Origin of the sequence: Roseomonas elaeocarpi, assembly GCF_042433915.1 — a bacterium.
Lineage (GTDB): Bacteria > Pseudomonadota > Alphaproteobacteria > Acetobacterales > Acetobacteraceae > Roseomonas > Roseomonas elaeocarpi.
Genome location: NZ_JBHLUN010000008.1, coordinates 291,933 through 348,844 on the forward strand (window position 1 = coordinate 291,933; position 56,912 = coordinate 348,844).

General features: G+C 73.2%; 43 protein-coding genes, 1 tRNA gene and 1 pseudogene (2 of these 45 cut by a window edge). 19 read left to right on the forward strand and 26 right to left on the reverse strand.

All coding sequences use genetic code 11. From position 1 onward, the window contains the following. Nucleotides 1–640, forward strand: partial view of a DUF4214 domain-containing protein gene (locus ACFFGY_RS12805; RefSeq protein WP_377044884.1) — the final stretch only. 842 nt of this gene lie to the left of the window's left edge; the window shows 640 of its 1,482 coding nt (coding positions 843–1,482); its start codon lies off the left edge, out of view; its stop codon occupies nucleotides 638–640. A gap of 218 nt (nucleotides 641–858) precedes the next feature. Here ACFFGY_RS12805 and ACFFGY_RS12810 read toward each other — a convergent pair whose 3' ends face one another. The 7 genes from ACFFGY_RS12810 to ACFFGY_RS12840 form a co-directional block, all read right to left on the reverse strand. Further along, nucleotides 859–2,604 carry an ATP-binding protein gene (locus tag ACFFGY_RS12810; RefSeq protein ID WP_377044885.1) on the reverse strand — a complete coding sequence of 582 codons (1,746 nt, stop codon included), beginning with the start codon at nucleotides 2,602–2,604 and terminating at the stop codon, nucleotides 859–861. A gap of 418 nt (nucleotides 2,605–3,022) precedes the next feature. Next, nucleotides 3,023–3,097 (reverse strand) — tRNA-Met (locus ACFFGY_RS12815). A 16-nt stretch (nucleotides 3,098–3,113) separates the two neighbouring features. Continuing rightward, the gene (gene mnmA, locus ACFFGY_RS12820; RefSeq protein ID WP_377044886.1) at nucleotides 3,114–4,256 is read right to left on the reverse strand and encodes a tRNA 2-thiouridine(34) synthase MnmA; all 1,143 of its coding nucleotides are present in this window, start codon (nucleotides 4,254–4,256) and stop codon (nucleotides 3,114–3,116) included. A 57-nt stretch (nucleotides 4,257–4,313) separates the two neighbouring features. Beyond that, nucleotides 4,314–4,634 (reverse strand): ferredoxin family 2Fe-2S iron-sulfur cluster binding protein, encoded by a 321-nt coding sequence (locus ACFFGY_RS12825; RefSeq protein ID WP_377044887.1) that lies wholly within the window; start codon nucleotides 4,632–4,634, stop codon nucleotides 4,314–4,316. Continuing rightward, nucleotides 4,634–5,833 (reverse strand): cysteine desulfurase family protein, encoded by a 1,200-nt coding sequence (locus tag ACFFGY_RS12830; RefSeq protein WP_377044888.1) that lies wholly within the window; start codon nucleotides 5,831–5,833, stop codon nucleotides 4,634–4,636. The genes ACFFGY_RS12825 and ACFFGY_RS12830 overlap by 1 nt, the downstream gene beginning before the upstream one ends. Beyond that, nucleotides 5,830–7,035, reverse strand: coding sequence for a cysteine desulfurase family protein (locus tag ACFFGY_RS12835; RefSeq protein ID WP_377044889.1), 1,206 nt, complete (start codon nucleotides 7,033–7,035; stop codon nucleotides 5,830–5,832). Before ACFFGY_RS12835 ends, ACFFGY_RS12830 begins: the two co-directional genes overlap by 4 nt. Beyond that, nucleotides 7,032–7,715 (reverse strand): Rrf2 family transcriptional regulator, encoded by a 684-nt coding sequence (locus tag ACFFGY_RS12840; protein ID WP_456316164.1) that lies wholly within the window; start codon nucleotides 7,713–7,715, stop codon nucleotides 7,032–7,034. Before ACFFGY_RS12840 ends, ACFFGY_RS12835 begins: the two co-directional genes overlap by 4 nt. A gap of 390 nt (nucleotides 7,716–8,105) precedes the next feature. Here ACFFGY_RS12840 and ACFFGY_RS12845 point away from each other — a divergent pair, with 390 nt between their 5' ends. Then, complete coding sequence (locus tag ACFFGY_RS12845) at nucleotides 8,106–8,774, forward strand: alpha/beta hydrolase (protein ID WP_377044890.1); 669 nt, start codon at nucleotides 8,106–8,108, stop codon at nucleotides 8,772–8,774. Between the two features lie 243 nt (nucleotides 8,775–9,017). Here the strand turns inward: ACFFGY_RS12845 and ACFFGY_RS12850 are convergent, their stop codons facing one another. Then, the gene (locus tag ACFFGY_RS12850; protein ID WP_377044891.1) at nucleotides 9,018–10,271 is read right to left on the reverse strand and encodes a DUF2254 domain-containing protein; all 1,254 of its coding nucleotides are present in this window, start codon (nucleotides 10,269–10,271) and stop codon (nucleotides 9,018–9,020) included. Nucleotides 10,272–10,630: 359 nt separating this feature from the next. Here ACFFGY_RS12850 and nhaA point away from each other — a divergent pair, with 359 nt between their 5' ends. The 4 genes and pseudogenes from nhaA (at nucleotide 10,631) to ACFFGY_RS12870 (ending at nucleotide 15,159) form a co-directional block, all read left to right on the forward strand. Beyond that, on the forward strand, nucleotides 10,631–11,923 hold the full coding sequence (gene nhaA / locus ACFFGY_RS12855; protein WP_456316165.1) for a Na+/H+ antiporter NhaA: 1,293 nt from the start codon (nucleotides 10,631–10,633) through the stop codon (nucleotides 11,921–11,923). A gap of 202 nt (nucleotides 11,924–12,125) precedes the next feature. Further along, nucleotides 12,126–13,643, forward strand: a pseudogene (locus ACFFGY_RS12860) (PAS domain S-box protein); the annotation flags it as partial. Between the two features lie 55 nt (nucleotides 13,644–13,698). Beyond that, the gene (locus ACFFGY_RS12865) at nucleotides 13,699–14,757 is read left to right on the forward strand and encodes a sensor histidine kinase (protein ID WP_377044892.1); all 1,059 of its coding nucleotides are present in this window, start codon (nucleotides 13,699–13,701) and stop codon (nucleotides 14,755–14,757) included. A gap of 30 nt (nucleotides 14,758–14,787) precedes the next feature. Then, a complete protein-coding gene (locus ACFFGY_RS12870) occupies nucleotides 14,788–15,159 on the forward strand; it encodes a response regulator (RefSeq protein ID WP_377044893.1) in 372 nt (123 codons plus the stop codon). A gap of 154 nt (nucleotides 15,160–15,313) precedes the next feature. Here the strand turns inward: ACFFGY_RS12870 and ACFFGY_RS12875 are convergent, their stop codons facing one another. The 3 genes from ACFFGY_RS12875 to ACFFGY_RS12885 all read right to left on the reverse strand — a co-directional run bounded on the left by ACFFGY_RS12875 (nucleotide 15,314) and on the right by ACFFGY_RS12885 (nucleotide 18,555). After that, a complete protein-coding gene (locus ACFFGY_RS12875) occupies nucleotides 15,314–16,396 on the reverse strand; it encodes an SDR family oxidoreductase (protein ID WP_377044894.1) in 1,083 nt (360 codons plus the stop codon). Between the two features lie 213 nt (nucleotides 16,397–16,609). Next, entirely contained in the window at nucleotides 16,610–17,245 is a 636-nt protein-coding gene (locus tag ACFFGY_RS12880) for a DNA-3-methyladenine glycosylase (RefSeq protein ID WP_377044895.1), read from the reverse strand. A 248-nt stretch (nucleotides 17,246–17,493) separates the two neighbouring features. After that, nucleotides 17,494–18,555 (reverse strand): anhydro-N-acetylmuramic acid kinase, encoded by a 1,062-nt coding sequence (locus ACFFGY_RS12885; protein WP_377044896.1) that lies wholly within the window; start codon nucleotides 18,553–18,555, stop codon nucleotides 17,494–17,496. Between the two features lie 267 nt (nucleotides 18,556–18,822). On the opposite strand from ACFFGY_RS12885, the gene tyrS reads away from it, so the two are divergent. After that, entirely contained in the window at nucleotides 18,823–20,046 is a 1,224-nt protein-coding gene (gene tyrS / locus ACFFGY_RS12890) for a tyrosine--tRNA ligase (protein WP_377044897.1), read from the forward strand. A gap of 311 nt (nucleotides 20,047–20,357) precedes the next feature. On the opposite strand, the gene ACFFGY_RS12895 is transcribed toward tyrS, so the two are convergent. The 5 genes from ACFFGY_RS12895 to ACFFGY_RS12915 form a co-directional block, all read right to left on the reverse strand. Further along, complete coding sequence (locus ACFFGY_RS12895; protein WP_377044898.1) at nucleotides 20,358–20,729, reverse strand: FKBP-type peptidyl-prolyl cis-trans isomerase; 372 nt, start codon at nucleotides 20,727–20,729, stop codon at nucleotides 20,358–20,360. A 309-nt stretch (nucleotides 20,730–21,038) separates the two neighbouring features. Then, a complete protein-coding gene (locus tag ACFFGY_RS12900) occupies nucleotides 21,039–22,010 on the reverse strand; it encodes a phosphoribosylaminoimidazolesuccinocarboxamide synthase (protein ID WP_377044899.1) in 972 nt (323 codons plus the stop codon). 183 nt (nucleotides 22,011–22,193) lie between these two features. After that, nucleotides 22,194–22,802 (reverse strand): DNA oxidative demethylase AlkB, encoded by a 609-nt coding sequence (alkB, locus tag ACFFGY_RS12905; RefSeq protein ID WP_377044900.1) that lies wholly within the window; start codon nucleotides 22,800–22,802, stop codon nucleotides 22,194–22,196. Nucleotides 22,803–22,984: 182 nt separating this feature from the next. Continuing rightward, nucleotides 22,985–24,346, reverse strand: coding sequence for a bifunctional DNA-binding transcriptional regulator/O6-methylguanine-DNA methyltransferase Ada (gene ada / locus ACFFGY_RS12910; RefSeq protein ID WP_377044901.1), 1,362 nt, complete (start codon nucleotides 24,344–24,346; stop codon nucleotides 22,985–22,987). A 131-nt stretch (nucleotides 24,347–24,477) separates the two neighbouring features. Continuing rightward, entirely contained in the window at nucleotides 24,478–28,611 is a 4,134-nt protein-coding gene (locus tag ACFFGY_RS12915; RefSeq protein ID WP_377044902.1) for an AsmA-like C-terminal region-containing protein, read from the reverse strand. Nucleotides 28,612–28,675: 64 nt separating this feature from the next. Here ACFFGY_RS12915 and ACFFGY_RS12920 point away from each other — a divergent pair, with 64 nt between their 5' ends. Beyond that, on the forward strand, nucleotides 28,676–31,675 hold the full coding sequence (locus ACFFGY_RS12920) for a bifunctional [glutamine synthetase] adenylyltransferase/[glutamine synthetase]-adenylyl-L-tyrosine phosphorylase (protein WP_377044903.1): 3,000 nt from the start codon (nucleotides 28,676–28,678) through the stop codon (nucleotides 31,673–31,675). A 229-nt stretch (nucleotides 31,676–31,904) separates the two neighbouring features. Here the strand turns inward: ACFFGY_RS12920 and bcp are convergent, their stop codons facing one another. The 4 genes from bcp to ACFFGY_RS12940 all read right to left on the reverse strand — a co-directional run bounded on the left by bcp (nucleotide 31,905) and on the right by ACFFGY_RS12940 (nucleotide 35,588). Continuing rightward, entirely contained in the window at nucleotides 31,905–32,381 is a 477-nt protein-coding gene (gene bcp / locus ACFFGY_RS12925; protein ID WP_377044904.1) for a thioredoxin-dependent thiol peroxidase, read from the reverse strand. A gap of 77 nt (nucleotides 32,382–32,458) precedes the next feature. After that, nucleotides 32,459–33,037 carry a YqaA family protein gene (locus ACFFGY_RS12930; RefSeq protein ID WP_377044905.1) on the reverse strand — a complete coding sequence of 193 codons (579 nt, stop codon included), beginning with the start codon at nucleotides 33,035–33,037 and terminating at the stop codon, nucleotides 32,459–32,461. Between the two features lie 155 nt (nucleotides 33,038–33,192). After that, the gene (locus ACFFGY_RS12935) at nucleotides 33,193–34,566 is read right to left on the reverse strand and encodes an MFS transporter (protein WP_377044906.1); all 1,374 of its coding nucleotides are present in this window, start codon (nucleotides 34,564–34,566) and stop codon (nucleotides 33,193–33,195) included. A 56-nt stretch (nucleotides 34,567–34,622) separates the two neighbouring features. Beyond that, entirely contained in the window at nucleotides 34,623–35,588 is a 966-nt protein-coding gene (locus tag ACFFGY_RS12940; RefSeq protein ID WP_377044907.1) for a 2-hydroxyacid dehydrogenase, read from the reverse strand. A gap of 79 nt (nucleotides 35,589–35,667) precedes the next feature. Here ACFFGY_RS12940 and ACFFGY_RS12945 point away from each other — a divergent pair, with 79 nt between their 5' ends. After that, nucleotides 35,668–36,843, forward strand: a complete 1,176-nt coding sequence (locus ACFFGY_RS12945; RefSeq protein WP_377044908.1) for a citrate/2-methylcitrate synthase — start codon at nucleotides 35,668–35,670, stop codon at nucleotides 36,841–36,843. A gap of 76 nt (nucleotides 36,844–36,919) precedes the next feature. Here ACFFGY_RS12945 and ACFFGY_RS12950 read toward each other — a convergent pair whose 3' ends face one another. The 4 genes from ACFFGY_RS12950 to ACFFGY_RS12965 all read right to left on the reverse strand — a co-directional run bounded on the left by ACFFGY_RS12950 (nucleotide 36,920) and on the right by ACFFGY_RS12965 (nucleotide 42,027). Next, nucleotides 36,920–37,981, reverse strand: coding sequence for a spore photoproduct lyase family protein (locus tag ACFFGY_RS12950; RefSeq protein WP_377044909.1), 1,062 nt, complete (start codon nucleotides 37,979–37,981; stop codon nucleotides 36,920–36,922). Between the two features lie 265 nt (nucleotides 37,982–38,246). Beyond that, nucleotides 38,247–39,476, reverse strand: coding sequence for an OmpA family protein (locus ACFFGY_RS12955; protein WP_377044910.1), 1,230 nt, complete (start codon nucleotides 39,474–39,476; stop codon nucleotides 38,247–38,249). Between the two features lie 305 nt (nucleotides 39,477–39,781). Beyond that, nucleotides 39,782–41,308, reverse strand: a complete 1,527-nt coding sequence (locus ACFFGY_RS12960; protein WP_377044911.1) for an ATP-binding protein — start codon at nucleotides 41,306–41,308, stop codon at nucleotides 39,782–39,784. Next, a complete protein-coding gene (locus ACFFGY_RS12965) occupies nucleotides 41,305–42,027 on the reverse strand; it encodes a response regulator (protein ID WP_377044912.1) in 723 nt (240 codons plus the stop codon). Before ACFFGY_RS12965 ends, ACFFGY_RS12960 begins: the two co-directional genes overlap by 4 nt. Before the next feature lie 343 nt (nucleotides 42,028–42,370). On the opposite strand from ACFFGY_RS12965, the gene ACFFGY_RS12970 reads away from it, so the two are divergent. The 4 genes from ACFFGY_RS12970 (at nucleotide 42,371) to ACFFGY_RS12985 (ending at nucleotide 46,452) form a co-directional block, all read left to right on the forward strand. Next, nucleotides 42,371–43,546, forward strand: a complete 1,176-nt coding sequence (locus ACFFGY_RS12970) for an aminotransferase (RefSeq protein ID WP_377044913.1) — start codon at nucleotides 42,371–42,373, stop codon at nucleotides 43,544–43,546. A 215-nt stretch (nucleotides 43,547–43,761) separates the two neighbouring features. Beyond that, a complete protein-coding gene (gene ung / locus ACFFGY_RS12975) occupies nucleotides 43,762–44,493 on the forward strand; it encodes a uracil-DNA glycosylase (RefSeq protein WP_377044914.1) in 732 nt (243 codons plus the stop codon). Between the two features lie 513 nt (nucleotides 44,494–45,006). Next, nucleotides 45,007–45,444 carry a DUF2382 domain-containing protein gene (locus ACFFGY_RS12980; RefSeq protein WP_377044915.1) on the forward strand — a complete coding sequence of 146 codons (438 nt, stop codon included), beginning with the start codon at nucleotides 45,007–45,009 and terminating at the stop codon, nucleotides 45,442–45,444. 6 nt (nucleotides 45,445–45,450) lie between these two features. After that, nucleotides 45,451–46,452 carry a YsnF/AvaK domain-containing protein gene (locus ACFFGY_RS12985; RefSeq protein ID WP_377044916.1) on the forward strand — a complete coding sequence of 334 codons (1,002 nt, stop codon included), beginning with the start codon at nucleotides 45,451–45,453 and terminating at the stop codon, nucleotides 46,450–46,452. 86 nt (nucleotides 46,453–46,538) lie between these two features. Here the strand turns inward: ACFFGY_RS12985 and ACFFGY_RS12990 are convergent, their stop codons facing one another. Together ACFFGY_RS12990 and ACFFGY_RS12995 are read right to left on the reverse strand one after the other, a co-directional pair. Further along, nucleotides 46,539–47,735 carry a sensor domain-containing protein gene (locus ACFFGY_RS12990; RefSeq protein ID WP_377044917.1) on the reverse strand — a complete coding sequence of 399 codons (1,197 nt, stop codon included), beginning with the start codon at nucleotides 47,733–47,735 and terminating at the stop codon, nucleotides 46,539–46,541. Nucleotides 47,736–47,920: 185 nt separating this feature from the next. Then, entirely contained in the window at nucleotides 47,921–48,184 is a 264-nt protein-coding gene (locus ACFFGY_RS12995; protein WP_377044918.1) for a helix-turn-helix domain-containing protein, read from the reverse strand. 101 nt (nucleotides 48,185–48,285) lie between these two features. Between ACFFGY_RS12995 and ybaL the strand changes: the two genes are divergently transcribed. The 6 genes from ybaL to ACFFGY_RS13025 all read left to right on the forward strand — a co-directional run. Next, complete coding sequence (ybaL, locus tag ACFFGY_RS13000) at nucleotides 48,286–50,058, forward strand: YbaL family putative K(+) efflux transporter (RefSeq protein WP_377044919.1); 1,773 nt, start codon at nucleotides 48,286–48,288, stop codon at nucleotides 50,056–50,058. A 339-nt stretch (nucleotides 50,059–50,397) separates the two neighbouring features. After that, a complete protein-coding gene (locus tag ACFFGY_RS13005) occupies nucleotides 50,398–51,954 on the forward strand; it encodes a circularly permuted type 2 ATP-grasp protein (protein ID WP_377044920.1) in 1,557 nt (518 codons plus the stop codon). Beyond that, nucleotides 51,954–52,889: an alpha-E domain-containing protein gene (locus ACFFGY_RS13010; protein ID WP_377044921.1), complete on the forward strand. Its 936-nt coding sequence runs from the start codon at nucleotides 51,954–51,956 to the stop codon at nucleotides 52,887–52,889. The genes ACFFGY_RS13005 and ACFFGY_RS13010 overlap by 1 nt, the downstream gene beginning before the upstream one ends. A gap of 412 nt (nucleotides 52,890–53,301) precedes the next feature. Next, a complete protein-coding gene (locus tag ACFFGY_RS13015; RefSeq protein WP_377044922.1) occupies nucleotides 53,302–53,925 on the forward strand; it encodes a transglycosylase SLT domain-containing protein in 624 nt (207 codons plus the stop codon). 368 nt (nucleotides 53,926–54,293) lie between these two features. Beyond that, nucleotides 54,294–55,346 (forward strand): ligase-associated DNA damage response exonuclease, encoded by a 1,053-nt coding sequence (locus ACFFGY_RS13020; protein ID WP_456316166.1) that lies wholly within the window; start codon nucleotides 54,294–54,296, stop codon nucleotides 55,344–55,346. After that, nucleotides 55,343–56,912 carry the 5' portion of a cisplatin damage response ATP-dependent DNA ligase gene (locus ACFFGY_RS13025; RefSeq protein ID WP_377044923.1) on the forward strand. The gene runs 62 nt beyond the window's last position, so only the first 1,570 of its 1,632 coding nucleotides appear in the window; its start codon is at nucleotides 55,343–55,345; the stop codon falls past the right edge of the window. The genes ACFFGY_RS13020 and ACFFGY_RS13025 overlap by 4 nt, the downstream gene beginning before the upstream one ends.

The following is a 56,912-nucleotide window of genomic DNA, read 5'->3' on the forward strand; positions in this document are numbered from 1 at the left end:
CGGGCAGATCGAGAGCGGCGCGATGAGCGAGAACGGCGTCGCCGCCGCCTTCACCGGCTCGGCCGAGTTCCAGGCCGCCTATGCCGGGCAGGACAATACCGGCTTCGTGTCGCAGCTTTACGAGAACGTGCTGGGCCGCGCCGGCGATGCCGCGGGCATAGCGTATTGGGCGCAGCAGCTCAGCAACGGGGCGACGCAGGCCGACGTGCTGCAGGGCTTCTCCCACAGCTTCGAGAACGTCCAGAACAGCCTGTCCTTCACCGGCGACGAGCAGTTCGGCGAAGCCTACCGCCTGTACGAGGCCGCGCTGAACCGCGCCCCCGAGACCTCCGGCCTCAGCTACTGGTACAACCGGCTGGAAGGCGGCGACGCGCTGAGCAACGTCGCGCAGGGCTTCATCGCCTCGGCGGAGTTCAACAGCAACTACGGCAACCTGGGCAACAGCGACTTCGTGGACCAGCTCTACCAGAACGTCCTCGGGCGCGCGGCCGATCAGGCCGGGCACGACTTCTGGACCAGCGCGCTGGACAACGGGGAAACGCGGGCCGACGTGCTGATAGGGTTCTCGGACAGCCTCGAGAACCGCGTGCAGACGGCCGATGCCACGCACGACAACTGGATCTTCCTGGGCACCGCCTGAACTGGGCACCGCCTGAACGATCCGCGCCGGGGGGCGCGGCTGCCGGGTCGGGGAGCGGTCTTCCCGGCCCGGCGGCTGGTCCGCCCGGCCTCGCCTGCCGCCGGTCAGGGAAAGCCCGTGCCGGTGGCGCCTTCACCCGATCGCGCCCTACCGGGTCACGCCTCGTCCCGTGTCTCGCCCGACACAGCTTGTCCCAACGGGCCCGCTCCGGTCACGACCTACTCGGTGGCGTGGCCGAAATCGGAGGTTTCGCGCCCGGGGCCGGTGCGGGCCCCGCGCCGCAGCGCGGCCTGCACCCGGTCGATCAGCTCGGTGCGCTTGTAGGGCTTGCCCAGCACCTCCAGCCCGCCCGGCCGCGGCCCATCGAGCGACATCTCGTCGTTGTAGCCGGTGGTCAGCAGCACCGGCACGCTGGGGTCGCGCTCGCGCAGCCATTCCGCCAGCACCAGCCCGTTCGCGCCGCCCGGCATCAGCACGTCCGAGAAAACGAGGCGGAAGGGATCCTCGCCCGAGCGCGCTTCCTCGAAGCGCCGCAGGGCTTCCTCGGCATCATGGGCGACCACCACGCGGTAGCCGGTGTCGATCAGCGCCTCGCGCGCCATCTCGGCGATCTCGTGGCTGTCGTCCACCACCAGGATCAGCGGCGGCGCGGCCGGGTCCACCGCGTGGGACGGGTATCCCGGTGCCTCGGCCTGGGGACTGGCTTCCTCCTCCGCCGGCATCTGCGGAAAGATCATCCGCACGGTGGTGCCGCGCCCGGGCTCGCTCTCGATCTCGAGCCGGCCGCCGGACTGCTGCACGAAGCCGTGCGCCATGGCCAGGCCCAGCCCGGTGCCCTGGCCGGTGCCCTTGGTGGTGAAGAACGGCTCGGTCGCGCGCGCCAGGATGTGCGGCGCCATGCCCGTGCCCTCGTCGGTCACCGACAGCACCACGTAGTCGCCGGGCTCCAGCTGGCGCGCCGCGGCGTCGCCGTTCAGGTGCAGCGCCTGGGTGGCGACCGTGATGGCGCCGCCCTCGGGCGAGGCGTCGCGGGCGTTCACCACGATGTTGAGCAGCGCCATCTCCAGGTGGTTGGCGTCCAGCCGCACCAGCGGCAGCCGGCGCCGGAGATGGAGCGACAGCTCGGCCTTCTGGCCCACCGAGGTTTCCAGCAGCTCCCCGAAGGAGTTCACGAGCTGGCTGAGGTCCACGCCCCTGGGCTCCAGCCGGGTGCGGCGGGCGAAAGCCAGCAGCTGGCGCGTCAGCTTGGCGCCGCGTTCGGAGGCGGCGACGGCCGCGGCGTGGTGGCGCGCGAAGGCCTGGTCGTCGTAGCGCTTGACCTTGAGGCGGTCGAGGCTGCCGTTGACGATGTGCAGGAGGTTGTTGAAGTCGTGCGCGAGGCCGGCGGTGAGCTGGCCGATCGCCTCCATTTTCTGCGCCTGCCGGAGCGACTGCTCGCTTTCGCGCCGCTTCGACACGTCGAGCTGGCTGGCGAAGAAGTAGATCAGCTCGCCGCCCTGGTCGAACACCGGCCCCATGAAGATGGCGTTCCAGAACGGCGTCCCGTCGCGGCGGTAGTTCAGGATCTCCAGCGCGATCGGGCGCCGTTCGCGGATGGCGTCGCGCAGCTGGGTCACGGAGGACGGGTCGGTGCCGGCGCCCTGCAGGAAGCGGCAGTTGCGGTTGAGCACCTCCGCTTCCTCGTAGCCGGTGAGGTCGAGAAAGGCGTTGTTGGCGAAGACGATGGGGCAGTCGTCCTGGCGGGGGTCGGCCAGGATCATCGGCATGCGCGTCATCTCGACGGCCGCGAAGAACACCCCTCCCCGCTCGCTCAGGCTGGGATCGACGATGTTGGCCTGTCGCCAGTGATGGAGGCCCGGCCTGCCCAACGGCTCCAGAGCCCCCTGATCGGCGGTGCCCGCCGCCGGGACGCCCGTGGCAGCCGCGTCGTCGTCCGGCAGGGGGGATGGGGAGTCTTCAGACAAGGCTCTGGCGCGCTTTCGTGTCTCGAGGGTGCTGTGCCACAGGATCCCTGGGCGGCGCCACTGAACCGAAGCACCCTAACATAGGATGGAACCGCCAGATAAGGCTGCCAGCCGCGCAGTCCATGGCTGGCGAGGCCCCGTTGCCGAAGCTGTGACCGGGGGCAGGGTTTTTGCGGCGGCCGCGGTGGGCTTCGGCAGCGCCCCACGGGCCCGGGCAGGATCATGTCGGTCCTGAGCGGGAGGATGCCGGGGGTGGCGCGGCGTCGCGCGCCGGACGGGTCGGAAGCGTGTCGCGGCTTCCTTCATGCGCGAGTTCCGGCTGCTGCACCGGGACAAGCCTGAAGCAACCGACTGACCAGATGATGTGACCGGGAAGTGCTGGTGGCCGGCAAAACATCGCCCAGGCCGTTGATCCGGATGGTAGCGGCGGACGGATTTGAACCGCCGACCAAGGGATTATGATTCCCCTGCTCTACCGCTGAGCTACGCCGCCATCCGGTGGGCGCGGATTAGGCCGCCGCGCCACCCCTGTCAACGCCACCGGCAAGGATTGCACCCTCCGGCACAGCGTCGCGCGCGGCGGCCCGGCGGATGAAGCCGCCGCCCAGCACGCGGTCGCCGTGGTAGAGCACCAGCGCCTGACCGGGGGCCGCGATCACGGGCTCCTCGGGGGTGACGTGCAGCAGGCCGGTGGCGGCATCCCAGCGCGCCGAGACGGGCTGCGGCACCTCGCGGGCGCGGAACTTGGCCTCGGCGCGGAAGCTGCCTTCGGGCGGGGCGATCAGCCAGTTGGTGTCACCGGCCACGACCTCGGCGCGCGGCACGCTGGCGCGGGGCCCGACCACGACGCGGCGGCGGCCGGCATCGAGCGCCGCGACGAAGAGCGGCTCGCCGCCGTCGCGCGACGCCTCGCCCAGGCCGCGCCCCTGCCCCACGGTGTAGCGCGCGAGGCCGGCGTGGCGGCCCAGCACGCGGCCGTCGAGGTGGACGATCTCGCCGGGCTCCGCGGCCTCGGGGCGCAGCTTCGCCACCGTCTCGTGGTAGCGGCCGGCGGGCACGAAGCAGATGTCCTGACTGTCGGGCTTCTCGGCCACGTCGAGGCCGAGGCGCACGGCCTCGCGCCGCACCGCCGCCTTGTCGGGCATGTCGCCCAGCGGAAAGCGCGAGAAAGCGAGTTGTTCGGCGGTGGTGGCGAACAGAAAGTAGCTCTGGTCGCGCGCCGGGTCGGCCGCGCGGTGCAACTCGGCGCCGTGCGGACCGTCCACGCGGCGGGCGTAGTGGCCGGTGGCCATGGCCTCGCAGCCCAGGTCGCGCGCCAGTGCCACGAGGTCGTTGAACTTCACCGTCTGGTTGCAGCGCACGCAGGGGATCGGCGTTTCGCCGCGCGCGTAGCTGTCGGCGAAGTCGCCGATCACCGCGTCGCGGAAACGCGACTCACGGTCGAGGACGTAGTGCGCGAAGCCCAGCCGGTCGGCCACGTCGCGCGCGTCGTGGATGTCCTGGCCGGCGCAGCAGGCGCCCTTTCGCGACACCGCCGCGCCGTGGTCATACAGCTGCAGCGTCGCGCCGATCACCTCGTGCCCGCGCTCGTGCAGCAGCCCCGCCACCACGGAACTGTCGACGCCGCCCGACATGGCGACAAGGATGCGCATCAGCCGATCCCTTCCGGCAGGGGGGCGGTGCCGTCACCGCCCCTCAGGGTGAAGTGCTCAGCCACCCGAGCCCTTCGGCAGCTTCACGACCAGGCCGTCCAGCGCCTCGGTGATCACGATCTGGCAGCCCAGGCGCGAGGTTTCCTGCAGGTCGAAGGCGAGGTCGAGCATGTCCTCCTCGTCCTCGGTGGGGGTCAGCAGCTTGGGGAACCAGGCGCTGTCCACGATCACGTGGCAGGTGGCGCAGGCCAGGCTGCCCTCGCAGGCGCCTTCGAGGTCGAGGCCGTTGCGGTGGGCGATCTCGAGCACGGACAGGCCCAGCGGCGCGTCCACTTCGCGACGCGTGCCGTTCTGCTCGATAAACGTCATCTTCGGCATCACGCCGCTCCTTGCTCGGATGTCTCGCGGGACAGGGTGGCCTTCCAGGCCCGCGCGAGCACGGCAGCCGCCTGATCCACTTCGGCGGGCGAGGTAAAGCGACCGATGCCCAGGCGCAAGGTCGCGCGTGCGTCGCGCTCCTCCAGCCCGATGGCGCGCAGCACGTAGGAGGGCTCGACCTCGGCCGAGGAACAGGCCGATCCGGTGGAGACGCAGAGCTCCGGCGCCGCGGCGATGATCGCCTGCGCGTCCGTGTCGCCGGGGAAGGTGAGGTTGAGGTTGCCGGCCACGCGCCGCGCCGGGTCCCCGTTCACCCGCAGGCCCGGCACGGCGGCGCGAAGGCGCCCGAGCAGGCGGTCGCGCTGCTCGGCGATGCGGGCGGTGTCCAGCGGGCCTTCGCGGCGGGCGATGCGCGCGGCCTCGCCGAAGCCCACCACCAGCGGCGCCGCCAGCGTGCCGGAACGCAGGCCCCGCTCCTGCCCGCCACCCGAGAACAAGGGCTGGAGGCGCACCCGGGGACGGCGGCGGACGTAAAGGGCGCCGATGCCCTTGGGGCCGTAGATCTTGTGCGCGCTCAGCGACAGGAGGTCGATGTTGTCGCGCTCCACGTCCAGCACGACGCGACCGGCGGCCTGGGCGGCGTCGGTGTGGAAGATCGCGCCGGCGGCCTTCGCCACCGCGGACAGGGCCGCGAGGTCCTGCACCACGCCGATCTCGTTGTTCACCGCCATGACGCTGACGAGCAGCGTCCGGTCGTCCACCGCCGCGGCCAGCACCGCCGGATCGAGCAGCCCGTCGGCGCCGACCGGCAGGATCACCGGCTCGAACCCTTCGGCCGCGAGGTCGCGCACGCTTTCCAGCACGCACTTGTGCTCGGTGGCGACGGTGACGATGCGCCGCCGCCCGGAGCCTTGGGAGGCCGCGAAGCGGGCGGCGCCCTTGATGGCGATGTTGTTGCTCTCGGTGGCGCCCGAGGTCAGCACGATCTCGCGCGGGGAGGCGCCGATCAGCGCGGCGACGGCGGCGCGGGCGTCTTCCACCGCTTCCGCGGCGGCGCGGCCCAGCGCGTGCTCGACACTGGCGGGGTTGGCGAAGTTTTCCTCCCACCACGGGCGCATCGCCGCCAGCACGCGGGGATCGACCGGCGTGGTGGCGTGGTTGTCCAGGTAGATCGGGCGGTTCGCGGGCGGCACGCTCATGCGGCGGATGTGGCCCTGACCTCGTTGCGCTGCGAGAGCGTCCCGCGCATGGCGGCATAGGCCTGGGCGAAACGCTCCGGCGCGTCGTCGGGGGTGTTCCAGGGCAGCGAGACCCGGATGGCGCAGCCCGCCGCCTCGCCCAGCCCCATGGCCGCCAGCACCGCCGAGCGCGCCACCTTGCCCGAGGAACAGGCGGAGCCGGCGGACACCCGCACGCCCAGGAGGTCGAGCGCGATCACCTGGGTTTCGGCGGGGATGCCCGGCAGGACGAGGTTGGTGGTGTTGGGCAGGCGCGGCGCCGCGGCCCCGGCGGCGAAGCCGGCGCGATTCGCGATCAGGTCCGCCGAAGCGCCGGCGCCCGACGCATTGCCCAGCACCAACGCCTCGATCCGGTCGCGCAGGGCGGCCAGGCGGGTGGCGGCGGCCGGATCGGCCGCCAGGGCCGCGGCGCCGAGGCCGGCGATGGCGGGCAGCGCCTCGGTGCCGCCGCGCCGGCCGCGCTCCTGCCCGCCGCCGACCGTCACCGGCAGCAGGTGCAGGCCGGGGCGCAGGATCAGCGCGCCCGCGCCCTTGGGCCCGCCCAGCTTGTGCCCCGACACCGCCAGGCTGTCGGCGCCCAATGCGCGCAGCGACACCGGGATGCGCCCGGCCGCCTGGGTGGCGTCGACGTGGAGGATCGCCCCGTGCCGGTGGCAGATCGCCGCGGCCTCCGCGACCGGGTTGAGGACGCCGGTCTCGTTGTTGGCCAGCATCAGGCAGACCAGCGCCGGCGGGCCATCCCGCAGCACGGCGTCCAGCGCCGCGAGGTCGATCTCGCCCGTGGGCAGCACGGGCAGCCGCGCCTCTTCCGGCACGGCGGCCAGCACCGCCGGGTGCTCGGTGGAGCCGGCCAGCACGCGGCGGCCGGGCTGGGCGGCGTTGTCGGACGCGACGGCGCCCGGTGCGCCCTGGGGCACGGCCAGGCCCGCCATGGCCAGCGCGTCGGCCTCGGTGCCACCGGAGGTGAAGATCACATCCGCCGGAGCGGCGTCGAAGCGGGCGGCGAGCTGCCGGCGCGCGGCTTCCAGCACGCGACGCGCGGCGCGCCCTTCGGCATGCACCGAGGACGGGTTGCCCACGAGGTCCATCGCCTCGATCGCCGCGGCACGGGCCTCGGGGCGCAGTGGCTCGGTGGCATTGGCGTCGAGGTAGAGCGGGGTCACGGCGCCCTCCGCCGGGTGGGCCGCGGCGCGGCACCCGGTGAGGCGGCGGCGGTCCCGGCGTTGCGTCGCCGGGCCGGGGCCGGTGTTCTGCCCGCGTCGTGCGAGGCATGGGCCGCCGGCGCCTCGGCACCCGGCGGGGTGCCGTGGTGGCCCGGGGCGCCCGGGCCCTGAAACTGGTCGAGGGGATGGCCCTGCGGGTGGTCGGGCGCGTGGTCCGGGGAACGGGCCGGGGGCAGGCTCGGCGGCAGGGCGCGGCCCCGGACCTCGTCGCGCACCACGTCGGCCAGGGTGACGCCGCCCAGGAACAGCCGGATCTGCGCGCCGAGTTCTTCCCACAGGGCATGGGTGGCGCAGGGGCGGCCGGCGAGGCAGCCCTCGCCCGCCTCGCAGCGGGTGGCGACCATGGGCTCGTCCACCGCCTCGATGATGCTGGCCACCGGGGTTTCCCCGTCCGGCCGCGCGAGGCGGTAGCCGCCGCCGGGTCCGCGCGCCGATTCCACCAGCCCCGCCCGCCGAAGGCAGCCGAAGAGCTGCTCCAGGTAAGCGGGCGAGAGCGACTGCGCGGCCGCGATCTCGGCCAGGCTGACGGGGCGCGCGGGTCCCGGCGCGGCGCCGCGCGAGCGCGTCACCATCTCCACCATCGCCATCACCGCGTAGCGTCCGCGCGAGGAAAGGCGCACCTTGTCAGTGCTCCCCGCAGCGGGAATGTGCGCTGCGGAACGGTATGCAGGACGCGCGCGAATGGCTGGCTTTATGCTGGGGCATAGGGCCCATGCCATGATTCCGTTATGAAATTGTGCGACGCTTCCCTATATTGCCCTTCGCACCGGACGTCGTAAGCCCCGTCCGGACAGCACTGACACGACGAGACGATCGGAGCAGGTTCCGGAGCATGCAGGCACCGCGTGGCCCCCTCGGGAAAACCCAGGGGTGGCATCCGCCGCTGCCCGCCATGCAGGTTGTCCCGTGAATGCGAAATTCTCGGCCCGGCTTGCCGGACCGCCGAATCATGGGCTTTGGCTCGGGATGTGCCTCGGCACACCCCCAAAGGAAGTGGACACCAGGGGACGATGCCTGAAGTGATGTTCGCCGGCCCGGACGGCCGGCTGGAGGGTCGTTATCACCACTCCAAGCGCCCGAACTCCCCGGTTGCCCTGATCCTCCATCCGCACCCGCTGCACGGCGGCACCATGAACAACCGCGTGGTGCACAGCCTCTACGGCCGCTTCCAGGCGATGGGCTTCTCGACGCTGCGCTTCAACTTCCGCGGCGTCGGCAAGAGCCAGGGCCGCTACGACGGCGGCATCGGCGAGATCTCGGACGCGGCGGCCGCGCTGGACTTCCTCCAGGCGGTGAACCCGGCGGCGCCGATGCTGTGGGTCGCGGGCTACTCGTTTGGCGCCTACGTGGGCATGCAGTTGCTGATGCGGCGCCCCGAGATGGGCGGCTTCGTGAGCATCTCGGCGCCCGCCAGCCACTACGACTTCGGCTTCCTGGCTCCCTGCCCCTGCTCCGGCCTGATCCTGCACGGCGCGAGCGACGAGCTCGTGCCCGAGCCGTCGGTGCGTAAGCTGGTGGACAAGCTGAACACCCAGAAGGGCGTGACGATCGACTACCGCGTCATGGAAAATGCGGGTCACGTCTTCACGCCGGAACAGTGCGAGCGCGTGGCGGACGCCACCGAGGACCACGTGATGTCGGTGCTCAACCGCTCGCGCATGGCGATGGCGGCGGACTGACGCCTCCGCCCGGCCGTTCCGCCGGGCGCCTGGCCGATCACCCGAAGGCCGGTTCCCGATGGGGGCCGGCCTTCGTGATTCCTGGGGGATGCGGCGCCCGGGGGCGCAGTCCGGGGAGCGCAGTCCGGGGAACGCATCTCCGGAGGCACATTTCCCGGCAGACCATGCCGGGACGCGGCGCGGCCTTCCGGCGCCCGGGCGGCGCGACGGGATGGCCCCTCGCATCCGCCGGGCCGGGCGGCGTCAGCGCAGCGTCAGAGCTTCCACCGCGGCCTTCTCGGAGGGCAGCGTCAGCGCCAGGGCGGCGTGCTCGGTCACCAGCGCGGAGGCGCGGCGGGCGGAGGCGTCGAAACGCTCCGGCGACAGGCTTCTCAGGGCGTCGAGGGTTTTCTGCAGCCGCACCGGCACCTGCACGATGCCCGCCCCTTCGCGCGCGAGGGGAGCGAAGAAATCCTCCACGAGGTCCTCGGTCCGCAGGGCGGGAACGCGGATCCGCGGGTGCTCGGGCTCGGCCGGGGGGCCTTGCGGGGCGGGAACCCAGTTCGACAACACGCGCAAGCCCGCCCCGATCACCGCGATGGCGGTGCCGTAATCCGCCGCGGTCGGCGGCAGCGAGCGGGAGCCGATCTCGGCCAGCACCGACAGGCCGAAGCGCGGGTCCTGTTCCCAGGCGCGGTCGTGCTCCACCAGGAAGGCGTCGCACACGGCCCGTTGCGATGCCGCGTCCATCCCGGCATCCACCCAGGCGAGCGGCGTGGCCGGGTGGACGAAGGCGCCGGGCAGCGCCGCCACGTCCAGCATCACCTCGCGCCCGCGCAGCGCCCGCGACAGTTCCGCCATGTCCACGTGCTGCACGTAGCCGATGCGCTCGGGATAAACCGGGCGCGGCTGGCGCTGCGCGGGGTCCGGCGCCACGCCGCCCAGGTGCGGATGGTCGCGCCGGGCACGCAGCGCGGCGGCGGCGGCCTGCTCCACCAGCCGGATGGTTTCGCCGACCCGGCCGAAGCGCGTGAGCTGCTGCATCCAGCGCAGCAGGGTCACCACGATCAGGCCGATCACCCCCACGGTGGCGCCCAGCAGCACGAGCCGGCCGCCCGGCCCGTAGAGGTGGGTGGACAGGGCGATGATCCCCACCACCGAGAACATGAAGGCGCCGAGGAAGGTGGCGAGCGCGTTGTGGGCGCGCCGGTCCTCGCTCCAGAGGGTGGTGGCGCGCGGCGTCACGCCCGAGGAGGCGGAGCCCAGCGCGCCCACCAGCACCGTGAGCGAGAAGGTCGTCACCGTCAGCATGGAGGAGGCCAGGATGGCCAGCACGTTGCCCACCGCGTCGGCGCCGACGCTCAGGGCGAGGTCCTCGGACACGTGGAACTGGAAGCGCCAGGCGAGCAGCGCCGTCACGACGCCGCCGGCGCAGTAGAGCGCGGCGCGCACCCAGGCCTGGCGCAGGGTGCGCGACAGCATCAGCCGCCAGCGCGGGATGAGGTTGTTCTTGTTCACGTGGTCTCCTGCCGGCCCCGGTGCCCTCGCCGGGCCGGGGGTCCGCCGGGCCGGGCTGCCCCACCAACGCCGCAGGCGGCCGGCGGTGGCCATGCCCCCGCGGCGGAACTGCTTCCCCGCCGCCCCCGAGCCGTCACCGCAGGCCTCGGGCGGTGCCGTCGCGATCCGGGGACGGGCGGAAGCGCGCTCGGTTCGGGAGGGGACATGCGCCGTTGCGGTCCGGAGCAGGCGGCCGGTTGCGGGGCGTTGCCACGGATGCGATACCCGCGCCGGGTGTTCGTTCTTCCCCAGGGAAAGGCGGGCAGGTTTCAGCGCTGGTCGGGCCGCCAGCGGCGGCAACCCGCGCCCGGAGGCGACCCATGGCCCAGCACCACCACCCACGCCCGAGCGCCCTGCGACAGTTCCTTGACGGCCAGTCCTCCGCGGGGCTGGTGCTGATGGGCGCGGCGGCGCTGGCGCTGATCCTGGCCAATTCGCCGCTGCGGGCCGGCTACGAGGCGCTGCTCCATGCGCCCCTCGGTCCGCTGTCGCTCGGCCACTGGATCAACGACGGGCTGATGGCCGTGTTCTTCCTGCTGGTCGGGCTGGAGATCAAGCGGGAGTGCCTGGAAGGCCAGCTTTCCACCTGGCCGCGTCGCGCCCTGCCCGGCATCGCCGCGGCCGGCGGCATGGCGGTGCCCGCGCTGGTGTTCCTTTTCTTCAACAACGGCCCCGCCGCGCATGGCTGGGCGATCCCGGCGGCCACCGACATCGCCTTCGCGCTGGGGGTGCTGTCGCTGGCGGGCCGGCGGGTGCCGGCCTCGCTGCGGGTGTTTCTCACGGCGCTGGCGATCATCGACGACCTGGGCGCGGTGGTGATCATCGCCTTCTTCTACACGGCCAACCTTTCGCTGCCCGACCTCGCGGGGGCGGCGGCGGTGGTGGCCGTGCTGGCGGGGATGAACCGGCTCGGCGTGCGGCGCCTGTTGCCCTATCTCCTGCTCGGCCTCGTGCTCTGGGTGCTGGTGCTGCGCTCCGGCATCCACGCGACGCTGGCCGGGGTGGTGCTGGCCTTCACGATCCCGCTGCGCGCCACGGCGGGTCACCCGGAGGAGGAGCATCGCGGCCCGCTGCACCGGCTGGAGCACGCGCTGCACCTGCCTGTGGGCTTCCTGGTGGTGCCGATCTTCGGGCTGGCCAATGCCGGCGTGCCGTTTCTCGGCCTGCCGGCGGAAACCCTGGTGGCGCCGGTGACGCTGGGCGTCGGGCTGGGGCTGCTGCTCGGCAAGGTGGTGGGCGTGTCCGGCTTCTCGCTGCTGGCTATTCGCCTCGGCCTCGCCGACCTGCCGCCGCATGCCGGGCGGCTGCAGATGGTGGGCACGGCGCTGCTCTGCGGCATCGGCTTCACCATGAGCCTGTTCATCACCCTGCTCGCCTTTCCCGACGCGCCGCTGCTGCAGGTGGAGGCCAAGCTCGGCATCCTCGGCGGCTCCTTCCTGTCGGGCCTGCTGGGCTACGCCCTGTTGCGCGTCGCCCCGCAGGACTGGCCCGGAACGCCCTCGCGCCCGCAGGGTCGCAAGGGCCTGACGGAACGGGCCGCTGCACCCCTGCCGGTGGCGGGCGGTTCCGCGGGCGACGGCGCCCCGGTTCCGGCGCAACAGCGGGCGCCCTGATCGACATCCCGATCGGCATCTCAACCCCGGCACCGCCGGAGCGGTGCCGTGCCCGGCGCGGGCCCTGGACTGCGCGGGCCGTGCATCGGGCGGACCGCGCCACAATCCTTGCTCCCCCTCGCCCGGCGGGTGCTAGGCTGGTTGCGCCATCATGCGCGACCCAGCCTCCTCTGCCGCGGCCTGGCCACCCGGCAACAGCGACATGGCCGGACGCATCCGCGCGCGGGACTGGACGGACACTCCGCTGGGCGCGGTCGCGACCTGGCCGGCGGAGCTGCGGGTGGCGGTGACGCTGGTGCTGGACGCCCCGCTTCCCGCCGTGCTCGCCTGGGGCGACGGGCTCGCCACCTTGTACAACGACGCCTTCGCGGCCCTTCTCGGGCACGGGCCCGGCCCACCTGGCGGCCACCTTGCAGCGGTGTGGGAAGACGCCTGGGAGGAGATCGCCCCGGCGGTACAGCGCGCCTTCGCGGGGGAAGCCAGCCGGGTCGAGGACCTGCCCCTCGCGATCGGCCCCCCGCATGGGCCGGAGGGGAGCTGGTTCACCCTTTCCTGCAGCCCGGTGCGTGATGCCGCGGGCACGGTGGCCGGGGTGATCGGCCTGCTGAGCGACACCACCGCCGCCGTTCGGACGCGTCGCGCCGCGCCGGACACCACCGCGGCGCTGCGGGACAGCGAGGCGCGCTTGCGCGCCCTGGTCACGGCCGGCAGCTTCCTGATCTACCGGATGAGCCCGGACTGGCGCCGCATGTACCAGCTGGACGGCCACGACATCGTGGCCGACGCGCCGGAGCCGGTCGAGAACTGGGCCGACACCTATATCCTGCCCGAGGACCGGCCCGCCGTCTTCGCGGCCATCGCGACGGCGATCCGCACGAGGTCGCTGTTCGAGCTGGAGCACCGTGTGCGCCGCGCCGACGGCAGCATCGCCTGGCTCCTGTCGCGGGCAGTGCCGATACCCGGGGCCGACGGCGAGATCGTGGAATGGTTCGGCACCGGGACCGACGTGACGGAGCGTCGCGTCGCGCAGGAACGGCTGCGCCAGAGCGAGGCGCGGCTGGCCCTCGCCTTCGAGACGCTGCCGGTCGGCATCGCGATCATCGATGCGGCCGGCGACACGGTGATGGCGAACAACGAGACGCGCCGCTTCCTGCCGACCGGCAGGATCCCGTCCCGCGATCCCGACCGCGGCCCGCGCTGGCAGGGCTGGGATGCCGATGGCAGGACGGTGCAGCCGCAGGACTTCCCCAGCGCCAGTGCCCTGCGCGGTCAGGTGGTCCGTCCCGGCATGCAGATGCTCTACCGCGACGACTGCGGCGCGGAGATCTGGACCGAGGTGCTCTCGGCGCCGTTGCCCGATGCCGAGGGGCGGGTCAGCGGCGTCATCACGGTGGTGATCGACGTCGACCGGGCGAAGCGGAGCGAGGAAGCCGCCCGGGCCAGCGAGGAGCGGCTGCGCCAGTTCGGCGAGGCCTCGCAGGATGTGTTGTGGATCCGCGATGCCGAAACGCTGCAGTGGGAATACCTGACCCCGGCCTTCGAGGCGATCTACGGCCTAGACCGTGCCTCGGCGCTGTGCGGCGACAGCATGGCCAACTGGGTCGGGCTGATCCTGCCCGAGGACCGGGAGGCGGCCGTCGACTGCATCCGCCGCATCCGCGCGGGCGAGTGGATGACCTTCGAGTACCGCATCCTGCGCCCCGCGGACGGCGAGCTGCGCTGGCTGCGCTGGCTGCGCAACACCGATTTCCCGATCAAGGACGCAACCCGGCCGGGTGGTGCGCATCGGCGGCGTCAGCCAGGACGTCACCGCGCTGAAGGAGGCGTCGGAAGCGCTCGCAGCCGCGGAGCAGCGCCAGCGGCTCCTGCTCGAGGGTATCCCGCAGCTCGTGTGGCGCGGCACCGACGGGGGGCACTGGAGCTGGGCCAGCCCGCAATGGACCGCCTATACCGGCCAGGCGGAGGCCGAGAGTCACGGCTTCGGCTGGCTCGCCACGCTGCACCCCGAGGACCGGGAGGCCGCCCGCATCGCCTGGGAGCAGGCCACCGGCGCCGGCGGGTTCCGCGACGAGTACCGCATCCGCCGGGCGGAGAACGGGGAATACCGCTGGTTCCAGACGCGCGCGACCCCGGTGCGCGACGCCGAGGGCCGCATCGTGGAATGGCTCGGCACCTCGACCGACATCCACGACCTGCGCGAGTTGCAGGACCGCCAGCGGGTGCTGGTGGCGGAGCTCCAGCACCGGACGCGCAACCTGATCGCCGTGATCCGCTCCACGGCCGAGCGGACGCTGCGGGCCAGCACCGACCTCGCGGAGTTCCGCGAAGCCTTCGGCGACCGGCTGGCGGCGCTGGCCCGGGTGCAGGGCCTCCTGTCGCGCCTGGAGGCGAACGATCGCGTCAGCTTCGACGAGCTGATCGGGGCCGAGATGGAGGCGCTGGACGGCGCCGCCCCGCGCGTGACGCTGGAAGGCCCCGCCGGCGTGCGCCTGCGCTCCTCGACGGTGCAGATGCTGGCCATGGCGCTGCACGAGCTGGCGACCAACGCGCTCAAGTACGGGGCGCTGGGGCAGCCGGAAGGGCAGCTCGCGGTGCGATGGCGGGTGGAGGCGGAAGGGCCGGACGGGCAGCCCTGGCTTCACATCGACTGGCAGGAGCGCGGCGTCTCCGTGCCGCGGGCCGGCGCCCCTTCCGGTGCCCCTCCGGACGGAGGTGGGGAGGGACGCGCGCTGATCGAGCGCGCCCTGCCCTACCAGCTCAGCGCCCGCACAACCTATGTTATTGGTCCCGAAGGCGTCCACTGCACCATAGCCCTCCCCGTACCGGCGACCTGAACTCCGGTGACCTGAACAGGGCGAGAAGGCATGGTGTCTGCGACGCTGCACGACCGACGCATCCTCGTGGCCGAGGACGAGTACATGATCGCCGACAGCTTCTGCGCGGAGCTGGAAGATGCCGGCGCGATCGTGGTCGGCCCGGTCGCCTCGGTGCAGGACACGATGAAGCTGATCTGCACCACCGACGGGCTGGACGGCGCAATTCTGGACGTGAACCTGCGCGGCGCGATGTCGTTCCCGGCGGCCGACCTGCTGGTGGCGCGCGGCATGCCCTTCGTGTTCACCACCGGCTGCCCCACCACCGCCATCCCCGGCCGCTTCGCGCACATCCCCCGCTGCGAGAAGCCCGTGAGCACCACCAGGGTGGTGCGGGCGCTCAGCCGCGTGCTGCAGTCCTGAACCGCGCCGCGATCGGGTCGGGCGGCACTGCCCGCGCGGCCCGGCGGAGGGTCCGGTCACGCGCTATCATCTACCGGGCACCTGCGGGTGGGACCATCCGCCGGGCCCGCGCCGCACCGTCCTGGCCCAGGCTCCGGAGCCGTGCGAGCGCCCGTCAGTGCCGCAGCGGGTGCGGGATACGGCAGCGCGGCACCATCCGGGGCGCCGTGGGGCGCATCGCCATCCCGGCCGCCAGCACCGGCGCGGCCACGGCGGCCAGGCCCAGCAGCGCCAGCGTGGCCACGCCCAGCACCGCGGCGTCGCGGGCGCGGCTGGTCACGAATTCCGCCCGGGCCGGCTTCACCCGGTCCGTGAAGGGGCCGTCCACGCCGGGGTCGCCCGGGTTGGGCTCGAACAGGTTGCCCTCGGGGAGAGGCGGCGGCCCGGACTCGAGCTGCGCGTCCCACATGTCGGCGGCCTTGCGGTCGGCGAACCCTGGGACCAGCGCCTGCGCCGCCGCCATCTGCAGGGTGGAGCGGCCGACCCAGACCTCGCGCTGCGGGTGCTTCACCGCGCTCAGCACGGCCTCGGCGCAAAGGCGCGGGTCGAACACCGGGTCGGGCGCGTTCTGCGCGCGGCCGGTGTGGTTGCGGGCGTGGCGGAACTGCGGCGTGTTCACCGCCGGCAGGTACACCACGGTCAGCGTGACCCGGCTGCGGCTGTGGATCAGTTCGCTCCGCATCGCGTCGGTCCAGCCCTGCACGGCCTGCTTGGCACCGCAATAGGCCGCCTGGAGCGGTGCCGAGCGGATGCCCAGGCCGGAGGAAATCTGGATCACCGCGCCGCGGTTGCGCGGACGCATGTGACGCAGCGCCGCCAGCGTGCCGAAGACCTGGCCGAGATAGGTGACCTCGGTGACGCGACGGTATTCCTCGGGCGTGATGCGGTCCGCCGGCGACACCACGGTGGCCATGGCGTTGTTGACCCAGGCCTCGATGGGGCCGAGCTCACGCTCGATGCGCTCCGCCGCGGCGTCCACCGCGGCGGCATCGGCCACGTCCGCCGCGATCGCCAGCGCCGGCACGCCGAGTGCCCGCAGCTCCGCCTCCGTGGAGTGCAGGCGTTCCTCGCCGCGCGACAGCACCGCCACGGCCCAGCCGTCGCGCGCGAAGCGCTGCGCCGTGGCGCGGCCGATGCCGATCGTGCCGCCCGTCACCACCGCCACCTTGCGGCGCGCTGCCATTCCCGTGTCCGACATGTCGACGGTCCTCCCAGCTTCCGCCTGAACAAGGCGGCAAGGCGGCGCTCGTCACCCGGGCGGGGAGGTCACCTTCCGGCGAGGCATGTCCGGGCGCGGCTTGCGGCGACGGCGGCCCCGTGCCGGGCGCTGCACCGGCCGCCACCCGCTGGCCCGCCGTGTCGGACCCCGGCGAGTGCCTGCGCCGTGCCGGACCCTGGCCCGGCCGCCGGCTCAGCCGCGCGCCGGGCGGCTGAGGAAGCGCGAGCCCCGCAGCGAGAAGCGCCAGGGCGTGTCGGCGCCGCGGGTGATGCCGATGCGTGGCCCCGCGACCACGGCGCCCTCGCCCATCCCTTCCGCCGGGCCCGGGATCAGGTGAAAGGGCGGGGCGTCCAGCGGCAGCCCGTCATGGGCGACCGTGACGCCGAGCGCCTGGCACAGCCGCCCCGGGCCGCGGCACAGGTCGCGGTCGGGCACGGGGCCGCGGCGCTCGCGCATGAGAGGAATCCCGTCCTCCGGCACCAGGGCGCGCAGCAGCACCGCGCCGCCGGCCACCGGGCCGCAAACGAGGTTCAGGCACCAGTGCATGCCGTAGGACCGGTACACGTAGGCATGACCCGGCGGGCCGAACATCGCGGCGTTGCGCGCGGTGGGGCCGCTGAAGCTGTGCGAGGCCGGGTCGGTGCTGTCGTAGGCCTCGGTTTCCACGATCGTGCCGCCGACGCCGTCCACCAGTAGCCGCGCCCCGATCAGCTGCCGGGCGAGCACCGGGGCGGGGGCGGCGAAGAAGCCGGGTGGCAGAATGGGAGAGGACAGGTCGATGACGATGCTCCCGTGTGTGTGGGCGGGGGTCTGAGGCGCGGGCACCATGTCCGCCGGCCGGACCGCCGCGCCTGTCAAACCGGCGCAGCCCATCAGCGTTTCAGGCGGGTCTTCGGCCTCAGGGTGTCGATCCATCCTCCGAGGCCGGTGTTCGTCCGCAGGGTTGGCGAGCCGGCGTCCCCGGCCAGCGTTTCAGGCGGGGTTGTCAGGCCGGCGTTCCACGCAGCCGTTTCATGCGCAAGTGTCGGCCCAGCGGCCCGGGCCGGCCGCTCGGCCCGGGGTGTCCGGCGGCCGCCTCACACCGGCGTCTCGATCCGCCCGCCCGGCAGCGGCACGGCGGTGCCGGTGGTGCCGGGAAAGGTGAGCGGCAGCTGGTAGGTGGCGCGTGCCGCGAGCACCGCCACCGCCTGCGCCGCGAAGGCATCGCCATCGATGCCCAGCCCGTCGATCACCCGCACCGGCTGTTCCAGCACGCCGGCGACAGCACGGATCAGCCCGGCGTTGTGGCGGCCGGGGCCGGTCACCAGCCACTGCAGGGGCGATCCGGGGAGCAGGCGCGCCGCGGCGGCGGTGGCGGCGGCGGAAAACAGCAGCAGCGTCGCGGCACCGTCGAGCAGCGGCAGCTCCGCCGCCCCGGCCGCGGTCAGCTCCGCCTCGAAGCGGCGGCGGTCGAGCCGGCGCGGCGGCGGCTGGTTGACCCAGGGCAGCGCGGTCAGCCTGGCCAGCACCGCGCCATCGGGCGTGCCGGAACTGGCGAGGCGGCCGTCGGGGTCGTAGGCCTCACCGAAGGAGCGGCGGCACCAGTCCTCCACCATGCCGCCGGCGGGGCCTGCCTCGAGCGAGACCAGCGCGTCGCGCGCGGTCTCCTGCGCGGCGCCGATCCAGGTCATGCGGATCACGCCGTCGAATTCCAGCACCACCAGCGGCCGGGGCAGTCCCGGCAGCAGGGCACCGAAACCGGCGGGGGCGACCGGCGCACCGGGGCCGCCGCGCAGGACGTCGGCCTCGCCGAAACCGTGCGCCACCGGAACGCCCAGGCGCCGGGCCAGCGCCGCGGCCTCCACCGCCGGCGCGGGCGCCTCGCCCGGCCAGGCGGGGTCGGCCAGGCCGATCAGCTCCGCCGCCTCGCCCAGCGTGCGGACCGCCTCGGCGCAGCGGTCGAGCAGGCGGCGGCCCAGCGCTTCGGGCGGTGGACCCGGCTCATCCGCCGCGGCGCGGAGGTCGCGCCTGAGGGCGGGCGGGTGCGGCAGGCGCCGTGCGGGGCCGACGCGGCGCACCACCCGCCCGTCGGTTTCCACCAGCGCCGCCTCCACCCCGTCGAGCGAGGGCGGGCAACGCAGGCCGATGGTTCGCAGCATCGCGCGGCCGTGCTAGAGCGCGGCGCGGTGCGTGGCCCGGGATCGGGACCGCAGCGCGTGGAGGCGTCGCGCCGGCCGACGGTCGTTTCCCGGCCGCCGCGCGGCGGGCCGTCCGGCGGCGGGGCCGGTTCTGCCGGGATCGGCGGGCCCGGGACTCGGGACGGACGGCCATCGGGAAGGTTCACGCATGCGACCTGAAATTGCGCCGCGCCGCCGTCTCGTGACAAGTCTCCGCCGACGCGACGATCTCTGAGAAACCGGTTGAAAATGAACGATTTCCTGCACGCGGCGCGCGAGCGCGGCTTTATCCACCAGGTGACGGACGAGGCGGCGCTGCGCGCCCGGACGCAGCAGGGACCGGTTTCGGGCTATATCGGCTTCGACTGCACGGCCGACAGCCTGCATGTCGGCAGCCTCGTGCAGATCATGCTGCTGCGGCTGCTGCAGCGCACCGGCAACCGGCCGGTCGTGCTGATGGGCGGCGGCACCACGCGCATCGGCGACCCGTCCTTCCGCGACGAGGTGCGCCCGCTGCTCGACGACGAGAGCATCGCGCGCAACAAGGCCGGCATCCGCAAGGTGTTCGAGCCCTTCCTCACCTTCGGCGAGGGGCCGACCGACGCGATCGAGCTCGACAACAACGACTGGCTCGGCAAGCTCGAATACATCCCGTTCCTGCGCGACGTGGGGCGCTTCTTCTCGGTCAACCGGATGCTGACGATGGACAGCGTTCGGCTGCGCCTCGACCGCGAGCAGCCGCTGAGCTTTCTCGAATTCAACTACATGCTGCTGCAGGGCTACGACTTCCTGGAGCTGCACCGCCGCCACGGCGTCGCGCTGCAGATGGGCGGCAGCGATCAGTGGGGCAACATCATCATGGGCGCCGACCTCGTCCGCCGCGTGGCGGGGCAGGAAGCCTTCGGCGTGACCACGCCGCTGATCACCACAGCCTCCGGCGCCAAGATGGGCAAGACGGCCAACGGCGCGGTGTGGCTGAACGGCGACCGGCTGGCGCCCTACGGCTACTGGCAGTTCTGGCGCAACACCGAGGATGCCGACGTGGCGCGCTTCCTGGCGCTGTTCACCGACCTGCCGATGGCGGAGATCGCCCGCCTCGGCGCGCTGGGCGGCGCGGAGGTGAACGAGGCCAAGAAGATCCTGGCGACCGAGGCGACCGCGCTGCTCCACGGCCGCGCGGCGGCGGAGGCTGCGGCGGAAACGGCGCGCGCCACCTTCGAGGCGGGCGTGGCGGCCGAGGACCTGCCCTCCGTCACGGCCGCACTCCCGGCCTCGGTGCTGGACCTGCTGGTGGCCGCGGGCTTCGTGGGGAGCAAGGGCGAGGCGCGCCGGCTCGTGCGCGGCGGCGGCGTGCGCCTCAACGATGAGCCGGTGACGGAGGAAACCGCTGTGGTGGACGAGGCGGCGCTGCGCGACGGGGCGGCCAAGCTGTCGGCCGGCAAGAAGAAGCACGCGCTGGTGCGGCCGGGCTGAGGCACGGGGTGTTACGGGGGAAGCCGGGGGAGAGAAGGAATTCTCTCCCCCGGACCCCCACTCATCTTTTTTCGGGACGCTGCCGCCAGAGCGTTGAAAGTGGGGCGCGGTATGGCGAGCGTTAGCGCTGCCCGGAGGAACTGAGGTTCTTGTCAGAGCTTGCTGACATGTCACTCGCTCCGGCTCGGTGAGCCGGAGCGCACAACGGCAACCGCGTTCCCGCGGCAGCGTCCCGAGAAAAGATGAGGGTGGAGGGGTCCGGGGAGGCGGGAGAATTCCTTTTCCCGCCTCCCCGGCCGCGACGGTAACCCTTAGCCGACGCCGAGCAGCTCCACGTCGAAGATCAGCGTGGCACCCGGCGGGATCACGCCGCCGGCGCCGCGCGCGCCGTAGCCGTGCTCGGGCGGCAGGACCAGGGTGCGGCGGCCGCCGACCTTCATGGTGGCGACGCCCAGGTCCCAGCCCGAGATCACCTGTCCCACGCCGATCGTGAAGCGGAAGGGCTCGCCCCGGTCGCGCGAGCTGTCGAACTTGCGACCTGGCTTGCCGCCGTCGTTCAGCCAGCCGGTGTAGTGGACGGTGACGGGCTTCCCGTTGATGGGCTCGGCGCCCTCGCCCACCACCTCGTCGTGGTAGCGGATGCCGTTGGACAGGGTGGTGAGCTGGTCGAAGCTGGCGGTCATCGCGACGGCCTCCCGGAGGTGGTTGAAGGGCGGTTCTTACGCGCTTTGCCGGGCTGCGTCATATCGGGCGGCCTGGGGGCGGGCGGTGGCACCCGGTCCCGAAGGTTCAGCTTGAGGTGAGCCAGCCAAGTTGGCTTCCCGGCAGCGGGGACGGCACCCGTCCACGGTGGCGAGCCCGAGGCGGGCCGGCCCGGGTCGGGCGGGCCGGCGGCGGGTAACGGCACCCTCCCCAGGGTCAGTCCAAGATGGGCGAGCCCGGGCCTGATCGGCCCGGGATGATCCGCCCCAGGCAAACCAGCCCGGGGCCGATCACATGTAGCGCGCCAGGTTGCGGCGGATGCGCTCGAGCGGCACCTCGGCCGGGTCGGGCAGCGCGAAGCTTTCGCCGGTGATCGTTTCGAAGGCGCGGATATAGACGGCGGCGGCTTCGGCCACGACGTCCGGCGGGATCTCCGGGATCGGGTCGCGGTAAGGGTCGCAGCGGGCGACGACCCAGTTGCGCAGGAAGTCCTTGTCGAAGCTTTCCGGCACCGTGCCGGCGGCGAAGCGCTCGGCATAGCTCCCCGCGAACCAGTAGCGGCTGCTGTCGGGCGTGTGGACCTCGTCGGCCAGCACGATGCGGCCCTGGCCGTCGGTGCCGAACTCGTACTTGGTGTCGGCCAGGATCAGGCCGCGCTCGGCCGCCAGCGCCTGGCCGCGGGCGAACAGCGCCAGCGCCGCCTCCGACACCATGCGCCACTGGTCGGGCGAGAGCAGCCCGCGGTTCAGGATCTCGGCTTCCGTCAGCGGCTCGTCATGGCCGCCCACATCGGCCTTGGTGGTGGGGGTGATGATCGGGCGTTCCAGCGCCTGGTTCGGGCGCATTCCGTCGGGCAGGCGGTGCCCGTACATCTCGCGCTGGCCGGCACGGTAGCGGGTGAGGATGGAGGTGGAGGTGGTGCCGGCGAGGTAGCCGCGCACCACGACCTCAACCGGCAGGATCTGCAGGCGCTGGCCGACCACGACGTTGGGGTCCGGGTATTCGAGGACGTGGTTGGGGCAGATATCGGCCGTCTGCTCGAACCAGTAGCGCGCCGTCTGGGTCAGCACCCGCCCCTTGAACGGGATGGCTGCGAGCGGCCGGTCGAAGGCGCTGATCCGGTCGGTGGTGATCAGGATGCGGCGGCCGTCCGGCAGGTCGTAGTTGTCGCGCACCTTGCCGCGATAATGGTTCGGCAGTTCGGGGATCGTGGCCTCGGGCAGGAGCTGCTGCAGGCGGGCGGAAAGGGCTGCGATGTCCATGGGCGGCCTTATTGGGGATCGGCGGGCGGAACGGTAGGGGGAAAGCAGGCGGGACGCGATTGGCAGGTCCGTCCGCAGCCCGACCTGCCTGTCCCGGGCTGCGGGTCGGGGATGCCGGCTGGGGCGCAGGCCGGCATTGCCGGTGAGACCTGGCACGGTGCGCCTCCCGTTCCCGCGGCAAAGTCAGAGGGCGCGCCGGAAGGTGAGATTGTAGCGGCAGCGGCCGGTGAGCGGATGCTCGCCCTCGCGCAGGGGTGCGATGCCGTGGAACTGCAGGCGCGACGGGCCGCCCCAGACCACCACGTCGCCGTGCCGGAGCGGCAGGCGCCGCGCCGGGTCGTTCCGGAGAAGGCCGCCCCACAGGAAGGTGGCGGCGAGGCCCAGCGACACCGAGACGATCGGCGCATCCGTGTCCCGCTCGTCGCGGTCCTGGTGCAAGCCCATGCGCGCACCGGGCTCGTAGCGGTTGATGAGGCAGGTGTCGGGTTGGAAGTCGGGGAAGCCCGCCTCCGCGGCCGCTGCCCGGGCGAGGTCACGGAAGGGTTCCGGCATCGCGGGCCAGGGGCGGCCGCTGTCCGGGTCGGTGGCGCTGTAGCGGTAGCCGCGGCGGTCGGTGATCCAGCCGGCGGCGCCGCAGCTGGTCATGGCGACCGACATGGTGTGGCCGCCGGGCACGGTCATGCGGCGGAAGGGCGCGGCCTCCGCCACGGCGTGCAGCGCCTCCAGCAGCGCCGGGACGCCGTCGAGGGCACGGGCGGTCAGCAGCACCGCGCCGGGGCCGAGCGGGACCATCCGGGGGGCGGGTTCCAGGCCCGCGAGCAGGTCGCCCCCGAACAGGTCACCGGTGGTGCCGGCGGGTGGGGCCGGGCGGCGCGGTGGCCGCGGGGCCTCGGGCCGTGCCGGGGTCGTGCCGCGGGAACCGCGCGGCCCTGGCGCCCCGGGCTCCTCTGGCGACGCGGCTGCCGGGCCGCGGCTCACGCGGGGGTCCGCTCGCGGTCGAGGAGCTGCCGCTTGCGCTCCAGGCCCCAGCGATAGCCCGACAGCGCGCCGTCGGTGCGGACCACGCGGTGACACGGGATCGCCACCGCGAGGGCATTGGCAGCGCAGGCCCCGGCCACCGCGCGGACGGCCTGCGGCGTGCCGATGCGCCGGGCGAGCTCGGCATAGGACAGGGTGGTGCCGGCGGGGATCTCGGCCAGCGCCTGCCAGACGCGCCGCTGAAAGGCGGTGCCGCGCAGGTCGAGCGGCAGCGCGTGGCCGTTGCCGGGACGGTCCACCAGCGCCACGGCCTCGGCCACCAGACGCTCGAACCCCGCCTCGCCGCCCAGCAGCCGGGCGCGGGGGAAGCGGTGTTCGAGGTCGTGCAGCAGCGCCTCGGGATCGTCGCCGAGCAGGATGGCGCAGACCCCACGCCCGCCCTGCGCCACCAGGATCGCGCCCATCGAGCACGCGCCGATGGCGAAGCGGATCTCCTCGCCCGCGCCGCCGTCGCGGAAGCGGCTGGGCACCATGCCCAGCGCGGCGTCGGCCTGGGCGTAGAAGCGGCCGGCGGAGCTGAAGCCGGCGCCGTAGAGCGCGCCGGTCACGCCCTCACCCGCCGCGAGCGCCTGGCGCAGGCGCTCGGCCCGCGCGGCGGCGGCGTAGGCGCGGGGCGTCAGGCCGGTGGCGGCGCGGAACAGGCGGTGGAAGTGCGACGGGCTAAGCCCTGCCGCGGCGGCCAGCGTCGCGAGGTCGGGCGGGGTTTCGGCGGCCTCGATCAGGCGGCAGGCACGGGTCACGGCGGCGCGGGCGCGCCCGGGACCGGTGCCCCCACCCTCGCCCTGGGCGCCGTTGGCCGGGTCGTCCCCGGTCGCGACGTCTGCGGCACCGGCGTCATCGGGATGGCAGCGCCGGCAGGGGCGGCAGCCGGTGCGGCGGGCCGCGTCGAGGCTGTCGTGGATCGCCACGTTCTCGGGCCGCGCGGCGCGCGACGGGCAGGATGGGCGGCAATACACGCCGGTGGTGCGGACGGAATACCAGAACAGCCCGTCCGCCGCCCGGTCGCGCCCGAGGATGCGGGACCAGCGGGGGTCGTCGGCGGTGGCGGGCGGCGGCACGGTGCCGGCCGTGTCCTGCGTTCGAAGGGCGGCGCGCGTGGTGGTGGCGCCCGCCCCGGCAGGGCCACCGGTCCGTGTCGCGCGCGGTGAACTGACGGCCTGCGGATGGGTCGCCGGAATGGCGATCGGCGGGACGGTCGGCCGCGAAGGAGCCGCCGGCGGAAAGGCAGCAGAAGGGGCGGCCACCGGGTGCGCGGCCGGTGAAGGGGATGCGGCGGTGTCGCTGTCGTAGAGGGTCATGGTGCCATGCCTCCCGTGGTTGCTGGCGACAGCGAGAATGGCGTCGGCGGCGTCCCGGCACACTCCGCGGCTTGCGGTGGAATCCGCGATCGCCGGGCGGACATCCGATGTTGGGCGGCGGGGCGGCGGCCTCAACGCCCCTCCGCGCCATCACGCTTCGGCTCGAACAGCCCACGCAGCGCACCGGGCGCCAGCAGCGACAGGGGGTTCACCGTCACGGTCGGGTCGTCCACCGGGCCGTGGAGGCGGAAGGTCGCGGCCAGCAGCCCGCCCCCGGGCTCGGCGGTGAAGAGGCGGCCGATCAGCGGGATGCGGCCGGGCAGGCTGTTCAGCGCGTAGGACGGCACGATGGTGCCCGAGGCCTCGACCTGGCCCGCCGGCCGCTGGAGGCGCCCGGTCAGCGTGGCGCCGAGCGAGGCCGAGGTCAGCCGCGCGTCGCGCAAGCTCAGCGTCGAGGGCGTCAGCGTGAAGGGCAGATGGAGGCGCCGCACGCGCAGGCCGGGGCCGCTCAGCGCTTCCGGGATGCCGTAGATCGAGAGGGCCTGCAGCAGCTTCGCCGCGCCGCCCAGCCCATGCAGGCCGAAGGAGGTGAGCTCGGCCGTGCCGGTCAGCGGCGCGGCGGGCGTGTCGGCGGGCCAGGCGCCGCGCATCTCCAGCCGGCCGCCGTCGATCGTCCCGGTCAGCCCCGCCGCGGCGAGGAGGCCGCCCAGGTCCTCGGCATGGCCCAGCATGTCGCGCCCGCCGCCGGGCCGGGGTGAAACCTCCAGCGACAACACGTTGCGCCCGGCGGAGGCAGCGGACACGCGGGCTTCGCGCACCACGCCGGCCCCGTCCTGCCGCACGCGGGCGCCGACCCCTTCCAGCACCCGGTCGCGCAGCAGCAGGCGGTCCACCTGGGCATCGAGATCGACCTTCGGCAGGTCGTCGCCCGCGGTGCCGTCGCTGGTCTTCGCGTCGGGTTTGTCGCCGGGCTCCACGCCCCGCAGGTCGAGCACGGCGCTGTTGAGCCGCACGCCCCAGACCCCGCCGGGGCTGGGGGGGAAGCGCAGCTCGCCGCTCAGCCGCGACTGGCCGATGCGGGCGTCGCGGAACGCCACGCTCTCGGTGCGCGAGCCCGGGGCGAAGCCGATGCGGGTGTCCACCGCGAGGTCCGGCGCCTCGACGCGCAGGCGGTCGATCTGGCGCAGCTCGTCGCCGTGCAGGCGCAGCGCCAGGTCGAGCGAGGCCGGCGCGCCCGGCGCCTTGCGCCAGTTCAGCGGCGCCAGCGACAGCCGGGCATCGCGCAGGTCGCCGCGCACCGCGACGGTGGTGTCGCCGCCGCGCCGTTGTTCCACCTGGATGTCCATGGCGGCCCCGCCGCCGACGCGCTCGGTGGGGTCGAGCTGCGTGCCGTGGAGGGCGTCGAGGTCGGCCGGCCCCTGGACATGCGCCCGCACCAGCAGCTGCCCGGGTGCGCCGTCGCGGAAGTCCATGCTCGCGTCCATCTTCGCGCCGCGGATCGGGCCGAGGTCGGCGGTGCCGCCGATCGTCATGCCGTTCTGCGTGACGTCGAGCGCGAGGCGGCCGCGGCGCAGCGCCTGGTCCAGCACGAGGTCGCCCAGGCTCGCATCCTCGACCTGGCCGCGGGCATGGACGTCCAGGCGCTCGGCCGGCAGGTCGGCCAGCAGCGGAAAGGCGAGGTCGAGCGAGACCTGGGCCCGGCCTCCGGACTTCGCGGGGTCGACCGGCACGCTGTCGAGGAGGTGCAGCCGGGGATGCGCCACCAGCCGCAGCATATCGCGCAGAGGGCCGTTGAGGCGGCCCGACAGCGCGGTCTTCTCCTGCTCGCCATCGAGGTCGTAGAGGCGCATCCGGAACGCGTCCACCGTGATCGCGGTGCCGCGCTGCCGCGCGCGGTCGGCCTGCACCACGATCTCGGCGGGCGAGGTAAAGTTCACGGTGCCCGACACGTGTTCCAGCGGCGGGATCGGGCGCAGCCAGTGCACCGTGGCGTCGTCGAGGGCCAGGGTGCCGGTCATGCCGTCCAGCCGGAAGTGGCCGCCAGGGGTGGCGCCAGGGGTGGTTCCGGGTCCGCCGGGCGCGTCCGCCGCGGGTGCCGCGGGCGTCGTGCTCGCGGGCGCCGGGGCGGTGGCGGTTGTTCCGGGCAGGCTGCCGCTCAGGTGCCAGCGGCCGTCGCGCGCCGTGCCGGAGGTGATGTTTTCCACGATCCAGGCGCGCCCGCCGGGGGCGACCGAGGTGGGCCAGTAGGCGTGCAGATCCGCCACCGCGACGCGGTCGAGCGCCAGGTCCAGCGCGCCGCTCCAGCCCGCCGCGGCGTCGTGCGCCTCGCCCTGGGCGGTCAGCACCGGCGCGTCCGGCGCGCTGCCGGCGGGTGCCAGGGCGAGCCGGGCAGAGCGGAGCGTGACGGTGCCCGGAACCGCCTCGAGCGAGAGCGCGGCCTCGCGGAAGCCGGCCTGCGAGCCGTCGGGCTGTTGCAGGCTGCCGGGGCCCAGCCGCAGCCGTGCGGTGCCGGTGGGCTTCGCCGGGTCGGGCAGGTCCGGCAGGTCCAGCGCGGCGCGGTTTTCCCCGGCACCCAGCAGCACCGTGCCGGCGCCGGGCAGCGACAGCGCCGCGGCGCCGAGCCGGAAGCGGGCCGAAACCGGCCGCCGCCCCGCCGCGTCGGGCGGCGCCAGGCTGACCACGAGTCGGGCCGCGCCGGTGGCCGGATCCACCGCCGGGGCTGCCGCCGGTGTCGGGGCTGCCGGGACCGGGGCCGCCGCCGGGACCGGGGATGCGGCAGGGCCATTGGACGCGGCGCCGGGCGGGGTGGTTCCGGCGGAACGGCTGCCGGCCGGACGGCGGGCGGCGGGGCGGGTGGGCGATGTGGAAGCGGCGCCGGCCGGCGGCACGGCGGCGGGGCCGGCGGCTTCCGACGGGGCGGCGGTGCCTTCCGCCGGGATCGGCAGGCGGAGCTGCGCGGTGCCGGGCAGGTCCAGCGCGCCGCCGCGCAGCGTCGCCGACACCTCGCCCCAGGGCATGAAGTCGGGACCGAGCCCGTCGAGGCGGGCCATCACCTCCACGGCGTCGTCGCCGCCCCGCAGCGTGGCGGTGCCGCCGCCGGGCAGCAGCACCCTGCCCTCGCCGACCCGCAGCCGGGCCTGTCCGTGCGCGCCGGCCTCGTCGTAGCGCAATGCGGCGTCGAGCGAGAGCGGGGCATCAAGGTCGGCCAGGGGGCGCAGCGAGGGCAGCGCCTCCGCGAGTTCGGCCGGGCGGATGGTCGGCAGGGCGAGGTTGAGCTCCAGCGCCCCCGGCTGCCCGCCGGCGCGACCGGAAAAGCGCAGGCGCCCCGCCGCGGCGCCGATGCGCAGCTGCCCGCCGCCCTCGAAGCTCAGCTCGCCCATACCGGTGCGGTTCAGGCGGAGGTCGCCGTCGGTAAAGGTCGCGACGGTGTGGCCGTGCCGGCTGCGGACCTCCAGGCTGGCGGCATCCACGCGCACACCGCGCAGCACCGAAAGGAGGTCGTCCGGCCCGTGCGGGCGCAGCAGGTCCTCCAGCGGGTCGGACCAGCGGCTGCGGGCGCGCGCCGCGGCTGGTCCCTCGGCCGGCGTTTCCGTGCGGGCGGCGCCCAGTTCCAGCACCAGCGAGGGCGCCAGGAGCGTCACCGTCGCCGGGGTGATCTGGCCGCGCAGCAGCGGCGCCACCGGCAGGCGCGCTTCCGCGGCGGGCAGCTGCAGCCGGGCGGTGCCACTGGCGTCGGGCAGCGTGGCGCCCTGCACGCCGATCACGAGGGGCGCGGCCTCGTCGCCGTCCGGCGGGGCCCAGCTGATCGAGGCCGCCGCCAGCTTGAGGCTGAGACCGCCCTGCCCCGCCACCGCTTCCAGCGCCGAGGCCACGGCGGGCAGCGCGAGCGGTCCCTGCTGCAGCCGCCAGCTCAGCGCCGCCAGCGCCAGGCAGCCCAGGAACAGTGCCGCCAACGTGGCATGGAGAAACGGCGCGAGCCCCCAGAACAGCACGCGCCCGAGCGCGGCCGGGTGGGCCAGCGCGCGCAGGCGCTGGCGCAGGGTGGGGTGGCGGCGTGGTGCGGGACGCGGCCGCGCGGGGTGGGGCGTGGCAGACGCTTCGGCGGCGCGGCGGTCCGGAGCGACGCCGTCCGGGGCGCGGCTGCCGGGCGTGCGGCTGCCGGGGGCGCCACCGGGCGGCGCGAGGACCGCCGGGGCGCCGTCATCCCGGGCAACGCTGTCCGGCACGAAACTGTCCGGCAGGGTGGGGGCGCCGCGCTCAGCCATGCCGGGCGCCGCCGGCCGGGCGGATCGTGCTTGACCGCGTGCCCGGCGCACGGGACGAAGCGGCATGACGACGATGCCCGACATGGGTGCCAGCGCATCCCCGCCCGCCCCGAACGGCTTGGCGCCGGCCGCCGGGAACGGGGCGGCGCCGCCCTGCTTCGACGAGGGCGGCGCGGAACGGCTGCTGGCCGGCTTCGCCGAGCGCGGCGTGGCGGAGCGCGCTTATGCCGAGAGCGAGGCCGGGGGGCGGCTGCTGCGCGTGATCGGCGGCCACAGCCCCTTCCTGTCGGACCTGGCGCTGCGCGAGGCCGAAACCCTGCTGCGCCTGCAGGAACGCGGGCCCGATGCCGCGCTCGCCACGGTGCTGGAGCCGATCAGCCGCGTCGCCCCCGATACGAGCCGGGCGCAGCTCGGCGCCGCGCTGCGCCGGGCCAAGCGTCGCGGCGCGCTGGTGGCGGCGGCGGCCGACCTCGCGGGGCTCTGGGGGCTGGATCAGGTCACCGGGGCGCTGAGCACGCTGGCCGAGGCGGCGCTGGAGGCCGCGGCCGGGCTGCTGCTGCGCGACGCCGCGGCGCGGGGCGAGGTCGCGTCCGGGCGCCAGGGACGGGGCTGCGGCATCACCGTGCTGGCCATGGGCAAGCTCGGCGCGCGGGAGCTCAATTATTCCTCCGACATCGACCTGATGATCCTGTTCGAGCCGGACGCGATGCCCGAGCCCGAGGCGGCGCAGGGTATCGCGGTGCGCTTCGCCCGCGACCTGGTGAAGCTGATGGAGGAGCGCACCGAGGAAGGCTACGTGTTCCGCACCGACCTGCGGCTGCGCCCCGACGGCGCCGCGCAGCCGCTGGCCGTCAGCATCCCCGCCTCCGTCGGCTACTACGGCAGCATGGGCCAGAACTGGGAGCGGGCCGCGATGACCAAGGCCCGCCCGGTGGCGGCCGACAAGCTCCTGGGCGGCAGCTTCCTCGATGAGATCCGTCCCTTCGTTTGGCGTCGTCACCTCGACTTCGCGATGATCGCCGACATCCACGCGATCAAGCGACAGATCCACGCCGTGCATGGCAATCGTGGGGCAGGCACCGAGGTCGCGGTGGCCGGGCACGACGTGAAGCTGGGCCGTGGCGGCATACGCGAGATCGAGTTCACCGCCCAGGTGCTTCAGCTGATCTGGGGCGGACGTGATCCGGCCCTGCGCGACCCGACCACGCTGGGCGCGCTGGCGGGGCTGGCCGGCGCCGGGCGGCTCGACCGGCGCGCGGCGGCGGACCTGGCGGATGCCTACGGCTTCCTGCGCACCGTGGAGCACCGGCTGCAGATGGTGGCCGACCGGCAGACCCACCGGCTGCCGGAGGACGCGGACGGGATGGCGCGCATCGCCTCCTTCTGCGGCTTCGCCTCGGTGGAAGCCTTCGCCGAGCGGCTGACCGGGCACCTGCGCCGGGTGGCGCGCCACTACGCCGGTCTGTTCGAGAGCGCGCCGGCACTGTCGGGCCGCAACGGGGCGGAGGACGAGGATGGCGGCAGCCTGGTCTTCACCGGCACCGAGGACGACCCGGAAACGGTCCGCACCCTGGCGGAGATGGGCTTCCGCAACCCCGCCGCGGTGGCCGCCACGGTGCGCGGCTGGCATCACGGGCATCGCCGCGCCACCCGCTCCGAGCGGGCGCGGGAACTCCTGACCGCGCTCATGCCGTCCCTCCTGCGCGCCTTTGCCCGCCAGGGGGAGCCGGACGCGGCGCTGGCGCGCTTCGACACGCTACTGGAAAAGCTTCCGGCGGGCGTGCAGTTGCTCAGCCTGTTTGAACGCAATCCGCAGCTGCTGGAACGCGTGGCGCGGATCCTGGGCGCGGCGCCCGCGCTGGCCGACCACCTGGCGCGCTACCCCTCGGCGATCGACGGGCTGCTGGCGGGCGGCGCGGGCACGGCGGCGGTGGCGCTGCCGGCGCTGGTGGGTGCCGCGCGGCACCACGAGGAAGCGCTGGACGGGGCGCGGCGGCTGGTGACCGAAGGGCGCTTCGAGATCGACGCCGACGCGCTGGAAGGCTTGCTCGACGTGGATGCGGCGGGGCTCGCGCGCGCCAGCCTCGCGGATGCCGCGATCGGGGCGCTGCTGCCCGAGGTGAGCCGCGACTTCGCCGCGCGCAACGGCAGGCTCGCCGGCGGGGGCATGGTGGTGGTGGCGATGGGCAAGCTGGGCGGCCGGGAAATGCTGCCGGGCTCGGACCTCGACCTCGTGCTGGTCTATGGCGGCGCGGCGGAAGGCGCTGAAAGCAGCGGCGGCGCGCGGTCCCTGCCCGTGCCGACCTACTACGCGCGGCTGGCCTCGCAGTTCGTGGCGGCGCTGACGGCGCCGGGTGCCGAGGGGCGCCTCTACGACGTCGACATGCGGCTGCGCCCGTCGGGCAACGCGGGACCGGTGGCCACCAGCCTCGCCTCCTTCGAGAGCTACCACGCCGAGGGGGCCTGGACCTGGGAACGCATGGCGCTGACGCGGGCGCGGGCCGTGGCGGGACCGGCGGCGCTGCGGCGCAGCGTCGAGGCGGCGGTGCGCGCGGCGATCACCACCCATGCCGGGCCGCAGGCGATCGCGGATGCGCGCGACATGCGGACGCGGATGCTGCGCGACCTGCCGCCCCGCAGCGCCTGGGACGTCAAGCTGATGCCGGGCGGCCTGGTGGAGGTGGAGTTCGTGGCGCAGGCGCTGCAATGCGCCCATGCCGGGTCGCAGCCACGCATCCTGTCCACGGCGACGCACGAGGCCCTGGCGCGGCTGGGCAAGGCCGGGCTGCTGCCAGCGGAGGACGCGGCGCTGCTGATCCGCGCGGACCGCTTCTGGCGCGCCACGCTCTCGGCGCTGCGCCTGACGGTGGGGCAGCCACGGGGTGAGGCCCTGCCCGGTCCTGCGGTGGCGGCGCTGCTGCGCACGGCGGCGCCGCTGTCGGTGGAGCCCGGTGCCACCCTGCCCGACGGGATCGAGGTGCTGCGCGAGGCCATGGCGGAAACCGCCGCGGCGGTGCGGGCGGTGTTCTCGCGCCATCTCGGATCGCCTGACCGGGCGGGCTGAGAAACGGGCCGTCCTGGGAACCGGGTCGGCCCAGGAAGGACTCGCCGGGCGAAGGATGCGCTGGGGAACGGCGCCGTGATGCCGGGCGCCGCCGCCGGGTACGGCCTGGGCCAGGGCAGCGGTGCGGCGGCAACTCCAGGGCGAACCCGCCGCCGCTCACGCCATCGCAGCCAGGATCGCCGGGCCGCGCGGCGGCACCGGCGGCGTGTCGCGAAGGGCGGCCGGGCCGCTACAGCGCTTCGGCGGCGGCGCGCACCAGCGCGGCGTGCTCGGCGGGCTTCACCTTGCGCCAGACCTCGCGCACCACGCCCTCGCCGTCCACCAGGAAGCTCGAACGCTCCATGCCCCAGTACTTGCGGCCGTACATGCTCTTCTCGACCCAGGTGCCGTACTGGTCGGCCAGCTCGTGCTCGGGGTCGGAGGCGAGCGGAAAGGTCAGCCCGTACTTCTCGGCGAACTTGTCGATCGCCTTCAGCGGGTCGGGCGACACGCCGATCACCGTCAGGTTCAGCTTGCCCAGCGCCGGCAGCGCTTCCTGGATGCCGCAGGCCTGGGCGGTGCAGCCCGAGGTGTCGGCCTTGGGATAGAAGTAGAGCAGGTAGGGCTTGCCGCGCAGCGCCGCGCTGGACACGGTGCGGCCGCCGCTCGCCCGCAGCGTGAAGTGCGGCGCCTTCGCACCCGACTCGATCCCCGCCACGTCGCTCATCGTACCTGCCCCTGTTTGCTGGCGGCGCAGTCTCCGCAGGGCCGCGGCCGCGTCAACCGGCCCGGGATCGGCCCGCGTCAGGCGAAGCGGATCACCAGGATCGCGGCCACGATCGCCGCGGCGAGGAGGCCGGCCAGCAGGTTCAGCCGCCGCTCGATGAACAAGCGCGCCGCCGGGCCGTAGCGGCGCAGCAGCCAGGCCAGCAGGAAGAAGCGCGCGCCCCGCGTCATCACCGAGCACAGGATGAACACGGCCAGCGAGAAATGCGCCGCCCCGGCCGCGATGGTCACCAGCTTGTAGGGGATGGGCGTCAGGCCCTTGATCAGGATCACCGCAGCACCCCAGCGCTCGAACCAACCTTGAAAGGTCGCCAGCGCGTCGGGGTGGCCGTAGGCGCGCAGCACCGGCAGGGCCACCGCCTCGAACAGGAAGGCGCCGATGGCGTAGCCCAGCAGCCCGCCCAGCACCGAGGCGATCGTGCACCACAGCGCGTAGCGGAAGGCGCGGTCGGGGCGCGCCAGGCACATCGGGATCAGCAGCGCGTCCGGCGGGATGGGAAAAACGCTGCTTTCCGTGAAGGAGACCACGGCCAGCGCGGTTCCGGCATTGCGGTGGCCGGACAGGCGGATGATCCGGTCGTAAAGGGAGCGCAGCATGGCTTTCGCGCTTCCCATGCCGCGCCGGCGCCGGCAAGGGCCGATCCGCGCCGGGACGCCGTGTCCTGGCGCAACCCTCCTCGGGGGCGGGGGTCCGGCCTGAGCCGGCCCGCTGAGTCATCCGGCGGCAGAGGGTGCCGCCGCCGGAAGCGTCGTCAGGCGGCCTGCACGCGCTCGATGCGGCCCATCAGCAGCAGGTAGACCAGCGCCGCCACGATGCAGTGCGCGGCCACGAAGTACAGGCCGACATTGTAGCCGCCGGTGGCCTCCACGATGTAGCCGAACAGGATCGGCGTCACGATGCCGCCGATATTGCCCACGCAGTTGAAGATGGCGCCGGCCAGGCCCACCGCCTCGCGCGGGGCGGTGTCGCTGACGATGGCCCAGGTGCCGGCGCCGGCGGCGGCGCCCTTGCCAAAGAAGGCCAGCGCCATCAGCGCCACGATCAGCACGTTGCTTTCGGTGAAGGCGCACAGCACCAGGCTGGCGCCGACCAGCATGCCGATGATGTAGGGCGTCTTGCGCGCCCAGGACACGCTCCAGCCGCGGCGGATCAGCATGTCCGACGCCACGCCGCCCGCCATGCCGCCGAGGAAGCCCGCCACGGCCGGCACGAAGGTGGCGAAGCCCGCCTGCATGATGTTCATGCCGCGCGCCTGCACCAGGTAGATCGGGAACCAGGTGATGAAGAAGTAGCTCAGCGCCACGGCGCAGTACTGGCCGAGATAGGCGCACCAGAGCATGCGGTTGCCCAGCAGCTTGCCCACCAGCGCCCAGGAAGCCGGCGCGCGCGCGGCCAGTTCCTGCTTGCTGTCGATGTCCACCAGCGCGCCGCCGGCGGCGATGTGGTCGACCTCGGCCTGCGAGGCCCAGGGGTGGTGGCGCGGCTCGCGCATCAGGGCGACCCAGAGGATGCCGCAAACGATGCCGAAGGCACCCAGCGCGAAGAAGGGCGCGGGCCAGCCGTAGAGCGACACCAGCCAGCCCGCGATGGGCGAGAAGATCGCCACCGCGAAGTAGGAGGCCGAGGCGAAGAGCGAGGTCGCGAGGCCGCGCTCATCCTTGGGGAACCACATCACCGCGACGCGGCCATTGGCCGGGAAGCTCGGCCCCTCAGCCAGGCCCACCGCGAAGCGCAGCGCGAAAAGCAGGCCGATCGCCAGTGACAGGTCGGTGGTGACCTCGCCCACGAAGCCGATCAGGAAGGTCGCCACCGACCACACGATCAACGAGCCGAGATACACCGCCTTGGTGCCGAAGCGGTCGAGCAGGAGGCCGCCCGGAACCTGCCCCACCACGTAGGCCCAGCTGAAGGCCGACAGGATATAGCCGAGCTGGACCGCCGACAGGCCGAACTCCCCCTTGATGCCCGGCGCCGAGATGGAAAGGATCGCCCGGTCCGCGTAGGCCACGGTGGCGAGCAGCAGGATCAGCGCGAGAATGGCGTAGCGGGCGCGGGTCGGCCGCGCCGGCGTGGCCGCGGCGGCGGCCCCCAGCGCGTCGGTTGTCGTGGTCGATTGCACGAGCATCGTTGTTTTCTCCGGGACGTTTTATTCGGGCGTTTTATTGGGACGTTTGCTGCCGGTCAGACCGGACTGACAGGCGGCCGGCCCGCGAGCACGGCCGCGATGTTGTCGAGGGCGTCGAAGCCCATGCGGTTGCGCGTGGCCGCCGTGGCGCTGCCCATGTGCGGCGTCAGGAACACGTTGGGCAGTTCCAGGAAGCGCGTGTCGAAGTCCGGCTCGCGCCGGAACACGTCGAGGCCCGCGCCGAAGAGGTGGCCCGACTGCAGCGCCTCGATCAGCGCGTCCTCGTCCACCAGCGAGCCGCGCGCGGCATTCACGAACACCGCGCCGCGCGGCAGCAGCGCGAAGGCCTCAGCCGTCATGACCGTGCCGTTGCCGCCGGGCAGGTTCAGCGTCAGCACGTCGGACTGCGGCAGCAGTTCCTCCAGCGTGGCGCAGTAGGTGGCACCGCCTTCCTGCTCCGGGGTGAGGCGGGAGCGATTGTGGTAGAGGATCTGCATCCCGAAGGCGCGGGCGCGCGCGGCCACCGCCCGGCCGATGCGCCCCATGCCGACGATGCCCAACCGGCTGCCGCCCAGCTTCATGCCCAGCATGTCCGGCAGGCCGAAGGAGCGCCGCCAGCCCGAGCGCATGATCGCACTGTATTCCGCGGCGCGGCGGCAGGCGGCCAGGATCAGCAGCATGGTGAGGTCGGCCGTGCAGTCCGTCAGCCCGTCCGGCGCGTTGGTCACCACGATGCCGCGGGCGCGCGCGGCCTCGACGTCCATGTGCTCGTAGCCGGCGCTGGGATTGGCGATGATGCGCACGGAATCCGGCAGGCGGGCGATGTGGTCCGCGGTGTAGGCGGCCTTCTTGCCGGTCAGGATGCCCTGGATGTCGAGCTCGCGGCAGGCGCTCACGACCTCCTCGGCGGTCATGTCGTGGTCGGCGACCGTGGCGTCGAATTCCGCCTGCGCACGGTCGATCGTGGCGTCCGGCATCCGTCGCGCGACGAGCACGCGCGGCCTGCTGGCTAGATTGCTCATCCCCTCCATCCCGATCTTCTTATCGGGCGAGCAATCCTGCCGTGGTGACACGGCGTCAACGTTGATTGATGCTGTCAACATGGCGCGCTGGATGACACGGCCGGAAGCGATCGAGGCCCTGGGGGTGCGGCCGCAGACCCTTTACGCCTATGTCAGCCGCGGCCGGGTGGAGGTGCGGGAGGACCCCGCCGATCCCCGGCGCAGCCTGTACCGCGCGCAGGACATCGCCGCGCTGCTGCGGCGGCGCGAGCTCGGCCGTGCGCGCGACAGCATCGCCTCGAGCACCATGTCCTGGGGCGAGCCGATCATCGCCACCGAGATCTCCACGATCGTGCGGGGGCGGCTTTGGTACCGGGGGCAGGACGCGCTGGTGCTGGCGGAAACCGCCACGCTGGAGGAGGCGGCGCAGCTCCTCTGGGCCTCGCGCGGGTTGCCGGTGTTTTCCCCTTGCGCGCCGCCCGGGCACCGGCTCGCGCGTGCGGCGGCCTATAGCAGCCTGGGCATCGCCGCGGCCGAGGGCTCACCCGCCTACGCGCTGTCGCCCGCCGCGCGGCACGAGGAAGCGGCGCGGCTCGTCGGAAGGCTGGCCGGCGCCTTCGTGGCGATCGCGCCGGCCGAAGGGGACGCGGCGCAGGTGCCGCTGCACCGGCGCGTGGCGCGCGCCTGGGGCTGCGAGGCGCAGGCCGAGCTGCTGCGCCGCGCGCTGGTGATCCTGGCGGATCAGGAGCTGACGACCTCGGCCTTCGCGGCACGGGTCACCGCCTCCACCGGCGCCTCGCTGGGGGCCTGCGCGCTGGCGGGTCTGGCGGCACTGTCGGGCCCGCTGCACGGCGACGCGACGCTGCAGGTGCAGGCCCTGCTGGACGAGGTGGGCCGTTCGGGCGCCGAGCCGGCGGTGCGCCGCTGGCTGGCGTCAGGCGTTCCCCTGCCCGGCTTCGGCCACCCGCTCTACCCGGAAGGCGACCCGCGGGCGGTGGCGCTGCTCGCGACCTTCGAGCCTTCGGCCGGGGCGCGCGGGCTGATGGAATGCGTCCACCGGATCACCGGGCTCGCGCCCACGATCGACGTGGCGCTGGCGGCGCTGGTGGAACACCTGCGCCTGCCGGAGGGCGCGGCCTTCGCGCTGTTCGCGATCGGGCGCTGCGTCGGCTGGATGGCGCACTCGATCGAGCAGATCACCGGCGGCACCCTGCTGCGGCCGCGCGCCCGCTACGTCGGCGCGCGCATCGCCGGTGAGGCGGACGAGGACGCGTGAGGCGCCGCATCGGACCCGGCGCGGCCGGGCGGAACGGCGGCGGTGCCGGCGCGCGATCCCGCCGCCGGGCGCCCGCTCAGAAGGCGTAGCGCACGCGGCAATAGGGCATCCGCTCCGCCAGGATCGCGCGGAAGCGGGCCAGCAGCTTGCCCTTGGGCCCGGCGCGGTAGCGGAGGTTGGTGGCGCCGTTCTGGCTGATCTTCTCCTCCTGCCAGCGCGGGGTCCAAAGGAGGTCCTCGGCGCGCGGGTGCCAGCGCAGGTTGGTTTCGTGCAGCTCGGCATTGTGGGTCAGCATGATGACCTCGCAGGCCAGTTGCTGCTTGGCAGTGTCGGGCAACGCCGCGTCCACCTGGGCGAAGAGCTCCCGCCACGCGGCCTCCCAGCCCTCGTGGATCACCACCGGCGAGAAGTTCAGGTGCAGCTCGTAGCCGGCGCGGTGCAGCTCGCCCGCGAAGCGGATGCGGTCCTCGATCGGTGAGGTGCGGACGTCCAGCAGTCGCGCCGGTGCCTCGGGCATCAGCGACACGCGGATGCGGGTGCGGCCCCGCGGGTCGTAGCCGAGCAGGTCGGGGTTCACGAACTTCGTGGCGAAGGAACCCTTGGCGTTGGGCAGCGCGCGGAAGGTGGCCACGAGGTCGCGCAGGTTGTCGCAGAGCGCGGCGTCCACCGACAGGTCGCCGTTCTCGCCCAGGTCGTAGACCCAGGCCTCCGGGTCCACCTGGTTGGGCTCGGCCTTTCGGCCCTGGCGGGCAGCGTGGCGGGCGATGAAGCCCGCGATCTCCTCGATGTTGACGAACAGGCTGATCGGGTTGCTGTGCCCCTTGCGGCGCGCGACGTAGCAGTAGGCGCAGGCCATGGCGCAGCCGTTCGAGGTGGAAGGCGCAATGAAGTCGGCCGAGCGCCCGTTGGGGCGGCAGGTGAGCGACTTCTTCACCCCCAGCACCAGCGCGCCGCGCTTCGCGTCCAGCCAGTCCTCCTCCGCCCCTTCCCGCAGCTCGGGGATCTTCCAGTGCGAGGCGACGGGGATGCGCTCGGCCTCGGGGAAGCGGGCCAGGATCTCGCGGCCGCGGGCGAAGCCTTCCACGGCGGGTTCGAGATAGATGCGCCGGACGTCGAGGAGGTGACGGGGAAGGTCCATGCGGCTCCGGAAGCTGGCGCCGCAGCGGGCGCGAACGCCACCAGAGGTTGGCGCGGTGCCGCGGGGAACAAGGGCCGGCGTCCGAGCGCTCCACCCCGTCGGCTGCTGGAGGAGCGTGGTGCGGAGACCGGGCCGGAACGGTCCGATAACGGGGTCGTCGCGCCTGAGCGGGTGGCCCGGGTGGAACACCAGCGCGGCCCGGCTTCGGCGGGACGCCGGAACGGTGCGGGCCGGGGCGGCGGAACGCACGCCCCGGCCGCGCGGCTCAGCGCAGGACGATCTCCACCCGGCGGTTCTGCGGCTCCCGCACACCGTCGGCGGTGGGCACCAGCGGCCGGCTCTCGCCATAGGCCTGCACCACGATCTCGGAGCGGCTGATGCCGGCCCGCACCAGCTCGCCCGCCACCACCTCGGCCCGGCGGCGCGAAAGCTGCTGGTTGTAGGTCTCGGTGCCGGAGCGGTCGGCGTGGCCGCTCACCTCCAGGCGCGAGGTGCCGCCGTTGCGGCTGTTGCGCGCGGCGTCCTCGATCACCTGATGCGCCACCTGGGTCAGCTCGGTGCTGTTCCAGTTGAAGAAGACGAGGTAGGTGCGCGCCGTCGCGGGCATGGCGCCAGCGGCCGGCGGCGGCGGCGGGGCGGCCACCGCCGGCGCGGGCTGGTTGAAGCCGTAGCGCAGGCCGACCAGGATCGAGTGGTTGAAGTTCTCGTAGCCGATATCGGCGCTGCGCAGCGTTGCGGTGCGGCCGGCGGCGCTGCCGGTCACCACCGTGCGGGCATGCGCCGCCGTGGTGCCGAAGAAGCGGTATTCCGCGGTCAGGCTCAGCCCCGGAACCCAGCCGATCGGGAAGGCGAGGCCGGCGATGCCCTGAAAGGCGAAGCGTCCCTCGGTGCCGTTCTGCCGGACGTCCAGGCTCGCCGCGTCATTGGCCAGGGACGGGTTGATGTTCAGCCGGTCCAGCACGCTGGCCACGTCCACGCTCGCCGGCGAGCGGACCTGCACCCCGCCGAAAACATCGTTCGCCTTGACCCAGGCGTAGCCGATGCCCGCGCCGACGTAGGGCATCACCGTGCGCGACGAGATGCCCACCGAGGTCAGGTCGAAATCGTAGTAGGTGTTGGCCATCACGCCGTAGGACTCGCGGTGGCCGCCATGCTGCGGCAGGCGGTAGCCGATGATGGTGGTGCCGTCGCTGTTGTTGCGACGGTAGTTGCCCTCGATCTCGAAGCGCAAACCGTTGCCCAGGCCGTAGCCGATGCTGCCGACGCCGGTCCAGCCCCAGTCCCACTGCTGCCGGATCTCGCGCGACAGGCCGGCCTCGCGCAGCAGGTTGCCGTTCGCGCCGCCGAGGTTGGCGCTGCTGTCCATCACGCTGTTCGCACCCGCGCCCGCCCCGACATAGAAGCCGGATATCTGCTGTGCCTGCGCCAAGGCAGGAACGGTCAGGGCAGGCAGGGAAAGCGTCAGTATCGTCGCGGCGAAACGTAGGGAGTGCATGTATCGGTCCAGTTTGCGAGGACGCCGGCTCTCGGCACCGCAACACGATGACACGCAGGCGCGCCCGGTCACCCGGCCGGCGGCGAGTTCCGGACCACTTCGAGAAAGGTTTGCGAAAGGCGCGGCATATTTGGCACGCTCCCCGCGCCAGAACGTCACGGGGTGAGAGCAGGCCCTTCGCCGTGACGCCGCCCGACGGCCGAGGCCTGCCGGAAGCAGCCGCCGGCGCGGCGTGCCGGCGGATCACCGCGCCGGGGCGGTGTCCGTTCCGGCAGAGCCGCCACGACCGGCTCTGGCCGTTGTTCTCAGATCGGCAGCGTCACCGTGGCGCGCAGCCCGCCCTCGGGGCGGTTGCCCAGCACCACGTCGCCGCCATGGGCGCGCAGGATGTTGCGCGCGATCGGCAGGCCCAGGCCCGTGCCGCCGGTTTCCCGGTTGCGGCTGGTTTCCAGGCGCCGGAAGGGCTGGAACACCGCTTCCTGGGATTCCTCGGGGATGCCCGGTCCCTCATCCTCCACCACGAGGCGGATCACCGGGTTGGGCCCGGCGCGCGGCGCTTCCAGGCGGAGCTGCGCGCCGTTGCCGTATTTCAGCGCGTTGCCCACGAGGTTGGCGATCGCGCGCTTGAGCGCGATCGGGCGGCCATGCACGGTCAGCCGCTCCGGCCCCTCGTAGCGGATGCTGTCGGTGTTCTCGGGGTGCGCGTCGACGACCTCGTCCAGCACGGTGCGGCACAGGGCGGCGAGGTCGAGCGGCACGGACGGCTCGTCCGCCGCGTCGTCGCGCGCGAAGACCAGGGTGGCGTTGACCATGGCCTCCATCTCGTCGAGGTCGTTGAGCATCCGCCGGCGCTGCTCGTCGTCGTCAAGGAACTCGGCGCGCAGCCGCAGGCGGGTGATGGGCGTGCGCAGGTCGTGGCCGATGGCCGCCAGCAACTGGGTGCGGTCGCCCACGAAGCGGCGGATGCGCTCGGCCATGGTGTTGAAGGCGTGCGCCGCGGTGGCGACCTCGGTGGGGCCGTCTTCGGACATGGGCGGGGCGTTGACGTCGCGGCCCAGCGCCTCGGCCGCGCGGGCGAGGTCGCGCACCGGGCGGATCATGCGCCGCGTGGTGCCCAGGATCAGGAAGGCGGCGGCCACCGTCATCACCACGAAGGCCACCAGGAAGGTGGGCGAGTGCCAGGGCCGGGGCGGCGGCACGCGCAGGCGCAGGTTCAGCCAGTCGTCGCCGTCGGGCAGGCGCAGCGACAGCAGCAGCGAGCCGCCCTTGCCGGTGCCGGCCAGCACCTCGCTGGGCCGGAGGCGCGGGGGCGTGACCAGCAGCGCCTCGGGGCGCAAGAGCTGCAGCAGCGGCAGCGGCGGCGGCGCGATGCTGTTGCGCGCCGAGGGCAGGTTTTCCAGCCGGGCGTCGAGGCCGTCGGGCAGGTCCATCTCGCTCAGGATGAAGTCGCGCCGGTCGGGCGTGGCGATCACCAGCGCGCGCCACAGCCCGATGGCGCGCGACGAGATCTCGCGCGCCTCGGCCAGGCGCTGGAGGTCCACGCGGTCCAGCGCGTGGATGGTGAGCCCGGCGGCCTGCACCAGCATCAGCGCCAGCAAGAGGAAGATCGCGGTCCTGGCCGCCAGCGAGCGCGGCAGGAAGCAGCTCCAGGAGCGGCGGGCACGCGGCGGCGCCTCGTGCCGCCGGGTTCCGCCCAGCGGCGGCATCCTCAGGAAGCGTCGCGGACCGGGTCGCGGGCCCTCCGGCGCGTCGAGGGGACGCGTCGGCCCCGGCAGCAGCGGCGCGGCGCCGCCGAGGCCGGGTGCCGGGGTTCCGGAAGGCTGGCCGCTCACGCGGCGCGCTCGACGCTCGCCGCCAGCACGTAGCCGCCGCCGCGCACCGTCTTGATCAGGTTGGGGTTGCGCCCGTCATCCTCGAGCTTGCGGCGCAGGCGCGACACGGCCACGTCGATGGCGCGGTCGAAGGGCCCGGCCTGGCGCCCGCGCAGCAGGTCCATCAGCATGTCGCGCGTCAGCACGCGGTTGGGGCGTTCCACCAGCACCGTCAGCAGCTCGTACTCGCCGCCGGTCAGCGGCACCTCGGCGCCGTCGGGGTTGAGCAGGCGGCGGCGGGCGGGCTCCAGCGTCCAGCCGGAAAAGCGCACGGCCTTGGCCGGCGGGTCCTTGGGCGCGGCGCCTTCGCCGGACGCGCGGCGCAGCACGGCGCGGATGCGGGCCAGCAGCTCGCGCGGGTTGAAGGGCTTGGCCACGTAGTCGTCGGCGCCGAGCTCCAGCCCCACGATGCGGTCGGTTTCCTCGCCCATGGCGGTGAGCATCACGATCGGCACGTCGGACTGCCCGCGCAGCCAGCGCGCGAAGTCGAGGCCGGACTCGCCCGGCAGCATCAGGTCCAGGATCACCAGATGATACCGGCCGAGCGGCCAGACGCGCCGCGCCTCGCGCGCCTCGCGGGCGGCGGTGACGCGCAGTCCCTGCTTTTCCAGGAAGCGCGACAGCAGGTCTCGGATCTCGCGATCGTCGTCGACGATCAGGATGTGGGGGGCGGGCTCCATGCGCTGTTACATAGCGCGCGCCGCGACGTTTTGCGCGGGTATCGGGTGTCGCCGTGTAACAATGCGCTCATCCGTTGCCAGCCGTTTCACTTTCGCATGCGTGCGGGGATGCCAGCGGCCGCGGAAAGGCACATGTTATGGGCACGCCGATGCCCATTCCCCCTCCTCACGGGGCATCGGTGGTAGCAGGCGGCGGGTTTACCGCACTACCCCCCTCAGGTTGCCCGCCGCCTCTTCTCCCCCACCATGATGCGACCGGCGCGGCTCCCCCTCGCTTGGACTGGGGCGCCCGGACCAGGGCGCCTGGACCGGCGCGCCGCCGCGTGGGAGGAGTCCGGCCAACATGCCCGCGCCCTCCCCCCGCCTGCTCCGCACCGCCACGCCCGCGATCCCCGCCGCTCGCCGCTGGGCCGCCGCCTACGGTGGCGGGGCCGGCCCGGCGCTCGATCTGACGCAGGCGGTGCCGGGCTACCCGCCGCATCCGGAGCTGCTGGAACGGCTGGCCGCCGCCGCGGCGCGCCCGGCCAATGCCGGCTACGGCCCGATCGAGGGCGAGCGGGCGCTGCGCGAGGCGCTGGCCGACGACCTTTCACGCTCCTACGGCGCGGCGATCGGACCCGACGACGTGGCGATCACCGCCGGCTGCAACCTCGCCTTCACCATGGCGGCCACCGTGGTGGCGGGTTCGGGCGAGGCGGTGCTGCTGCCGACGCCCTGGTACTTCAACCACCGCATGGCGTTGGAAATGGCGGGCATCGGCGTCGTTCCCCTGCCCTGCCGCGCCGAGGAAGGCTTCCTGGCCGATCCGGAGGCGGCCGCGGCGCTGCTGGACCGGCATCCCGCCATCCGGGCGATCGTGCTGATCACCCCCAACAACCCGACCGGCGCGATCCTTTCGCCCGAGCGGCTGGAGCGTTTCGCGCAGCTGGCGCGGGAGCGCGACGTCTGGCTGATCCTGGACGAGACTTATCGCGACTTCCTGCCCGAGGCCGGCGCGGCGCCGCACGCGCTGTTCCAGGCCACCGACTGGCGGGATCGGGTGGTGCAGCTTTATTCCTTCTCCAAGAGCTACTGCGTGCCGGGGCACCGGCTGGGCGCCATCACCGCCGGCGGCGCCTTCCGGGCGGAACTGCTCAAGGCGCTCGACACCTTCCAGATCTGCCCCGGCCGCGCCCCGCAGGAAGCCGTGGCCTGGGCCGTGCCGGGCTTACGCCCCTGGCGCGACGCGAACCGGCAGCTGATGGCGGAACGTGCCGCCGCCTTCGCGGCGATCATGGCGACGGTGCCGACCTGGCGGGTGGAGGCGATCGGCGCCTACTTCGCCTATCTGCGCATCCCCGACGGGCTGCCGGATGCTGAGGCGGTGGCGGAACGGCTGGCGGCGGAAGCGGGGCTGATGGTGCTGCCCGGTTCCTTCTTCGGCCCGGGGCAGGAACGCCACCTGCGCGTCGCCTTCGCCAACGCGCCCGAGGACGCGCTGCGGGCGGTGCCGGCGCGGCTGCGGGCGCTGGGCGCTTGAGCGCGCGCCCGGGGCGGCGGACGGCGAAGCGCACCGTCGAGGGGCCGGTGGAGGAACAGGGCGCCCTGGAGTTCGGCGCGCCCGCCGGCACGGCAGCGGCGCTGCCCTCGGCCCAAACCAGGACCAAAGCCGTACCGGCAGCAACGACCGGATCGGCAGCTCCGGCCGTATCGGCAGTCGCAGCAGCATCGGCATCCCCGGCGGGCAGTGCGGCGGTGACCGCGGAAGCGGCCGACGCGCTGCTCGGCCCGGCCGAGGACTGGCCGCTGTGCCGGTTGCCGGCGGACTGGGCGGCGGCGCTGCGACCGCGGCTGGACCTCGCGGTCATGGCGCGGCTGCGGGCGGCGCTGCGGGCGCGGCTGATGGAGGGGCGGCGCATCTTCCCGACGCCGGAGCGGCTGTTCCAGGCGCTGGAGCTCACGCCGCTGCGCGAGGTCCGGGCGGTGATCCTGGGGCAGGACCCGTATCACGGTGCGGGCCAGGCGCACGGCCTCGCCTTCTCGGTGCAACCGGGGATGCGCCTGCCCTCCTCGCTGAGCAACATCCTGCGCGAGCGCAACAGCGACCTGGGGCTGGTGCTGCCGCGCGACGGCTTCCTGGTGCCTTGGGCGCGCCAGGGCGTGCTGCTGCTCAACACCGTGCTGACGGTGGAGGAAGCCCAGGCCGGCAGCCATCGCGGCCTGGGGTGGGAGGTGTTCACCGACGCCGTGGTCGCCGCGGTGAACGACCTCGCCGGGCCGGTGGTGTTCATCCTCTGGGGCAAGGTGGCCGGCGACAAGGCGGGTTTTCTGCATGCGGAGCGGCACCTGATCCTGCGCTCGGTGCATCCGTCGGGCCTGTCGGCGCATCGCGGCTTCTTCGGGTCGCGCCCCTTCTCGCAGGTCAATGACTTCCTTCAGCGCCACGGACGCGGCGCGATCGACTGGCGGAGCGGCGGGGCGGACTGACAGCGGGATCGCCGGCGCCCGGTGCCCCGCGTCCTGGAGCACCGCTGGCGCTTCGTGGCGCTGCTCCGGCGCTTCTCGGGACGGCACATCGGCAGCGCGTGATGAGCGCAGCCCAGGGCAGCAGGGCCGGGGGGCGGAGGCGTGGCCCCGGCGCTGTCATGCCCGTTGCGATGGCTTGCTGCGGGCTTGGCAACGCGCCGTCCCGACCCGCACCTCAAACCTGAACGCTGCCCGGCCGCTACCGCCGGCGCAACGCCACCGGGCGACCGGTGGCTGCACGACAGTCCTGCACCACGTGGCGCAGGCTCACAGGCTGTGTCCAAAGAATAAGCAGGCCATCTGTAAAGATTTCAGAACGCGGGAAAGAATTCCTGCCCACCATAACCCAGGTCAATACTTAACGGTCCTGTCATGAATCGAGGTTTTTACCTTGGGGGCACGCGAATAAACCGGCCGGCGCCCTGAACCACCGCACCGACTCCGCCGTTAAGACGCAGTTCCGAGGAGGTCGCCATGTCCGTTGACGATCCGGCGGAGGTGGTTCCGGTTGCCGAGGAACACGTCCTCGTCACGAAGCGCGTTGTGGAAACGGGGCGCGTTCGCGTTTCGCTGAAGACCGAGGAAGTGACGGAGGCGGTGCGGGAAACCCTGCACGGCCGCCGTGTGGAGATCGAGCACGTCCCGATCGACCGGGAGGTGGATCGCGTCCCCGGCACCCGGGAAGAGGACGGCGTCCTCATCGTCCCGGTCGTCGAGGAAGTTCTGGTCGTGGAGAAAAGGCTCGTCCTCAAGGAGGAGATCCGGATCCGCACCCTCGACACCACCGAGGTGGTTGACGTGCCGGTGACGCGCCGCGTCCAGGCGGCAACCGTCCTGCGGAGCGGGGCCGACGATCAGCCCCCGACCGCCAGCCCTGCCACGCTGTCCCCGGAACCCCCTCTCAAGGAATGAGCAACGATGTCACGCACCATCACCGGTCTGTTTGACAGCCGCCTCGAAGCCGATGCCGCCGTTCAGCACCTGCTGAGCCATGACTCGATCGAGCGCAGCCACATCAAGGTTTATGCCGCCGACGGGGCGACCCCTTCCGGCACCGCGGGCGAGGACCGCGGCTTCTGGGCCTCGCTGAAGGACCTGTTCGTGCCCGAGGAGGACCGCTCCGCCTATTCCGAAGGCCTGCGCCGCGGCGGCGTGCTGCTGTCGGTGGATGTTCCCGATGAGCTGGTGGAACACGCTTCCGACGTGCTGGAAGCCAACGGCGCCGTGGACCTCGACAGCCGCGAAGCCGAGTGGCGCAGCGAGGGCTGGAGCGCTACGGGAACCGGCGCGACGCCGGCCGCGTCCACCGGTCTGGGTGCCACGGCCGCCACGGGCGGCGCCACGACCGCCACGACCGCAATGGGCGGCAGCGCCACGGCCTCCATGGGCGGCAGCGCCGCCACGAGCGAGACCGGCCTCGGCGGCACCAGCGCCGTGCCGGTGAACGACGCGCCGGTCGCGGCCACCGCCGACACGGCGCTGCCGGCGGCGGGCCTGGCCCGGGGCGGTGACGAGGAGGTCATCCCCCTGGTGGAGGAGCAGCTGCGCGTCGGCAAGCGCGACGTGGAGCATGGCCGGGTGCGCGTGCGCTCCTACACGGTGGAAACCCCGGTGAGCGAGCAGGTGACGCTGCGGCAGGAGCACGTGGACGTGCAGCGCCGCGCCGTGGACCGCCCGCTGACCGACGCGGAGCACCTGTTCCAGGACCGCACCATCGAGGCGACGGAGCATGCCGAGGAGGCCGTGATCGCCAAGGAAGCGCGGGTCAAGGAGGAGCTGGTGATCCGCAAGGTCGCCACCGAGGACATCCAGACCGTCAGCGACACGGTCCGCCATACCGAGGTCAAGGTCGAGGACGAGCGCGACAACCTCGGCACCGTGCCGGCGGCGACGCCGGATACGACGCTTCCGCGCCGCTGAGCTTCGGCGGACGGATCCCCGGCTGCCGGGGGTCCGCCCGTTCGGAAGACACCGCTGATCCGCGGGCACCCTCCCCTGCTTGGCCTCTACCGCTCCCCGCGCAGGAGCTTCAGGATCGCTTCCGCGCCCTGCACCGGGGCAGGAACCTCGCCTTCCGGAAAGGCTTCCGCGAAGGCTTCCCGCTGCCGTTCCGCGAACTCCGCCTGCCACTCGTCCGCGGTGCGGATCGCATCCACCATCTCGGGCAGGGTCCGCACCACGCGGCCCAGCTGCCAGGCGGCGAAGTCGGGACGGCCCTGCCAGTCGATCCCGCGCGGGTTGAGAAAGACGCAGGGGCGCGGGCGGATGAGGAACTCGGTCACCTGGCTGCTGATGTCGCCCAGGTAGAGGTCGGCCCCCAGCGTATAGGTCATGTCGATGCTGGCGGTGCTGCCGAGGTCGATCCGCAGCTGTTCCAGCCCTTCGTAGCGGCGAAAGGTGCTGCGGTACGCGGCGGGCGGGTCGAAGAGCCGGATATGCGGCGCGAAGACGAGGTTGCGCTCTCGCTGCGCGGCGAAGTGGTCGAGCACCTGTCGGCCCACCAGCGGCCAGGACGAGGTCGCGGGGCGGTGGTGGGGGTTATAGAGCACCACCGGCGCGGAGTTCGGAAACAGCTGCGGTCGGTCCGTACCCATGCGTCGGATCAGGTCGAGCTTGTTGTAGCCGGTGACCGCGGCGGCGCGCGGGCGGATACCGGCGGCGGCGATGCGCTCCAGCCGCTGCGCGCTGGGGGCGAGAAGAAGGTCGAACTGCGCCAGGCGCGGGTCCCCGGCCCGGTCGTGCCCGCTGGCGCCGTGAAAGGAATGGATCAGCTTCGGATGCCGCACGCCCAGCCGGCGCAGCAGCAGGCTGGTGCGTTCCGGCAGCACCAGCGCATCGAAGCGTGCGAGCGTCGTGGCGTTGAGCAGCAGCACCACGGCCTTGCTGCGCGCGAGGCCGGGCGGCGCGCGCAGCCGCTGGAAGCGCAGGCGATGGCCGGGGTAGTAGCCGGCCAGCCGCTCCGCCAGCGCGAGGTGCGTGGCCGAGGGCGACATCACCGTGACGGCGACCTCAGCATGGCGCGACAGGGCACAGGCCAGTGGCAGGCTGTGCAGGATGTGGTGTGCCTGGGCGTTGTACAGGAAGCCGACGCTCCACCGCGCCGGGGTGGCGTCGGGGGGTGCCGCGTCCACGACCGTGCGGTCCTGCCAGCGTGGGTCGGAACAGGACTGGGCCTCGCGAGGAGGGGCGGTGGTGACGGGCATGACGACGCTTCCGGGTGAGGTTCACGCTCCCTCTTTTCGGGGAGGCGTCGGTCTGAAGCCGGCGGGGCCGGGCCGATGCCGGCCCCCGGCGATGCTGGCCCCGGCACGGCTGACGGGATCGTGAGCCGAGATTAGTGCGGGAGCGTGCCGCCGGGAAGCGCTTCCGCCCCCTGCCCTGGCCTTGGTCAGCCGGGAGACACGACCTCGCCCCGCAGCCGCACCCCGACGCCGCCCTCCGGCCCGGCATCTAGGATCACCACGCCCGCCTCTTCCAGCACGCGCCGGATCGCGGCGGCGGTGGCGCGCTGAAGCTCGTGCTGCGCCCGCTCGAAGCCCCGCACGGTGCTGCGGCTGATCTCGGCCCGGGCGGCGAGCTCATCCTGCGTCCAGTCAAGGAGCGCGCGCGCCGCACGGCACTGGCCCGGCGTTAGTGGCATGAGGAACACCATGCGCCTTCACGCAACAATGTCAATCTTGAGCAAAAAGGTTGAATTTTACTGACAGCCTCTCCATGTTTCAGCGGCCGGACGGTCAAGCAGGAGGACGCGGGATGGAGCACCAGACACCGCTCATCGCCACGATCAGCGCGGGCCTCGTCCTCGCCTTCGCCTTCGGGCTGCTGGCGAACCGGCTGAGGATCTCGCCCCTGGTGGGCTACCTGCTGGCGGGCGTGGCCGTGGGGCCCTTCACGCCGGGCTTCGTGGCCGACATGAACCTGGCGGGCGAGCTCGCCGAAATCGGCGTGATCCTGCTGATGTTCGCCGTCGGCCTGCACTTCTCGATCAAGGATCTGGTGTCCGTCGGGCGGATCGCCATCCCCGGCGCGGTCGTACAGATCACGGTGGCGACGCTGCTCGGCATGGGGCTGGCGCATCTGCTGGGCTGGAGCCTGGGCGGCGGGCTGGTGTTCGGGCTGGCGCTGTCGGTGGCCAGCACCGTGGTGCTGACCCGCGCGCTGGGCGAGCGGCGGCTGCTGGACAGTGAGCGCGGCCGCATCGCGGTCGGCTGGCTGGTGGTCGAGGACCTGGTGATGGTGCTGGCGCTGGTGCTGCTGCCCGCCGTGGGCGAGGCGCTGAGCGGCGGCTCGGTGTCGGGCACCGACCTCGCCTGGAGCCTTGGCATCACGCTGGCCAAGGTCGTGGCCTTCGTGGTGCTGATGCTGATCGGCGGCCGCCGGGTCATTCCCGCCATCATGCACTACGTCGCCCATACCGGCTCGCGCGAGCTGTTCCGGCTGGCGGTCTACGCGCTGGCACTGGGCGTGGCCTTCGGCGCGGCCAAGCTGTTCGACGTTTCCTTCGCGCTGGGCGCCTTCTTCGCCGGCATGGTGATGGCCGAGAGCCAGCTGTCGCAGCGCGCCACCGAGGAAGCGCTGCCGCTGCGCGACGCCTTCGCGGTGCTGTTCTTCGTGTCGGTGGGGATGCTGTTCGACCCGGCGGTGCTGATCCAGGCACCCTGGGCGGTGCTGGGCACGCTGCTGATCATCCTGGTCGGCAAGTCGGTGGCGGCCTGGATCATCGTGCGCGCCTTCGGCCACGGCAACGGTACGGCACTGACGATCTCGGCCAGCCTGGCGCAGATCGGCGAGTTCTCCTTTATCCTGGCGGGGCTGGGCACCGGCATGAACCTCCTGCCGGCGGAAGGGCGCGACCTGATCCTGGCGGGCGCGATCCTGTCGATCCTGGTCAATCCCTTCCTGTTCGCCGCCGCCGACCGTCGCCCGGCACGGCGCCTGCGGCCGCGCCGGACGGAGGCCAGGCCGGCAGCGGTGGCCGAGGTCGCGGCGCCCGAGGCGGTGCCGGCGCCCCTGCCGCCCGAGCCGGCGGCGGAGGAGAACGGCATCCCGACCCCCACGGCGCTGCGCGGGCACGACGTGGTGGTCGGCTACGGCCGCGTCGGGCGGCTGGTGGGCGAAGGCCTCCATGCCGCGGGCAACCCGGTGGTGGTGATCGACGACCAAGACGACACGGTGGCGGCAGCGCAGGCCTTGGGCATGGAAGCCTTTCAGGGCAACGCGGCGGCACCCTCGGTGCTGGCGCTGGCCAGCCTGGAGGCGGCGCGCAGGCTCTTCGTCACGGTGCCGGAAGCCTTCGAGGCGGGCCAGGTGGTGGAACAGGCGCGGCAGCTCAACCCCAGGCTGGAGATCGTGGCGCGCGCCCATTCCGACATGACGGTGGAGCACCTGAGCCGGCTGGGCGCCGACCTCACGGTGATGGGTGAGCGCGAGATCGCCCGGCGGATGCTGGAAGCCGCGGCGGGTGCCCCGCGCGGCGCGGCCGCGGAGGCGACACCGCTGCCTCCCCAGGCTGCCGCTGCCCGCTAGAAGGGCGACCTCCTGCCCGATCTTCCGGCGCCACGGCGCCGGACGAACGGACACGGGGTGCGAGGCCGTCGCGCAGGCCTTCGCGAACCGTGCCGGGCGCCGGGTGGTGCCGCGTGGGCCATCCGCCGGTCGCACGGGCGCACGGCCGCCGGGTCAGCCTTTGAAGTCTCGCGGACAGTGGCGCAGCACGCGTGAGCCAAGGATTCGCCCCTTCTGCGTACCGCCTGCCGAAACGGGACGGAGTGCCTCGCGAGAATGTCGGCCGGGCGGACCCGCCCGTCGCGCGGAATGCCCCTGGTCGTCCCTTTCGCGGCACGAGCCTTGCTGTAACGTCGTGTCATGAGCGCCAAAGCCTTCGACGAGATGAACGCCGACGGGGAGGTCCGACAGCCCTATGCCGGGCTCGGCCGCTACCTGGAACAGAACGGCCCCGACGTGCTCGAGGCCAAGCGGCGCGAGGCGGAGATCCTGTTCCGGCGCATCGGCGTCACCTTCGCGGTGTATTCCGACGGCGGCGACCCGGAACGGCTGATCCCCTTCGACGTGGTGCCGCGCATCCTGTCGCGCGGCGAATGGGACCGGCTGGCCAAGGGGCTGGAACAGCGGGTGCGCGCGCTCAACGCCTTTCTCACCGACGTGTACGGGCCGCAGCGCATCCTCGAAGCCGGTCTGATCCCCCGCGCGCTGGTGCTGGAGAACGAGGGCTATCGGCGGGAAATGGTGGGCTTCGTGCCGCCCGGCGGCGTGTGGACCGCGATCTCGGGCATCGACATGGTGCGCACCGGTCCGGACAGCTTCTTCGTGCTGGAAGACAACTGCCGCATCCCGTCGGGCGTGTCCTACATGCTGGAGAACCGCGAGGCGTCGATGCGTCTCCTGCCGCAGCTCTGCGCGGCCCACCGCATCGCGCCGGTCAGCCACTACCCCGAGGAGCTGCTGGAAACGCTCAAATCGCTGGCGCCGGCGAACTGCGATGCCGCGACGCCGACGGTGGTGGTGCTCACCCCCGGCCCCTACAACAGCGCCTATTACGAGCACTCCTTCCTGGCCGACGAGATGGGCGTGGAGCTGGTGGAGGGCGCCGACCTCTTCGTGCGCGACGAGGTGGTGTTCATGCGCACCACCGCGGGGCCCAGGCGGGTGGACGTGATCTATCGCCGCGTGGACGACGACTGGATCGACCCGGAGGTGTTCCGCCCCGACAGCGCGCTGGGCGTGCCGGGCCTGATGCGGGCCTACCGCGCCGGCAACGTGTCGCTGGCCAATGCGCCGGGTGCCGGCGTCGCCGACGACAAGGCCGTCTACCCCTACGTGCCGGAGATGATCCGCTTCTACCTGGGTGAGGAGCCGATCCTGCAGAACGTGCAGACCTTCATGTGTTCGCGCGACGACGACCGGGCGCACGTCCTGACCAACCTCGACAAGCTGGTGGTGAAGCTGGCGCGCGGCTCGGGCGGCTACGGCATGCTGGTGGGCCCGCACGCCACGCCCGCCGAGCGCGAGGAGTTCGCGGCCCGCATCCGCGCCAAGCCCGACGACTACATCGCCCAGCCGACGCTGGCGCTGAGCACCGTGCCGACCCTGGCCGAGGGCGGGCTGGCGCCGCGCCACGTCGACCTGCGGCCCTTCGTGCTGATGGGGCGCGAGGTGCGCATCGTGCCGGGCGGGCTGACGCGCGTGGCGCTGCGCGAAGGCTCGCTGGTGGTGAATTCCTCGCAGGGTGGTGGCACCAAGGACACCTGGGTGATCGAGGACGGGATGTTCGGCGGCATGGCGCAGCGCATGGGCCCCGGCGGCATGGTGCAAAGCATGGGCGGCATGACCCAGTCGATGCCGGAGATGCCGCCGCCCCCGCCGCGCAATCCCCCGCCCTCCGGCGAGGAAGGATCGCGCTGATGCTCGCCCGCACCGCCGACAGCCTGTTCTGGCTCGCCCGCTACAACGAGCGCGCGGGCAACGTCGCGCGCAGCCTGGCCGCCAGCCTGCGCATGGCCTCGCTCGCCACCATGGACGGCGAGGAAGGCGAGTGGCGCCACCTGCTGCTGAGCTCCGGCACCGAGCCAGGCTATCGCGGCCGCCATGCCGAACCCTCCGCGCAGGCCTCGGTGGAATGGCTGACGATCGACACCGCCAACCCCTCCTCCATCGCCTCCTGCCTCGAGGCCGCGCGGCGCAACGCGCGCACCGTGCGCACGGCGCTGACGGTGGACATGTGGGAAGCGGTGAACGACACCTGGATCGCGCTGCAGCGCACCGGGGCCGAGGCGGTGCAGGATGACGGGCTGCCAGCCTTCCTCGACTGGGTGAAGTCGCGCACCCTGGCCTTCAGCGGCTCCGCGGCGGATACGATGCTGCGCGACGACGCCTGGCGCTTCACGCATCTGGGCACGATGCTGGAGCGTGCCGACAACACCGCGCGGCTGCTCGATGCCCGGCACGCCGCCTTCCAGTCCACCGACCCCGCCCTGCACACGCAGTGGCAGACGGTGCTGCGCGCGCTGTCGGCGATGCGGGCCTACCAGTACATGTATCGCGCGCGGCTGGAGCCGGTGCGGGTGGCGGAGCTGCTGATCCTGCGGCGCGAGCTGCCGCGCTCGCTGCGCTTCTGCAACGCCCGCGTGGCGCAGACCCTGCGCGACATCGCGGCCGACGGCACGCACCCCTGCGGCGACTGCAGCGAGATGGCGGAAAGCCTGCGGCTGCGCTGCGACAACCGGCGGATCGAGGATCTCGTGGCGCTGGGCCTGCACGGCTTCCTGACAGCGGTGATCAACGACAACAACCGCCTCGGCGCCGAGATCGCGCGCTGCTTCTTCAGCGGCGGCCGCTGATCCGGCGCGCCCGCGCCCGGCCGCGGACGCGGCCCGGGAGCATCCGGCAGGCGCTGGTTTGTTCACGATGCGGTGGCCCGGCGCCGGGTCGTCTCAGGCCGTGAGACGCGCCTGACCAGGGCGGGAGCACCCCTTTCCCCTGGGTAAAGGCGGGTTGAACGCATTCCGGATCGTTTGGTTCAAGAAACCTGTCTCGAAATCCGGGAATCTCCGTTCACAAACAGGAACATAATCTTCTTTGCGCTCCGGCATCGGGCTGCTAGGCCCGATCGCGATGATGCATGCGAGCAGCCTGCCGACGCCCCCGCGCCGGCGACGAGACGCGGCCTCCTTGAGCGCGATGCCGAGGAACGCCCATCGATCGAAGAAGACCGGGAAGCCTCCCGCAAGGCTTCTGGTCCGGCACCTGCGGGTGCGCCGGCTCTGCACCGGCGCCGCCCTGGCGGGCGTGATCGCCGTGTCGGGCTCCGGCGTGGCCCAGGCCAGGGGCAACACGGCCCCGGCGGGCGACAACCCGCGCGCCGCCTGCCTCGCCGCGGCCCGCATGGCCGAGGCCGAGAGCAACCTGCCGCAGGGCCTGCTGGTGGCGGTGGCGCTGGCGGAATCCGGCCTGCACGCCTACGCGCTGAACATCGGCGGGCGCTCCTACTTCCCCGAGGATTCCGACACCGCGCACCGCCTGCTGGCGGGCTCGAAGCCGCAGCAGTCGGTGATGGCCGGCTGCGTCCAGATCAACGCCCGCGTCCACGCCCGCAACTCCGACTGGCCGCTCGACCCCATCCAGGCCACCCGCTGGGCCGCCCGCCACCTGCGCGAAAAGTTCAACCAGACCGGCGACTGGGGCGATGCGATCCGCCGCTGGAACGGCGGCGCCGCGCGCACGGCCAACAACCTCGTGTGCCGCATCCAGGCCAAGCTCGAGGTGACCAACCCCGGCTCGCGCATCCTGTCCGATGAGTCCTGCGGCGGCGGCTTCGCCCGCGACCGTCGCAACGGCGCGGCGCTGCTGGAAATTGCCGAGGCGCCGGACCGGTAGACGGCGGGCGCCGGAACGGCGACGGGGTGGCCTGAGCGGGGCACCACGGCCGAAGATCCCGCCCGGCGGGCCCATCGGGGCACCCGGCCAGGGATGCCTCGCCTGGAGCGCGAAGCAGGAGTTCCGGCCGCAAACGGCCGGTCGAAACAACCGAGCCGCCGCGGTGCGCCGCCTTAACGGGGCCGGGTCGATCCCCTTCCGGCCGGCCCATGTATCCCCCGGCCCCTTCGGGCGTTGAGCCCTCCGGAACAGCCGGGGAGCAGGCGCGCTTGAACGAAAGGTCGCAGGCCCCCTGGCCCGGCAAGGATGACCCGGCGCGCCCCGCAATGGAGGCGCCCGCCATCGGGGCACCCCGGCCGGACAGCTGGATGCGCGTGACCCCGCTGGGCCTTTACTGCGAGCCGGGGGACTTCTTTATCGACCCGGTGCGCGCGGTGGACCACGCGGTGGTCAGCCACGGCCATGCCGACCACGCCCGCCCCGGACACGACGCGCTGCTGGCGACGCCGGAAACCCTGGCCATCATGCGGTCCCGCTTCGGGGCCGAGAATGCCGGGCGCCGGCCGCGCCCCCTGCCCTACGGCGAAAGCGTCACCCGCAACGGCGTCACGGTGACGCTGCGGCCGGCGGGGCATGTTCTGGGCTCGGCGCAGGTGGTGCTGGACTGGCGGGGCAGCCGCGTCGTGGTGTCAGGCGACTACAAGCGTGCCGCCGACCCGACCTGCGCGCCTTTCGAGCCGGTGCGTTGCGACGTCTTCGTCACCGAGGCGACCTTCGCCCTGCCGGTCTTCCACCATCCGCCGGCCGAACACGAAATCGCGCGCTTGCTGAAGAGCCTGACCGTATTCCCAGACCGCGCCCACGTCGTCGGTGCCTACGCGCTGGGCAAGTCGCAACGCATCATCAAGCTGCTGCGGCAGGCGGGCTACGAGAAGCCGATCTTTCTGCACGGCGCGCTGTGGAACCTTTGCGCCCTGTACGAGGAGCTGGGGATCGCGCTCGGACCGCTGGAGCCGGTGCCCAAGGGGCTCAAGCGTGGCCACCCGCCGATCCTGGCCGGCGAGATCGTGCTGGCGCCGCCCTCCGCCGAAGCGACACCCTGGGCGCGCCGCATGGCCGACCCGGTGACCTGCGCCGCCTCCGGCTGGATGACGGTGCGCCAGCGCGCGCGGCTGCGCGGCGTCGAGCTGCCGCTGATCGTCAGCGACCACGCCGACTGGGGGGAGCTGCTGGCCACCTGTGCCGAGGTCGAGGCACCGGAAGTCTGGGTGACGCACGGGCGCGACGACGCGCTGGTGCATGCGCTGGGCTTGCGCGGCGTTCGCGGCCGGGCGCTGCACCTGGTGGGCCGCGACGAGGATGACGAGGCGGCGGAGCTTCCCGTCGCGGAGGAAGCCGCGGCGACGGAGCCGGCGGCATGAGCGTCGAGGCCTTCGCCGACCTGCTGGAACGGCTGGTCTTCACCCCCGGGCGCCTAGCCAAGCTCGCGCTGCTGCGGCGCTGGTTCGCGGAACAGCCGGACCCCGACCGCGGCGTCGGGCTGGCGGCCCTGACGGGCGAGCTGGTGTTCACCGCCGCCAAGCCGTCGGTCGTCAAGGCGCTGGTGGCGGAACGGGTGGACCCGGTGCTGCTGTCGCTGTCGCAGGACTACGTGGGCGACCTCGCGGAAACCGTGGCGCTGATCTGGCCGCAGAAGACCGGCGTCAACGCGCCGCCGCCCACGCTGAGCGAGGTGGTGGAGGAGCTGGAGCTGGCCTCGCGCGCCGAGGTGCCGCGGCTGATCGAGCGCTGGCTCGACACGCTCGACAGCAACGGCCGCTACGCGCTGATCAAGCTGGTGACGGGCGCGCTGCGCGTCGGCGTGTCCGCGCGGCTGGCCAAGACGGCGCTGGCGGAATGGGCCGGCAAGTCGGTGGAGGAAGTGGAGGAGGTCTGGCACGGCGTGGCGCCGCCCTACCTGCCGATCTTCCGCTGGCTGGAAGGCAAGGCTGAACGCCCCGACCCGAAGGACGCGCCGGTGTTCCGGCCGCTGATGCTGGCGCACCCGCTGGAAGCGGCCGACGCCCCGGCGGTGGAGGCGGAGCCGGAGCGCTGGCGGGCGGAATGGAAGTGGGACGGCATCCGCGTGCAGATCGTGGGCAGCCCGGGCGGGCAGCGCATGTGGTCGCGCACCGGCGAGGACGTGTCCAACGCCTTTCCGGAGGTTCTCCAGGGACTGGACTTCCACGCGACCCTGGATGGGGAGCTGCTGGTGATGCGCGAGGGCTCGGCGGGCGAGAAGGTGGTCGCGCCCTTCGCCGACCTGCAGCAGCGCCTGAACCGCAAGGTCATCACGGCGAAGATGCAGGCGCAGTTTCCGGTGGGCGTTCGCCTTTACGACCTGTTGACCGAGGGCGAGGAGGACCTGCGCGCCCTGCCCTTCGACCAACGTCGGGAAAGGCTGGAAGCCTGGTTCGCGCGGGTGCGTCCGCGGGGGATGGACCTGTCGCCGCAGATCGCCTTTTCCTCGCTGCACCACTTGGAGCGGCTGCGCGAGGGCGCACGGGCGGCCTCGATCGAGGGGTTGATGCTCAAGCGCGCCGACAGCCCCTACGTGGCGGGCCGCGTGAAGGGTCTGTGGTGGAAGTGGAAGCGCGCGCCGCTGAGCGTGGATGCTGTGGTGATGTACGCGCAGCGCGGCCACGGGAAACGCTCGAGCTATTATTCCGACTACACCTTCGGCCTGTGGCGCGACGACGGCGCCGGTGGGCAGGAACTGGTGCCGGTAGGCAAGGCTTATTCCGGCTTCACCGACCAGGAGCTGATCTGGCTCGACCGCTGGATCCGCGAACACACCACCGGCCGTTTCGGCCCGGTGCGCGAGGTCGAGAAGGAGCTGGTGCTGGAGGTGATCTTCGACGCCGCGCAGCTGTCCACCCGGCACCGGTCCGGCGTGGCGATGCGGTTCCCGCGCATTGCCCGCATTCGGCGTGACAAGCCGGCCGCCG

Bases quoted from the DNA above. Each gene is read 5' to 3' on its own strand.
- mnmA (WP_377044886.1), bottom strand. From the start codon at position 4,256: ATGCGCATCCTTGTCGCCATGTCGGGCGGCGTCGACAGTTCCGTGGTG.
- ACFFGY_RS12825 (WP_377044887.1), bottom strand. From the start codon at position 4,634: ATGCCGAAGATGACGTTTATCGAGCAGAACGGCACGCGTCGCGAAGTG.
- ACFFGY_RS12830 (WP_377044888.1), bottom strand. From the start codon at position 5,833: ATGAGCGTGCCGCCCGCGAACCGCCCGATCTACCTGGACAACCACGCC.
- ACFFGY_RS12845 (WP_377044890.1), top strand. From the start codon at position 8,106: ATGCCTGAAGTGATGTTCGCCGGCCCGGACGGCCGGCTGGAGGGTCGT.
- nhaA (WP_456316165.1), top strand. From the start codon at position 10,631: ATGGCCCAGCACCACCACCCACGCCCGAGCGCCCTGCGACAGTTCCTT.
- ACFFGY_RS12870 (WP_377044893.1), top strand. From the start codon at position 14,788: ATGGTGTCTGCGACGCTGCACGACCGACGCATCCTCGTGGCCGAGGAC.
- ACFFGY_RS12875 (WP_377044894.1), bottom strand. From the start codon at position 16,396: ATGTCGGACACGGGAATGGCAGCGCGCCGCAAGGTGGCGGTGGTGACG.
- ACFFGY_RS12880 (WP_377044895.1), bottom strand. From the start codon at position 17,245: ATGGTGCCCGCGCCTCAGACCCCCGCCCACACACACGGGAGCATCGTC.
- ACFFGY_RS12885 (WP_377044896.1), bottom strand. From the start codon at position 18,555: ATGCTGCGAACCATCGGCCTGCGTTGCCCGCCCTCGCTCGACGGGGTG.
- tyrS (WP_377044897.1), top strand. From the start codon at position 18,823: ATGAACGATTTCCTGCACGCGGCGCGCGAGCGCGGCTTTATCCACCAG.
- ACFFGY_RS12895 (WP_377044898.1), bottom strand. From the start codon at position 20,729: ATGACCGCCAGCTTCGACCAGCTCACCACCCTGTCCAACGGCATCCGC.
- ACFFGY_RS12900 (WP_377044899.1), bottom strand. From the start codon at position 22,010: ATGGACATCGCAGCCCTTTCCGCCCGCCTGCAGCAGCTCCTGCCCGAG.
- alkB (WP_377044900.1), bottom strand. From the start codon at position 22,802: ATGGTCCCGCTCGGCCCCGGCGCGGTGCTGCTGACCGCCCGTGCCCTC.
- ada (WP_377044901.1), bottom strand. From the start codon at position 24,346: ATGACCCTCTACGACAGCGACACCGCCGCATCCCCTTCACCGGCCGCG.
- ACFFGY_RS12915 (WP_377044902.1), bottom strand. From the start codon at position 28,611: ATGGCTGAGCGCGGCGCCCCCACCCTGCCGGACAGTTTCGTGCCGGAC.
- ACFFGY_RS12920 (WP_377044903.1), top strand. From the start codon at position 28,676: ATGACGACGATGCCCGACATGGGTGCCAGCGCATCCCCGCCCGCCCCG.
- bcp (WP_377044904.1), bottom strand. From the start codon at position 32,381: ATGAGCGACGTGGCGGGGATCGAGTCGGGTGCGAAGGCGCCGCACTTC.
- ACFFGY_RS12930 (WP_377044905.1), bottom strand. From the start codon at position 33,037: ATGCTGCGCTCCCTTTACGACCGGATCATCCGCCTGTCCGGCCACCGC.
- ACFFGY_RS12935 (WP_377044906.1), bottom strand. From the start codon at position 34,566: ATGCTCGTGCAATCGACCACGACAACCGACGCGCTGGGGGCCGCCGCC.
- ACFFGY_RS12940 (WP_377044907.1), bottom strand. From the start codon at position 35,588: ATGAGCAATCTAGCCAGCAGGCCGCGCGTGCTCGTCGCGCGACGGATG.
- ACFFGY_RS12945 (WP_377044908.1), top strand. From the start codon at position 35,668: ATGGCGCGCTGGATGACACGGCCGGAAGCGATCGAGGCCCTGGGGGTG.
- ACFFGY_RS12950 (WP_377044909.1), bottom strand. From the start codon at position 37,981: ATGGACCTTCCCCGTCACCTCCTCGACGTCCGGCGCATCTATCTCGAA.
- ACFFGY_RS12955 (WP_377044910.1), bottom strand. From the start codon at position 39,476: ATGCACTCCCTACGTTTCGCCGCGACGATACTGACGCTTTCCCTGCCT.
- ACFFGY_RS12965 (WP_377044912.1), bottom strand. From the start codon at position 42,027: ATGGAGCCCGCCCCCCACATCCTGATCGTCGACGACGATCGCGAGATC.
- ACFFGY_RS12970 (WP_377044913.1), top strand. From the start codon at position 42,371: ATGCCCGCGCCCTCCCCCCGCCTGCTCCGCACCGCCACGCCCGCGATC.
- ACFFGY_RS12980 (WP_377044915.1), top strand. From the start codon at position 45,007: ATGTCCGTTGACGATCCGGCGGAGGTGGTTCCGGTTGCCGAGGAACAC.
- ACFFGY_RS12985 (WP_377044916.1), top strand. From the start codon at position 45,451: ATGTCACGCACCATCACCGGTCTGTTTGACAGCCGCCTCGAAGCCGAT.
- ACFFGY_RS12990 (WP_377044917.1), bottom strand. From the start codon at position 47,735: ATGCCCGTCACCACCGCCCCTCCTCGCGAGGCCCAGTCCTGTTCCGAC.
- ACFFGY_RS12995 (WP_377044918.1), bottom strand. From the start codon at position 48,184: ATGGTGTTCCTCATGCCACTAACGCCGGGCCAGTGCCGTGCGGCGCGC.
- ybaL (WP_377044919.1), top strand. From the start codon at position 48,286: ATGGAGCACCAGACACCGCTCATCGCCACGATCAGCGCGGGCCTCGTC.
- ACFFGY_RS13005 (WP_377044920.1), top strand. From the start codon at position 50,398: ATGAGCGCCAAAGCCTTCGACGAGATGAACGCCGACGGGGAGGTCCGA.
- ACFFGY_RS13010 (WP_377044921.1), top strand. From the start codon at position 51,954: ATGCTCGCCCGCACCGCCGACAGCCTGTTCTGGCTCGCCCGCTACAAC.
- ACFFGY_RS13020 (WP_456316166.1), top strand. From the start codon at position 54,294: ATGCGCGTGACCCCGCTGGGCCTTTACTGCGAGCCGGGGGACTTCTTT.